This window comes from Bradyrhizobium sp. STM 3843 (assembly GCF_000239815.1).
Lineage (GTDB): Bacteria > Pseudomonadota > Alphaproteobacteria > Rhizobiales > Xanthobacteraceae > Bradyrhizobium.
In genome coordinates, this window is record NZ_CAFK01000001.1 from 1 (window position 1) to 43,577 (window position 43,577).

34 protein-coding genes and 1 pseudogene are annotated in these 43,577 nt (G+C 64.4%); 19 read left to right on the top strand and 16 right to left on the bottom strand.

Annotated elements, in window-relative coordinates:
* Positions 1 to 125: 125 nt before the first annotated feature.
* Both BRAS3843_RS00005 and BRAS3843_RS00010 read right to left on the bottom strand, forming a co-directional pair.
* Positions 126 to 1,718: a DNA polymerase Y family protein gene (locus BRAS3843_RS00005; RefSeq protein WP_008966601.1), complete on the bottom strand. Its 1,593-nt coding sequence runs from the start codon at positions 1,716 to 1,718 to the stop codon at positions 126 to 128.
* Positions 1,612 to 2,424, bottom strand: a complete 813-nt coding sequence (locus tag BRAS3843_RS00010) for a hypothetical protein (protein ID WP_008966602.1) — start codon at positions 2,422 to 2,424, stop codon at positions 1,612 to 1,614. The genes BRAS3843_RS00005 and BRAS3843_RS00010 overlap by 107 nt, the downstream gene beginning before the upstream one ends.
* Before the next feature lie 175 nt (positions 2,425 to 2,599).
* Here BRAS3843_RS00010 and BRAS3843_RS00015 point away from each other — a divergent pair, with 175 nt between their 5' ends.
* From BRAS3843_RS00015 to BRAS3843_RS00025, 3 genes are all read left to right on the top strand, one after another.
* Complete coding sequence (locus BRAS3843_RS00015) at positions 2,600 to 3,838, top strand: putative DNA modification/repair radical SAM protein (protein ID WP_008966603.1); 1,239 nt, start codon at positions 2,600 to 2,602, stop codon at positions 3,836 to 3,838.
* A 46-nt stretch (positions 3,839 to 3,884) separates the two neighbouring features.
* Positions 3,885 to 5,357, top strand: coding sequence for a UdgX family uracil-DNA binding protein (locus BRAS3843_RS00020; RefSeq protein ID WP_008966604.1), 1,473 nt, complete (start codon positions 3,885 to 3,887; stop codon positions 5,355 to 5,357).
* A gap of 147 nt (positions 5,358 to 5,504) precedes the next feature.
* Positions 5,505 to 7,127 (top strand): inorganic phosphate transporter, encoded by a 1,623-nt coding sequence (locus BRAS3843_RS00025; protein WP_008966605.1) that lies wholly within the window; start codon positions 5,505 to 5,507, stop codon positions 7,125 to 7,127.
* A 90-nt stretch (positions 7,128 to 7,217) separates the two neighbouring features.
* Here BRAS3843_RS00025 and BRAS3843_RS00030 read toward each other — a convergent pair whose 3' ends face one another.
* On the bottom strand, positions 7,218 to 8,387 hold the full coding sequence (locus BRAS3843_RS00030; RefSeq protein ID WP_008966606.1) for a M20 aminoacylase family protein: 1,170 nt from the start codon (positions 8,385 to 8,387) through the stop codon (positions 7,218 to 7,220).
* A gap of 176 nt (positions 8,388 to 8,563) precedes the next feature.
* Between BRAS3843_RS00030 and BRAS3843_RS00035 the strand changes: the two genes are divergently transcribed.
* Positions 8,564 to 10,183, top strand: a complete 1,620-nt coding sequence (locus tag BRAS3843_RS00035) for a GMC family oxidoreductase N-terminal domain-containing protein (protein ID WP_008966607.1) — start codon at positions 8,564 to 8,566, stop codon at positions 10,181 to 10,183.
* A gap of 278 nt (positions 10,184 to 10,461) precedes the next feature.
* On the opposite strand, the gene BRAS3843_RS00040 is transcribed toward BRAS3843_RS00035, so the two are convergent.
* Entirely contained in the window at positions 10,462 to 12,198 is a 1,737-nt protein-coding gene (locus tag BRAS3843_RS00040; protein WP_008966608.1) for an adenylate/guanylate cyclase domain-containing protein, read from the bottom strand.
* A gap of 518 nt (positions 12,199 to 12,716) precedes the next feature.
* On the opposite strand from BRAS3843_RS00040, the gene BRAS3843_RS00045 reads away from it, so the two are divergent.
* The 4 genes from BRAS3843_RS00045 to BRAS3843_RS00060 all read left to right on the top strand — a co-directional run bounded on the left by BRAS3843_RS00045 (position 12,717) and on the right by BRAS3843_RS00060 (position 15,439).
* Positions 12,717 to 13,670, top strand: coding sequence for a metallophosphoesterase (locus BRAS3843_RS00045; RefSeq protein WP_008966609.1), 954 nt, complete (start codon positions 12,717 to 12,719; stop codon positions 13,668 to 13,670).
* A 14-nt stretch (positions 13,671 to 13,684) separates the two neighbouring features.
* Complete coding sequence (locus BRAS3843_RS00050; RefSeq protein WP_008966610.1) at positions 13,685 to 14,017, top strand: cupredoxin family copper-binding protein; 333 nt, start codon at positions 13,685 to 13,687, stop codon at positions 14,015 to 14,017.
* A gap of 97 nt (positions 14,018 to 14,114) precedes the next feature.
* Entirely contained in the window at positions 14,115 to 14,669 is a 555-nt protein-coding gene (locus tag BRAS3843_RS00055; RefSeq protein WP_139024675.1) for a sigma-70 family RNA polymerase sigma factor, read from the top strand.
* Positions 14,666 to 15,439, top strand: coding sequence for an anti-sigma factor (locus BRAS3843_RS00060; protein ID WP_008966612.1), 774 nt, complete (start codon positions 14,666 to 14,668; stop codon positions 15,437 to 15,439). The genes BRAS3843_RS00055 and BRAS3843_RS00060 overlap by 4 nt, the downstream gene beginning before the upstream one ends.
* A 133-nt stretch (positions 15,440 to 15,572) precedes the next feature.
* Here BRAS3843_RS00060 and hpnO read toward each other — a convergent pair whose 3' ends face one another.
* Positions 15,573 to 16,964: an aminobacteriohopanetriol synthase HpnO gene (gene hpnO / locus BRAS3843_RS00065; protein WP_035980407.1), complete on the bottom strand. Its 1,392-nt coding sequence runs from the start codon at positions 16,962 to 16,964 to the stop codon at positions 15,573 to 15,575.
* Positions 16,965 to 17,065: 101 nt separating this feature from the next.
* On the opposite strand from hpnO, the gene BRAS3843_RS00070 reads away from it, so the two are divergent.
* On the top strand, positions 17,066 to 17,671 hold the full coding sequence (locus tag BRAS3843_RS00070; RefSeq protein WP_085966881.1) for a DUF2147 domain-containing protein: 606 nt from the start codon (positions 17,066 to 17,068) through the stop codon (positions 17,669 to 17,671).
* Between the two features lie 59 nt (positions 17,672 to 17,730).
* Here BRAS3843_RS00070 and BRAS3843_RS00075 read toward each other — a convergent pair whose 3' ends face one another.
* Complete coding sequence (locus BRAS3843_RS00075; protein WP_008966615.1) at positions 17,731 to 20,322, bottom strand: MMPL family transporter; 2,592 nt, start codon at positions 20,320 to 20,322, stop codon at positions 17,731 to 17,733.
* Positions 20,323 to 20,803: 481 nt separating this feature from the next.
* On the opposite strand from BRAS3843_RS00075, the gene ispH reads away from it, so the two are divergent.
* Positions 20,804 to 21,730: a 4-hydroxy-3-methylbut-2-enyl diphosphate reductase gene (ispH, locus tag BRAS3843_RS00080; RefSeq protein WP_008966616.1), complete on the top strand. Its 927-nt coding sequence runs from the start codon at positions 20,804 to 20,806 to the stop codon at positions 21,728 to 21,730.
* 34 nt (positions 21,731 to 21,764) lie between these two features.
* The gene (gene hpnH, locus BRAS3843_RS00085) at positions 21,765 to 22,925 is read left to right on the top strand and encodes an adenosyl-hopene transferase HpnH (protein WP_008966617.1); all 1,161 of its coding nucleotides are present in this window, start codon (positions 21,765 to 21,767) and stop codon (positions 22,923 to 22,925) included.
* 261 nt (positions 22,926 to 23,186) lie between these two features.
* Here the strand turns inward: hpnH and BRAS3843_RS00090 are convergent, their stop codons facing one another.
* The 5 genes from BRAS3843_RS00090 to BRAS3843_RS00110 form a co-directional block, all read right to left on the bottom strand.
* Positions 23,187 to 23,939 (bottom strand): phosphorylase, encoded by a 753-nt coding sequence (locus tag BRAS3843_RS00090; RefSeq protein WP_083841278.1) that lies wholly within the window; start codon positions 23,937 to 23,939, stop codon positions 23,187 to 23,189.
* Positions 23,940 to 24,272: 333 nt separating this feature from the next.
* Positions 24,273 to 25,535, bottom strand: coding sequence for a hydroxysqualene dehydroxylase HpnE (hpnE, locus tag BRAS3843_RS00095; protein ID WP_008966619.1), 1,263 nt, complete (start codon positions 25,533 to 25,535; stop codon positions 24,273 to 24,275).
* The gene (gene hpnD, locus BRAS3843_RS00100; protein ID WP_008966620.1) at positions 25,535 to 26,374 is read right to left on the bottom strand and encodes a presqualene diphosphate synthase HpnD; all 840 of its coding nucleotides are present in this window, start codon (positions 26,372 to 26,374) and stop codon (positions 25,535 to 25,537) included. Before hpnD ends, hpnE begins: the two co-directional genes overlap by 1 nt.
* Complete coding sequence (gene hpnC / locus BRAS3843_RS00105) at positions 26,371 to 27,249, bottom strand: squalene synthase HpnC (RefSeq protein WP_008966621.1); 879 nt, start codon at positions 27,247 to 27,249, stop codon at positions 26,371 to 26,373. Before hpnC ends, hpnD begins: the two co-directional genes overlap by 4 nt.
* Before the next feature lie 188 nt (positions 27,250 to 27,437).
* Positions 27,438 to 27,677: a hypothetical protein gene (locus tag BRAS3843_RS00110; RefSeq protein WP_008966623.1), complete on the bottom strand. Its 240-nt coding sequence runs from the start codon at positions 27,675 to 27,677 to the stop codon at positions 27,438 to 27,440.
* 412 nt (positions 27,678 to 28,089) lie between these two features.
* Between BRAS3843_RS00110 and BRAS3843_RS00115 the strand changes: the two genes are divergently transcribed.
* Positions 28,090 to 28,587 carry a hypothetical protein gene (locus BRAS3843_RS00115; protein WP_008966624.1) on the top strand — a complete coding sequence of 166 codons (498 nt, stop codon included), beginning with the start codon at positions 28,090 to 28,092 and terminating at the stop codon, positions 28,585 to 28,587.
* Between the two features lie 110 nt (positions 28,588 to 28,697).
* On the opposite strand, the gene BRAS3843_RS00120 is transcribed toward BRAS3843_RS00115, so the two are convergent.
* The 4 genes from BRAS3843_RS00120 to BRAS3843_RS00135 all read right to left on the bottom strand — a co-directional run bounded on the left by BRAS3843_RS00120 (position 28,698) and on the right by BRAS3843_RS00135 (position 35,252).
* Positions 28,698 to 31,055 carry an MMPL family transporter gene (locus tag BRAS3843_RS00120; RefSeq protein WP_008966625.1) on the bottom strand — a complete coding sequence of 786 codons (2,358 nt, stop codon included), beginning with the start codon at positions 31,053 to 31,055 and terminating at the stop codon, positions 28,698 to 28,700.
* A 244-nt stretch (positions 31,056 to 31,299) separates the two neighbouring features.
* Entirely contained in the window at positions 31,300 to 32,031 is a 732-nt protein-coding gene (gene eutC, locus BRAS3843_RS00125) for an ethanolamine ammonia-lyase subunit EutC (protein WP_035980410.1), read from the bottom strand.
* Between the two features lie 88 nt (positions 32,032 to 32,119).
* Positions 32,120 to 33,706 (bottom strand): B12-binding domain-containing radical SAM protein, encoded by a 1,587-nt coding sequence (locus BRAS3843_RS00130; protein WP_008966627.1) that lies wholly within the window; start codon positions 33,704 to 33,706, stop codon positions 32,120 to 32,122.
* 163 nt (positions 33,707 to 33,869) lie between these two features.
* Positions 33,870 to 35,252 carry an ethanolamine ammonia-lyase subunit EutB gene (locus tag BRAS3843_RS00135; protein ID WP_008966628.1) on the bottom strand — a complete coding sequence of 461 codons (1,383 nt, stop codon included), beginning with the start codon at positions 35,250 to 35,252 and terminating at the stop codon, positions 33,870 to 33,872.
* A gap of 352 nt (positions 35,253 to 35,604) precedes the next feature.
* On the opposite strand from BRAS3843_RS00135, the gene BRAS3843_RS00140 reads away from it, so the two are divergent.
* From BRAS3843_RS00140 to BRAS3843_RS38715, 7 genes are all read left to right on the top strand, one after another.
* On the top strand, positions 35,605 to 37,341 hold the full coding sequence (locus BRAS3843_RS00140) for a HAMP domain-containing methyl-accepting chemotaxis protein (RefSeq protein ID WP_035980412.1): 1,737 nt from the start codon (positions 35,605 to 35,607) through the stop codon (positions 37,339 to 37,341).
* A gap of 246 nt (positions 37,342 to 37,587) precedes the next feature.
* Positions 37,588 to 38,133 (top strand): sigma-70 family RNA polymerase sigma factor, encoded by a 546-nt coding sequence (locus BRAS3843_RS00145; RefSeq protein WP_008966630.1) that lies wholly within the window; start codon positions 37,588 to 37,590, stop codon positions 38,131 to 38,133.
* Positions 38,130 to 38,780, top strand: a complete 651-nt coding sequence (locus BRAS3843_RS00150) for a ChrR family anti-sigma-E factor (RefSeq protein ID WP_008966631.1) — start codon at positions 38,130 to 38,132, stop codon at positions 38,778 to 38,780. The genes BRAS3843_RS00145 and BRAS3843_RS00150 overlap by 4 nt, the downstream gene beginning before the upstream one ends.
* A 78-nt stretch (positions 38,781 to 38,858) precedes the next feature.
* On the top strand, positions 38,859 to 39,449 hold the full coding sequence (locus BRAS3843_RS00155; RefSeq protein WP_008966632.1) for a sigma-70 family RNA polymerase sigma factor: 591 nt from the start codon (positions 38,859 to 38,861) through the stop codon (positions 39,447 to 39,449).
* 177 nt (positions 39,450 to 39,626) lie between these two features.
* A complete protein-coding gene (locus BRAS3843_RS00160; RefSeq protein ID WP_244425077.1) occupies positions 39,627 to 41,594 on the top strand; it encodes a PQQ-dependent sugar dehydrogenase in 1,968 nt (655 codons plus the stop codon).
* The gene (locus tag BRAS3843_RS00165) at positions 41,554 to 42,504 is read left to right on the top strand and encodes an SMP-30/gluconolactonase/LRE family protein (RefSeq protein ID WP_035980414.1); all 951 of its coding nucleotides are present in this window, start codon (positions 41,554 to 41,556) and stop codon (positions 42,502 to 42,504) included. Before BRAS3843_RS00160 ends, BRAS3843_RS00165 begins: the two co-directional genes overlap by 41 nt.
* Positions 42,504 to 43,079, top strand: coding sequence for an isoprenylcysteine carboxylmethyltransferase family protein (locus BRAS3843_RS38715; protein ID WP_008966635.1), 576 nt, complete (start codon positions 42,504 to 42,506; stop codon positions 43,077 to 43,079). Before BRAS3843_RS00165 ends, BRAS3843_RS38715 begins: the two co-directional genes overlap by 1 nt.
* Positions 43,080 to 43,392: 313 nt before the next feature.
* Here BRAS3843_RS38715 and BRAS3843_RS41855 read toward each other — a convergent pair.
* A pseudogene (locus BRAS3843_RS41855) lies at positions 43,393 to 43,577 on the bottom strand (hypothetical protein); the annotation flags it as partial.

Below are 43,577 nucleotides of genomic sequence, written 5' to 3' on the forward strand. Positions count from 1 at the left end.
GGGGCGAGGGAGCGCACCGCCCGCACTGCAAGTGCCCGAATCCAACTCCCAGAGAGGTGCGCTCACTGGCCCGCCAGAGGGTGAGCAGCGAGGCCGCCGCGAGATGTGTGCAATCACCCGCGCGCTCATGCGAACAGACCATGCATATACCAGGCGGGCTGCACCGGCTTGCCCGTCTTCGGATCGATCTCGCGATCATAGAGCCCGTCGCGATAGAGCCAGAACCGCAGGCCATGCTCGTCCTCGATGCGGAAATAATCCCGCGTCAGCCCCTGCCCCTCCGGCCGCCACCATTCCATCGCGATCCGTTCCGGCCCCTCGGCGCGTACCACCGCATGCGCGGCGCGCCGCCAGACGAAGCGCGCAGGCGGACCATCAGGCACTTGGGCGACCACCTGGATTTCTTCGGGACGATCAAAAAGGCGCAAGGGCCGCAGCGGCGGCTCGCTCTCGACGCGCGCCGGCCAGTCCGCGTGCAAGGCCGCGGCGAGGTGCTGCTGCGCCGGCATTGGCAGCGCCGCACGTTCCGGAATATGGGTATCCTCCGGCAGATGCACGACGACACGCTTGCCCCCGATCCGCGCGGCGATGCGGTCGATCAGTGCGGCGAGTTCGTCATTGTCATGGACATGGGCGTCGAGATCGCGCTGCTCCTGCACCACGATCTCGCTGCGGCTGGCACACAGCCGGATCAGGTCGAAGCCGAAGCCGGGATCGAGCGGATCGCTCAACGCGTCCAGCCGCTCGCGAAACAGCCGGTCGATCACGCGCGTCTCCGTCACCGGCTGGCCGGTGTCGATTGCGATCATGCGCACCACGCCGTCAGTGCGGAAGAAATAGGCCTCCAGCCGCCGCGCGCCCTTGCCCTGCTGCGCCATCGCCGCCACCAGCATGGCGGCAAGGCTGGAGAGGCTTGCGGCAATCACGGTGTCGGTCGCCACCGGCTCGGCAAAGCGCTTTTCGACGATGTAGTCCGGCGGGGTTTTCCGCGGGCTGATCGGCGCATCGCCCTCGCCCAGCGCCTGCGCCAGGATGCGGGTGAAGGCGCTGCCGAAGCGCGCTGATATCTCGTGACGGCCGCGGGATGCGACATCGCCGATCGTCTTCAGCCCGGCGCGACGCAGGCCCAGCGTGATCGCTTCGCCGGCGCCGAGCGCGGCCACCGGCAGCGGGCTGACGAGCGCCGCCTCCTCGCCATCGGGCACGATGCGGCCATGGACATGGCGGTTCAAGGTGCGGGCGCAGATCGCATTCGAGGCGATCGCGGCTGACACCGTGAAGCCGCGCGCGGTCAGCGCGTCGCACAGAAGCTTCATCAGCATGGCCTCGCCGCCGAACAGATGGGCACAGCCGGTGATGTCGAGCGCAAGACCATGCGGGGGATCGAGCGCCACCAGCGGCGTGAAACGGTCGCACCAATCGGCGATGTCTTCCAAGGTCTTGGCGTCGGCCGCAGTATCGGCCTCGTGCACCACGAGGTCGGGACAGATCGCGCGCGCATTGGCGAGCGGCAAGCCGTGCGAGAGCCCATAGCGCGCCGCGACATCGTCCAGCGAATGGATCAGCAATGCGTTGCCGTCCTTGATGACGACGACATTCGGCTTGCCGTCATCAGGCGTAGCGCTTGTGGATGACAGCTTTCGCTTGATGCGGTCGATCGGCAGGCGCGGCAGCCACAGGCTGAGAATCCGCCGCCGGCTGGCTGAAACACTGGTCATCGCAGCTCCACTCCATGATCCATCGCCCGGTCTGGCCGTGACGGTTGCGAATGAGTTCGGCGTCGAAGCGCGGCGACCCCCAGGCGGCCCAAGGCGCCGCAGGCATTAAAGGTGCTGATGCCAACGAGGGCGCGGTGCGCACGATCCAGCGCGTCTCCGCGGTCGAAGGGATGGGCTCGGCGGCAGTCCGCAGCACCAGCGCGGTAACCCCCGAGGCTTGCGCAGCCAGCGTCAGCTTGCGGCTGGCGACGAGATCGAGCTTTTTGGTCTCGCCCCACACCTCCAGCATCACCGCGCCGAGCGCATCGCAGGCGAGCGCATCGGCTGATGTGCGGAGCGCAGTGTCGAGATCGGGCGCGCGCACGATGACGAGCGTGCGCGGATCAAGCCCGAGCTCGGCCAGCCCGCATGGCGACAGCGCGCCACCTTCGCGCTCGGCAAAATCCTGCCGGATAAAGACCAGCGGCCGCTGTGCCGAGACGCGCGCCGCAAGACCAAAGACAAAACCGGTCGCGGCCACAGCCTGCGCTCCGCTCGGCGCAAACACCTCGTGCAGTGCACCAAGGGCGAGCCCGCCCTGCAAGGTCGCATCGACCGCGTGATGGCCGAGCGCGGCACGGCGCGTGTCCAGCGCGCCCTCGCCCGCCTCAAGGCGAGCGATGCGGCTGCGCAAACGCGCAAGCGTGTCCATGCGTGCGCCGGTCATGCGTCGCCGTTCCTCACATCCTGTCGTTACGAGCCTCTGCAGTCCCTGGCAGTTGAACCCGCAACGAACCTCTTTGTTCATGATACGTTCTAATATAAAGCTAACGTCACGGGATGAGTCAATCGGGATTACCCCGGATGGGATTCATCTAAGAGAATCAAAGGGATTCAGAAGGATGGAGCTGACGCGTAAACTGGAGATCCTGGCCGATGCGGCAAAGTACGATGCCTCCTGCGCCTCCAGCGGTACCGAGATGCGGGATTCCAGCGACGGCAAGGGTCTTGGATCGACCGCGCCTGGCATGGGCATCTGCCATTCCTATGCGCCGGACGGCCGCTGTATTTCGCTGCTCAAGATCCTGCTGACCAATGCCTGCAATTACGATTGCCTTTATTGCGTCAATCGCGCCTCGTCCAACGTGCCGCGCGCACGCTTCACGGTGGACGAGGTCGTGAAGCTCACGATCGACTTCTATCGCCGCAACTACATCGAAGGCCTGTTCCTCTCCTCCGGCATCATCCGCAGCCCCGACTACACGATGGAGCAAGTGGTCTCAGTCGCGCGCAAACTGCGCGAGGAGCATCACTTCCGCGGCTACATCCATCTCAAGACCATCCCCGAGGCTGATGACGCGCTGATCGCGGAAGCTGGCAAATATGCCGACAGACTCAGCATCAATATCGAGACGCCGCTGGAAACAAGCCTGACACAACTCGCGCCGGAAAAGGACCAGCGCGCGATCCGCCGCACCATGGGACGGCTCCGCCTCAAGCTCGATGAAGCCGATGACGCGAAGAAGACGATCCGCAAAGCCAGGCCGCCGCGCTTTGCCCCGGCCGGCCAGAGCACGCAGATGATCATCGGCGCCGACAGCGCGGACGATCGCACGATCTTATCGACGTCAGCCAATCTCTACGGTGCATACAAGCTCAGGCGCGTCTACTATTCGGCTTTTAGCCCGATCCCCGATGCGAGCCGCGCGCTGCCCCTGCAGGCGCCACCTCTGGTGCGCGAGCATCGGCTCTATCAGGCCGACTGGCTGATGCGCTTCTATGGCTTCGACGCCGAGGAGATCGTCGACGAGGGCGCCGGCATGCTGCCGCTCGACATCGATCCCAAGCTCGCCTGGGCCCTGCGCCACCGCGACCGCTTTCCGCTCGATGTGAACAAAGCCAGCCGCGAGGAGCTGTTGCGGGTGCCGGGCTTCGGCACCCGCACGGTCGAGCGCATCATTGCCACGCGCCGTTCGACCTCGATCCGGCTCGCCGACCTTGCCCGGCTGCATGTGATCCGGAACAAGGCGCTGCCGTTCATCGTTCTCTCAGACCACCGTCCGGCACCGGCCACTCTCGATGCCGCTGGCTTGCGGACACGGCTTCGGCCGAAGCCGCAGCAATTGGGATTTGGATTTTAGCCGTCATTGCGAGGGGCGCAATGACGAAGTGGAGAGCAAGCGCCACATGCACATCGTCACGCTCGACAGCGACACCGATTTCGACGGCTGGCGCCAGGCGGCGCGGGCGTTGGCGATGAACAACGTCAAGCCGGCGGACGTGACCTGGCGTGTGCAGGGCGAGACGGCCGATCTGTTCGATGACCAGGCCGAGACGAAGCTGCCGGAGGTCCCCGAAGGGACGTTCTCGGTGCCGGCGTCCTTCGTCGAGCTGGCGCAATCCGCCATCCTGCATCGGGATCAAAGCCGCTTCGGCCTGCTGTATCGACTGTTGTGGCGGCTGCGGTCGAACCATGACCTGATGACGATCGCGACCGATCCCGACGTCGCGCAGGCCCATGCGATGGCACGCGCGGTGCGCCGGGACGAGCACAAGATGCATGCCTTCGTCCGCTTTCGCGAGATCGGCCGCGAGCGGGAGACGCGCTACGTCGCCTGGTTCGAGCCGGAACACCACATCGTCGAGCTCGCCGCGCCGTTCTTCGCCCGCCGCTTCGCCGACATGCCGTGGTCGATCCTCACCCCCGATCTCTGCGCCCATTGGGATGGCAGCCGGGTCAGCTTCACGCCCGGCGTCGCCAAAGCTGAAGCGCCGTCTGAAGATCGGCTGGAGGAGGTCTGGCGGCGCTATTATGCCAGCATTTTCAATCCGGCACGGCTGAAAGTGAAGGCGATGGAAAAGGAGATGCCGAAGAAATATTGGCAGAACCTGCCCGAGGCCTCCCTGATCAAGCCGCTGATCACCTCCGCCACCCAGCGCACGGGCGCGATGATCGCCGAGCCCGGCACCGAGCCGCACAAACCGCAGAAACGGGTTGAGGAGACCGCGATGACGCGCAAGCCGAAAACCAAGGAATCCAAGGCCTATGACGACGCTGGCGATCTTGAGAGGTTACGTGAAGAAGCAGCCCACTGCCGCGCCTGCCCGTTGTGGAAGAACGCCACCCAGACCGTGTTCGGCGAAGGCCCGCCGCACGCCCCGCTCATGCTGGTCGGCGAGCAGCCCGGCGACAAGGAAGACCTCGCCGGCCACCCCTTCGTCGGTCCCGCCGGGCAGATGCTCGACCGTGCGCTGGAAGAAGCCGGCATCGATCGAACCAAGGTCTATGTCACCAATGCGGTGAAGCACTTCAAATTCGTCCCCCGCGGCAAGATCCGCCTGCACCAGAAGCCGGCGACGCCGGAGATCAAGGCCTGCCGCCAGTGGTACGAGCGCGAGGTGGCAGCGATCCGCCCGGCCCTGGTCGTCGCGCTCGGCGCCACCGCCGCGCAATCGGTGTTCGGCAAGATCACGCCGGTCAACAAGAGCCGCGGCCACGTGGTGGAGCTGCCCGACGGGATCAAGGCGATCGTGACGGTGCACCCATCCTATCTGCTGCGCCTGCCGGACGCCGAGGCCAAGGCGCGCGAATATGAGCGCTTCGTCGAGGACCTGAAACTCGCAGGCGCCGCAATGAAGCGTTCCGCGCGGGCTGCGTGAGTCCTTTGAATCATTCTAAAGCTAAACTGTCGTCGCCTCAGGAACCGCACGGAGTCTGAAGCTGCCGCGCGCTCATTTGCGCCCTTGGTTCAACCGCTTGTCATATGCATCGCGCAAGATCGGATCGTTGGGGAGAGGAGTATTCCAATGACCGATATGGCGTTGCCGGGTTCGATCGAACCCGCCCTGAAGAAGGGACCTGATCTCGATCGCGGCTTTCATCCGCTGACGGGCATCATCTATTTGGGCGTGGTCGCAGCTGCGCTGCTGTTCGTCGCCTACAGCATTTATGCCGACGTCCAGGCCACCGGCACGCGGGTCACGACCTTCGTGCCCTATATTCTGTTGTTCGTGGCTCTCCTGATCGCGCTCGGCTTCGAGTTCGTCAACGGCTTCCACGACACCGCCAACGCGGTGGCCACCGTCATCTACACCCGCTCGCTGCCGGCCCATGTCGCCGTGGTCTGGTCGGGCCTGTGCAACCTGACCGGCGTGCTGCTCTCGACCGGCGCGGTGGCCTTCGGCATCGTGTCGCTACTGCCGGTGGAATTGATCCTCCAGGTCGGCTCCAGCGCCGGCTTCGCCATGGTGTTCGCACTGCTGATCGCCGCCATCATCTGGAACCTCGGCACCTGGTATCTCGGCCTGCCGGCCTCCTCCTCCCACACGCTGATCGGCTCGATCATCGGCGTCGGCATTGCCAACGCGCTGATGCGCGGCCGCGACGGCACCTCCGGCGTCGACTGGACCCAGGCCGCCACCGTCGGCAAGGCGCTGCTGCTGTCGCCGCTGTTCGGCTTCGCGCTCGCCGCTGTGCTGCTCTACATCCTCCGGCTGGTGCTGGCACGGGTGACGCCGGCGCTGTTCGGCGAGCCGGTCGGCAATCAGCCGCCGCCGTGGTGGATCCGCGGCATCCTGATCCTGACCTGCACCCTGGTGAGCTTCTTTCACGGCTCCAATGACGGTCAGAAAGGCATGGGCCTGATCATGCTGATCCTGATCGGCACCGTGCCCACCGCCTACGCCCTCAATCGCACGATGGCAGATAGCAAAATCGAGCAGTTCATCAGCAATTCGGAGGCCGCGAGCAAGGTGATCGAGGCCAGGGCCGCCGGCTACAACGTGCTCGGCGACCCGCGCCCGGCGGTCACGAATTATGTCGCGGCACGCCAGATCAACGAGGGCACCTTTCCATCGCTGGCGGTGCTGGTCCGCGACATCGCCAAGCAGGTCAAGGAATACGGCTCGCTGGCGAAATTGCCGGCTGAAGCGGTCGGCAATACCCGCAATGACATGTATCTGACATCCGAAGCCATCCGCTTCCTGATGAAGGACAAGGAGGCCGACCTCTCAGCCGCCGACATCGCCACCTTCAACGCCTATAAGGGCTCGCTCGACAACGCGACCAAGTTCATCCCGACCTGGGTGAAGATCGCGGTCGCCATCGCGCTCGGCCTCGGCACCATGGTGGGCTGGAAGCGCATCGTGATCACGGTCGGCGAGAAGATCGGCAAGACCCATTTGACCTATGCCCAGGGCGCCTGCGCGGAAATCACCGCGGCCGCCACCATCGCGGCGGCGGACGGCTACGGCCTGCCGGTCTCCACCACCCATGTGCTGTCGTCCGGCATCGCCGGCACCATGGCGGCGAATGGCTCGGGCCTGCAATGGTCGACGATCCGCAACATCGCGATGGCCTGGGTGCTGACCCTGCCGATCGCGATGATGCTGTCGGGCTTCCTGTACTTCATCTTCGTGCAGCTGTTCTGAGTGGCTGCGACCAACGCCGCAGAAACGAAAGCCCGTGTCATCCGACGCGGGCTTTTTGTTGGCGAGTGCGGAACTCGCAGATGTTGCCGACTAGGCCGCGAGCGTGTTCTCGACGAGCCTGATGAAGTAGGACGTGCCGTAGACGATCGCCTCATCGTTGAAATTGTAGGCGGGGTGATGCAGGCCGGCGGAATCGCCGTTGCCGATAAAGATGAAGGCGCCAGGCCGCGCCTCCAGCATGTAGGAGAAATCCTCCGCGCCCATCATCGGCGGCATCTCATGCACATTGGCCTCGCCTGCCACCTCTCTTGCCGCCTGCAGCGCGATCTCGGTCTGCTCGGCATGGTTGACCGTGACCGGATAGCCGCGGGTGTAGCTCAAATCGATCTTGGCGCCGGTGATCTGGGCCGTGCCTGCCACCACCTCGCGCACCCGCTGCTCGACGAGGTCGCGGATCTTCGGCGACAGGGTCCGCACCGTGCCTCGCAGCGTCGCGCTCTGCGCAATCACATTGCGGGCATTGCCGGCGTGGAATTCGCAGATCGAGACCACCGCCGATTCCAGCGGATCGACATTGCGCGACACGATCTGCTGCAGGACCGTGACCAGCTGCGCCCCGACCAGAAGCGAGTCGATACAGTTGTGCGGCTTGGCGGCGTGGCCGCCATGCCCTTCGATAGTGATGTCGATGTTATCGGTCGCCGCCATCAGCGGACCCGGCCGGATCGCGAACGCGCCGACCGGGAGACCGGGTCCGTTGTGCATGCCGTAGACCTGGTCGATCTTGAAGCGCTCCATCAACCCGTCCTTGATCATGGCATGTGCGCCGCCGCCGCCCTCTTCGGCCGGCTGAAAGATCACCGCCACCTCGCCGGCGAAATTGCGGGTCTCGGCAAGATAGCGCGCCGCCCCCAGGAGCATGGCCGTGTGGCCGTCATGGCCGCACGCATGCATCATGCCCGGGTTCTTGGAGGTATAAGGCAGGCCAGTGGCTTCCTCGATCGGCAGCGCATCCATGTCGGCGCGCAGGCCGAGCACCTTGACCTCGCCATTGCCCGGCGTCTTGCCCTTGATCACGCCCACGACACCGGTCTTGCCGAGCCCGGTGGCGACCTCGTCACAGCCGAACTCGCGCAGCCGTTCGGCCACGAAGGCCGCCGTCCGGTGCACGTCGTAGAGCAGCTCCGGATGAGAATGGATATCCCGCCTCCAGGCCTGGATATCGGGCTGCAGATCGGCGACGCGGTTGACGATAGGCATAAAAATTCTCGTGACCTTTGTTGGCGTGAAGGCCTGTGTAGCATGCAAAAGATGCACCGCCTAACCGGCCTGGGGCGCACCATCCATGCAGGTCAGCCATCGACTGGACGAAAGGCTTGTCCCGCCTGCACTCTGCTGACTAAAACCCCCTGCAAAGGGACCAGGGAAGGACGCCGATGCCAAGGCAACTCGAGGGAGATTTCGACTATATTGTCGTGGGCGCCGGCACGGCCGGCTGCATCCTCGCCAACCGGCTCTCGGCCGACCCGACCAAGCGCGTGCTGATCCTGGAGGCCGGGGGCAACGACAACTGGATCTGGTTCCATATTCCGGTCGGCTACCTCTTCGCGATCGGCAATCCCCGCTCCGACTGGATGTTCCGCACCGAGGCCGAGCCCGGCCTCAATGGCCGTTCGCTGGCCTATCCCCGCGGCAAGGTGATCGGCGGCTGCTCCGCCATCAACGCCATGATTTCGATGCGCGGCCAGGCCGCCGACTATGATCACTGGCGCCAATTGGGTCTGGCCGGCTGGTCCTACCAGGACGTGCTGCCGGTATTCCGGCGGCTGGAGGACCATTTCCTCGGGGAAAGCGAGCATCATGGCGCCGGCGGCGGCTGGCGTATCGAGGCGCCGCGCCTGTCCTGGGCCGTCCTCGACGCGGTCGGCGACGCCGCGGCGGAAATGGGCATCCGACGGATTCCCGACTTCAACACCGGCGACAACGAGGGTGTCAGCTATTTCCACGTCAACCAGAAGCGCGGCCGGCGCTGGTCATCGGCGCGCGGCTTTCTCAAGCCGGCGCTGAAGCGGCCAAACCTGCGGCTGGAGACGCATGTGCTGGTGGAGCGGCTGATCATCGAGAACGGACGTGCGGTCGGCGTGCGCTTCCGGCAGAACGGCGAGACCATCGAAGCGCGCACCAAAGGCGAAATGATCCTGAGCGCCGGCTCGATCGGTTCGGTGCAGGTGCTGCACCGCTCCGGCATCGGGCCGGCCGACTGGCTCAGCTCGCTCGGCATCGACATCGTGCTCGACAAGCCCGGCGTCGGCCGCAACCTGCAGGACCATCTGCAGCAGCGCGCGATCTACCAGGTCTCGGGCGTCCGCACGCTGAACGAGACCTATTATTCGCTGGTCCGCCGCGGCCTGATGGGGCTCGATTACGCCTTCCGCCGGCGCGGCCCGCTGACCATGGCGCCGTCGCAACTCGGCATCTTCACCCGCTCCGACACGACGCGCGACCGCGCCAACATCCAATTCCATGTGCAGCCGCTGTCGCTCGACAAGTTCGGCGATCCCCTGCACCGCTTTCCGGCGATCACGGTGAGCGCCTGCAACCTGCGCCCGACCTCGCGCGGCACCGTGCGCGTCCGCTCCGCCAAGCCCGACGACGCGCCATCCATCGCGCCGAACTATCTGGCGACGGAGGAAGACCGCCAGGTTGCGGCGGACGCCATCCGGGTGACACGCCGGCTGATGAAGCAGAAGGCACTGGCACGTTTCAATCCGGTGGAATTCCTGCCTGGTCCCGCCGTCGGCAACGATGACGCCGCGCTGGCGAAAGCGGCCGGTGACATCGGCACCACTATCTTTCACCCCGTCGGCACGGCCAAGATGGGCACGGCCGACGACCCCATGGCCGTGGTCGATGAGCGCCTGCGCTTCTACGGCATCGAGGGCCTGCGCGTCGCCGACGCCTCGATCATGCCGACCATCACCTCGGGCAACACCAACACCCCGACCGCGATGATCGCGGAGAAGGCGGCTTCGATGATTTTGGAGGATGGGAAGTAGTTGGTGTCGCTTCAGGCCAACGAGTCCAGCCAAATATCTTCCGTCGTATTCACTCCCGCTGTCATCGTCTGCACTTGCGATGACGGGTGATTTAGGTCGATGTCTCGGCACATCTCATCGTCCTGAGGCCGGTGCATCATCACCGCCGTCATCGTCCGCGAAGGCGGACGATCCAGTAGCCGCCGGCGGCGGTGATGAATCGAGAGGCCGCGGCGTACTGGGTGCCCCGCCTTCGCGGGGCACGACGACAGAGCAACGCCTGCAACATCTCAAACGACCTATTTCCGCTCCAAACGCCACGCTCCGTCCCAGTCCGCAGGCGGCGGATTTTGCTTCAGGCCTTCGATGCGCGCGACCAATGCCAGCGACGGACCATCTCCCGGCACCACTTCGAGCGTCGCCGCAAAGCCCGCGAGCGCCTCGTCCCAGCGCTGCGCGCGATAGGCGGCGAGGCCTTCACCATAACGATCGCGCAGCAGTTCCTGCTCCGGCGTCAACCGGCCTTTCGCGCCCATGATCTCGAACACGGTCTGGGCTTGCGTCTGACCGAGCACGACGATGCTGTCGATCTCTCGCACCTCGATCACCGCCGCCCCCGCTTCAGCTGTCGCCTGCGATATCAGGCAGCGGCTGCCATAGAGCTTGTTGGCGCCTTCCAGGCGCGACGCCAGATTCACCGTGGCGCCCATGACGGTGTAGTTCATCATGAACGCCGAGCCGATGCTGCCGACCAGGGCCTCCCCGGTCGCGATCCCGATCCGAAGGTCGCATTCGGCCGGAATCGTGCGGACGCCGAGCAGTTCGGGGAGCGCCTTGCGCAGGCCAGCGATGCGTCCCACCATCTCGACCGCCGCCAGACAAGCGAGATCCGCCTGCTGGGCCTCATCGACGAAAGGCGGTCCCCAATAGGCCATGATCGCGTCGCCGATATATTTGTCGATGATGCCGTGATGCGCATGGATCGGCTCCGACATGGTCGACAGATACAGGTTCATGATCTTGACCAGCCCCTGCGGCGTCACGCCTTCGCTGAGCCTCGTAAATCCCTTCATGTCGCAGAACATCACGGTCATGGTGCGGCGCTGGCCGTCGGCGGCCGCGAGCGCCGGCTGATCGAGCAGGCCTTCAGCGACCCGCGGATCGATATATCTGCCGAACGTCTCCCTGATCCGCTGGTTCTGCCTGAGACGTTCGACCATGCGGTTGAAAGCCGCGGAAAGCTGGCCGATCTCGTCCCTGGTCGTGATGCTGATCGGCTGGTCGAGGCGGCCAGCCTCGACCTCCCGAGTCCCTTCGAGCAGCCGCAGCACCGGCCGGGTGATGCCGGTGCCGACCAGCATCGCGAACACGAAGCCCAGCACCGAGGCGATTGCCGTCACCGCGCCCGAAATCGCGATCGCGTGCCGCTGTTCACCGATCACCGTGGCGGCACTGGCCTGGACCTGGCCCAGCATGTCCGCGCGTATGCTGTCGATCCGGTCGTTGAACTCGTCCCGCAACTGATCGATTCCCGTCATCATGCGGGCGGCGTCGGGAAAATCGCGCGCGTCGAGCCGCTGGATCACCCGGGCACTCTCCTCGTTCACGCGACGGCGCAGATCGGTCGCCGTCGCCTCGATCCTCGCATCGAGCCGGCCCAGCGCAGCATTGTCCGACGGTGTAGAGGGATCGTCGACGATCGCATTGATGAGCTGACGCGCTGCCGCGGCCTCACGGGCGACATCAGCATCGAGGTTCTGGAATCGCTTCAGCTGCTCGGTATAGGACGCCTGGTCCGGCGCCGCCTCCATCATCCGGGCGCCCATCATCCGGCGCAGCGCGATTGAGCGTTCGAGCGACTTGATGTTCACCCGCGCCAGGTGACCGTAGGCCGGAATGTATTTGGTCGTCAGCTCATCCAGCAGATGGCCGACCCTGTTGGCCAGCACCATCGATAGGAGCGAGGTGATCACGGCGAGGATGATCAGTCCGGCCGCAATCCCGATGATCTTCTGCCTGATCGATTTCCGAAACATGATGAGAGCCCCGATTCCGAAGCTCGTATCGTATCGCGGCAAACCCGTTTGCGAACTTCGGAATCGAAGAGCACTAACAAACCATTGATCGCGAAAGAAAATCGGTTGGCGCGCCTTCGCCGCGGCTCCCCTGGCGATCGAGCCATCGGCGCCAAATGAGCGCAATGGCCCGAACCAGACGACAATGCCGCCCGCGCGAGGCGGGCGGCACGACGCGATACTGAAGCTCTGAACGGGACAAGGTTAGCGGGCGGAGCTGACAATCGGCTGACGGTTGCAAGACGGAACGGTGGCGCGCAGGCGGTTCGAGAAGATCGGGGACAAGACCGCGCCCGTTGTCGGCCTGTCACCCCAACGTGCCTTGGCGCACGCCCTTTGCAGCCTCCCAGCCGCCCGAGCAAGGTTCGGATCTCACGAAAGCGTCATCGGTCCTGTCCAAGTGATGGGCCGGGAATAAACCGCCGCCCTCCCCGATCTCCTCGCCCGCAAGCCCAATTACGGGCCGAAAGGAGAGCGCGATGAGTCATCACGATCACGATGAGGACAGCGGCGTCAGCCGCCGTAAAGTGCTGGAATGCATGACCTGGGCCGGCACCGGCGTGCTCTGGACCATCGCGGGAGGCGTGCCCCGCTCACTCGGATTGGTCGATGCGGCGCAGGCCGCCGAGAAAGCCGCGCAGACCTCCGGCCTCACCTTCCTGCAGATCAGCGACAGCCATGTCGGCTTCGACAAGCCGGCCAATCCGCATGCGCTCGGCACGCTTGAAGAGGCGATCCAGAAGGTCAGCGCCATCCCGGTGAAGCCTTCTTTCATGATCCACACCGGCGACATCTCGCATCTGTCCAAGGCGGCGGAATTCGACGATGCCGACCGCATCATCTCGCAGGCCAGGCTCGACGTGCATTATGTGCCGGGCGAACATGATTTTCTCGATGAGGAGGTCAAGCTCTACAAGGAGCGCTACGGCAAGGGCACCCGCGGTGCCGGCTGGTATTCCTTCGACGCCAATGGCGTGCATTTCATCGGGCTCGTCAACGTCGTGGATCTGAAGGCCGGTGGCCTCGGCAATCTCGGCGCCGAGCAGCTTGAGTGGCTGGAGGACGATCTCAAGGGGCGCTCGAAGTCGACGCCGATCGTGGTGTTCGCGCATATCCCGCTGTGGACCGTGTATCCGCAATGGGGCTGGGGCACCGAGGACGGCGCTCGTGCGCTCGACTATATGAAGGGCTTCGGCTCCGTCACCGTGCTCAACGGCCATATCCATCAGGTGATGCAGAAGGTCGAAGGCAACGTCACCTTCCACACCGCGCGCTCCACCGCCTTCCCGCAACCGGCCCCGGGCAGCGCGCCCTCGCCCGGACCGATGAAGGTCGAGGACACGAGGCTGCGCAGCCTGCTCGGCATCGCCAGCGTCAATTTCAAGCTGGGTGACGAGCGGCTCGCCATCATCGACACACCGCTGCAGGGCTAAGGGACGCTTACGAGATGAATCGACGCGATATTCTCCTCCACGGCGTCCGCCTCACCGCGGTCGCTGTTCTGCTGCCCCCGACGGCCCGGAAGGCGCAGGCCCAGACGGCTGCCGTCGTCATCGATAACTTCACCTTCAATCCGCCGGAGGTGAAGGTGAAGATCGGCGACACCGTGACCTGGACCAACCATGATGACATTCCGCACACGGTGGTGTCGGCGGGAAAGTTCCGCTCCAAGACGCTGGATAGCGACGACAGCTTCTCCTTCACCTTCGCGGCGGCCGGCGACTACAAATATTTCTGCTCGCTGCACCCGCACATGACCGGGATGATCAAGGTTGAGTAGCGCGCCAAATCAAGGCATCAGCATATCTTCCGGCCGGAGGCTCGCCCCCGGCCGGGTGCCCCCCGCTTCCACGAAAGCTGGTCCGCAGACGATGCCGCTGAACAGGTCCGACGAGGATGCCGAGCGTAACAGACGCTTCCGCGAGCTGGCGCTCCCCTATCTCGACGACGTCTACACGCTGGCGCGCTATCTCCTGCGCGATCCGACCGATGCGGAGGACGCGGTGCAGGAGTGCTACCTGCGCGCGTTCAAGCATTTCCACACCTATCGCGGCCCGGCGATGAAGCCCTGGCTGTTTGCGATCCTGCGCAATGTCTGCCACACCGAATTTGCCCGGCGCAGCAGTGCAAAGCTCAAGGCGATCGACGACGCGCCGGAAGCAGCCGACAAACCGCCGCTGTGGCACGAGAGCCAGGAGACGCCGGAAGGCGCGATCCTGCGCGAGCGCGACGCTTCGGCGATCCGCAAGCTGATCGACCGGCTCGCCGAGCCGTTTCGCGAGACCTTCGTGCTGCGCGAGGTCAACAACCTGTCGTATCGCGAGATCGCCGACAGCGCCGGCGTGCCGGTCGGCACGGTGATGTCCCGCCTCGCCCGCGCCCGCGCGATGCTGCGCGCCGCCTGGCTGGCGGAAGAGGAGTCTTCGGAATGACCTGCGAGGAGGCCAACATCCTGATCCATGCGCTCGCCGATGGCGAGCTCGATGCCGGCCACGCCAGCGAGGTGGAAGCACATGTCGCGAGCTGTCCGCACTGCACGGCCGAGCTGGCGGCCATCAGAGAGATGACAGAGGCGCTCGCCCGCGCGGATCTCGGCTTCAAGGCACCGCCGCAACTGCGGCGGCGCATCGAAGATGCGCTGCCCGCGCTGCCGGCAGTGGCCGCGCCGCCGAGTCGCCGCTCGGTGCTGAAGGGCTTTGCCATGGGGTCGGTGGTCTCGGCACTGGCCGCGACCGGACTGGTCGCGATCGTGATCAGCAAGGACGATCAGCAGCGCATCGAAGCCGAAATCGTCTCGGCGCATCTACGCTCGCTGCAAGCCGGCCACCTCACCGACGTGCTGTCGACCGATCAGCACACCGTCAAGCCCTGGTTCAACGGCAGGCTCGACGTGGCGCCGCCGGTGATCGACCTCACCGCGCTGGGGTTCACCCTGATCGGTGGCCGGCTCGATTATGTCGATGCCCGCCCGATCGGCGCCGTGGTCTATCGCCGTCGTCAGCACATCATCAATCTGTTCGTGGCGCAGACGTCGAGCACAGAACGGCGGACGACGCGGATGGATACGATCCAGGGCTTCAACATCCGAAGCTGGAGCGAGCGCGGGCTGAACTTCTGGGCGATCAGCGACATCGGCGCCGACGAGCTCAACGAGTTCGGAGAGAAGTTCGAGACCGCAATGCGCGTGAACAAGGAGGGATGATGTCGGCAGGATGGGCAAAGCGACTTTTGCGCCCTAGCCCAAAGCGCGAAGGCGTGCCCACCAATCTTTTGAAGCCGTTCAATCGGTGGGCACAGCGCTTCGCGCCTTTGCCCACCCTACGGTCGAATCCGCCTCACGCCGATTTGCGAATGGCGTTGTCGACCAGGGTCTTGCCGAGCGACCAGATTGCGCCGGGCACCTTGTGGCTTTGCGCGATCACGTCGTCGAAGGCGCGCTCGATCCAGGCGCAGTCCTCTTCCGTGATGGTGAGCGGCGGCAAGAGCTTCACCGTATGCAGGCCGTGACCGGCCACCTGGGTCAGGATCTTATGATCCTTGAACAAGGGCACGGTGATCAGCTGCACGAACAGACCCTTGTTCGCGCTCTCCAGCACGTTCCAGGACGCCTTCAGCCGCAGCGATTTCGGCGGGCCGAACTCGACGCCGATCATCAGGCCCTTGCCGCGAACCTCTTTGAGCAGCTCGTAGCCGGGCACCATCCGCGTCAGGGCCAGGCGTAATTCGGCGCCGCGTTTCGCAGCAGCCTCGATCAGCTTCTCGGCCTTCATCACCTCCAGCGTGGCGATGCCGGCAGCCATCGCGAGGTCGTTCTTCGCAAAGGTCGAGCCATGAACCAGCGCCCGATCCATCCGGTTGAAAATCTTGTCGAAGATCGCCTTGCGCGTCAGCAGCGCCCCGACCGGGACATGCCCGCCGGACAGCGCCTTCGACAGCAGCACCATGTCGGGCTCGACATTCCAGTGTTCCACCGCCAGGAACCGGCCGGTGCGCCCCATGCCGGTCTGGATCTCGTCGGCGATGAAGATCGTGCCGTATTTCTTGCAGAGCGCGGCCGCGCCGGGCAGGAACTCGTCGGTGGGCATGTTGACGCCCTTGCCCTGGATCGGCTCGACGATGAAGGCTGCAATCTCGCGCGACGACAGCGCCTGTTCGAGCGCGGCAAGATCGTTGAAAGGAATCGCGGTGCAACCGGGCAGCAGCGGCTCGAAGCCGGCACGGAAGTTCGAATCATCGGTCAGCGACAGCGCGCCATAGGTCAGGCCGTGATAGGAATGGCTGCAATAGACGATCCCGGGGCGCCCGGTCGCGCCACGCGCGATCTTGATCGCGGCTTCAACCGTCTCGGCGCCGGAATTGGCGAAGAACACCTTATCCAGATATGGCACATATTCGAGCAGCCGCTCGGCGAGCACCCCGGCCAAGGTCGAGACGTCGAGCTGCACCAGATTCGGCAGGTCGCTGTCGAGGACGCTTTTGAGAGCGTCACGCAATGTCGGGTGATTGCGGCCGATCGCGAAGACGCCAAATCCGCTCAACAGATCGAGATAACGAGCGCCCTCACGGTCGTAGAGGTACTGCCCCTGCCCCTTCTGAAAGCCCACGTCGTAGCCGATCGTCTTGAGGACGCGGACCAGCTGCTCGTTCAGATGCCGAGAGTGCATGGAACTGCGCTGCGCCTGGCGCTCCACAAACATCTCGGAAACGTCTAGATTGGATTTTAGCATCGGCTACATACTTCGGTTGATGGACGTTTCGTCAACTGAAAACGCGCAATGCGGCGTTTTGCCCCCATTCGCACCATCAAAGCAAGCACGGGTTTCAGCCAATGTTGCACCGCCCCAAATCTCTCATGCGGACAGTCATATCATGTTCTGGTGTGCTGTTCGCAGTAGGATTTTCTTCCCATCTTTCGCCTGCCTTCGCCGCCGACCCGACCGGGGACTGGCGGGTGGCCGATGGTGTCGCCAACATCCGCGTAGCACAATGTAATGGCAGCATGTGGGGCGTCGTGGCCTGGGAGAAGACGCCTGGCGGGCGCGATACCCATAATCCGGATTCTGCCAAGCAGAGCCGGCCGACGCTCGGCATGGCGATCCTGATCGACATGAAGAAGAAGGCTGGCGCCGATCAGTGGGAAGGCCAAGTCTACAACGCCAAAGACGGGCAACTCTACAGCTCCACAATCACGCCGCTTGATTCCGATCACCTTGAAATCAAAGGATGCGTGCTCGGCTTCCTCTGCGGCGGCGAGACCTGGACGCGCGTCGCTCCGCCGATCCCCTCGAGTCCCGTCAACAGCATGGCGAAAGGTACACAGAAACCGATCGCTCCGGCCCCGAAGACGGCCGTCGCGGCGGCGACAGCCGCCAAGAAGCCCGGCGATCAGGTCGGCGACATCTGCGTACTGCCGGAGGTCGCCCACGCTCATTAGCGCAGGCAGATCCGCAAACAGCATGAGCGGCCGAGGACCTCGGCCGCTCATCTTTGCCGCTAATGTTCTTTGATCACGCGCGGCTTGCCCATCAGCGCCGGCTGGAACAGCAGCACCGCGGCCAACGTGGTCAGCAGCGACAGCGCCAGCAGCTTGCCCATGCTGGACGTGCCGGGATGGCTCGACAGCCACAGGCTGCCGAAGGCCGTCGCTGTCGTCAGCGCGCTGAAGAAGATCGCGCGCGTGAGGCTGGTCTGCAACAGGTTGGTCCGGCCCGACCGCCACGCCACCACGTAATAAATCTTGAACGCCACGCCGATGCCGAGCAGCAGCGGCAGCGCGACGATATTGGCGAAATTGAGCGGCAACCGAATCAGCACGCAGATCTCGAGCGTGACCGCCCCCGCGACCAGCAGCGGCACGATCGTCATCAGCACGTCGGTGAAGCGCCGCAGCGTGACCCATAGCAGCAGGCTGATCACGACCAGCGCATAGATACCGGCGTGGATGAACGCCCGCACGATGGTGTCGCCGGATTTGAGGATCGACACCGGACCGCCGATCGCGGTCGGCTCCGCGGCAAGAACTGCATTGGCGAAACGCCGCAGATTGTCATTGTCGTTCGGATCGCCCTTCGGCTCCGCCTCGACCCGGATCAGGCCGTCCTTGCTCTTCCACTGCGAGACCAACTCGGGAGGCAGGTTGTTGAGGCTGACGGGCTGGGCCTGGAGCGACATATTCAGCTGCTCCAGCACGATGCGGAGCGGCTCGACGAACACCGCCTGCGCCTTGTTGCGCACGGCCTCATTGCCGGATGCGAGCTTCGCCAGCGCGTCGGCCAGACGGCGGGACGCCACCGCGCCCGGTCCTTTGCCGTCGCCTGCCGTCCGCCGCAGATTATCGACCGTCGAGTTGAGCGCCTCGACATTCTCCTGGTCGGTCGGTGGGGCGTCGATCTGATCGGGATTGAGGGCAGGCCCCAACACCTTCGCGCCCTGCGCGATCAGCTTCAGCTTGGTCGGCTGGTCCTCAGGCACGAAACTGTTGAGCGAGGTCACGCGTGCCACTTCGGGCAGCTTCGACAGCCTGGCCTCGATCGCCCTGGCCTCGTCCTCCGAATGCGTCAGCACGTCGATCGCGTTGGCCCCGGTGTTCGGATCCTTGCGCAGGTCGAGATAGGTCGCGATCGATTCCGCGTTGGGGTTGCGCAGGTTCATCGGGTTGAAGTCGAACTTCATGAAGTAGAGCAGCGGCAGGCCCGCGATCACCACGGCCAGGGTGCCGACGATGATCGGCACCCGGTGCTTCTCCAGGAAATTGTCGAGCGGCGCCAGGAAGGCATAGCCCACCGGCTCCTTCTCACCCGGCGGATTCAGGATCTTCAAGAACGCCGGCAGGACCGTGATCGAAGAGAGGAACGCGATCAGCATGCCGGCGCCGGCGATCTCGCCGAGCTCGGAAATGCCCTTGTAGTCGGTCGGCAGGAAGCAGAGGAAGCCGGCGGCGGTGGCCATCGCCGCCAACGACAGCGGCACCGCCGAGCGCCGCGCAGCTTCCGCCAGCGCCTCCGGCAGATTGTCGTTCTTGTAGCGCTCGGAGCGGTAGCGCACGCTGAACTGGATGCCGAAATCGACGCCGAGACCGATGAACAGCACCGCAAACGCCACCGACAAGAGGTTCAGCGACCCCACCATCATCAGCCCAACCGCTGTGGTGAGGGACAGCCCGATGAACAGGTTGACGAACACGGCCGAGATGATCTTGGCCGAGTGCAACGCCAGCCAGAGGATGACCAGCACGACCACGACCGTGCCGATCCCGTTGGTGACGGCGCCCTCCTGCACGGTCGCGTATTCCTCGTTGGCGATCGGCACCGGCCCGGTCAGGCGCACCCGCGCCCTATACTTGCCGGCGAAATCGAGCTCGGCCGCGGCCTGGCGAATGGCGTCGGTGGCCGCCTTCCCCGGCTCCAGGGCCTGATAGTCGAGCACCGGTTTGAACTGGATGAAGGCGCGCTTGTCGCTGTCCGAGAGCGGCTTGTCGCTGACCAGCTGGCGCCAGGAGAACGTGGCGTCTCCCTTGTTCAGCACGGTTTCCACCGTTTCGGAGATGTAGTCGAACGGCCGTGCCGTGCTGTCGAGCTTGACCTGACCGCGCTTGACACCGGCAAGGCCCGTCTCCAGCGCGCCGGTGAGGCCGCGGATCGACGGATCACCGGCCATGATCTCGATCAGCGGCGCGGCCGACGTGAACTGGTCCGTGATCTGCTTGACCTCGTCGGTCGGCAGAAACAACAGGCCATTCCTGGCGAAGAACTCGCCGGTGCCGAGCGGCTCGACCGAGGAGAAGTGGGTGGTGTCGTCCTTCAGCTTCTGCACCAGCGCGTTGGCCGCAACACCGGTCAGCTCAGGCGAGGCCGCCTCGACGACGGCGAGGATGGTCCGATCGCGATCGAAGGCCTGCTCATATTGCTGGTCGCGCTGCCGCCAATCCAGATTGGACGAGATCAACGTGTTGATGTCGGTATTGATGACGAAATGATGCGCCGTATAAAATCCGGCGGCCACCGCAAGGACGAGTCCCGCAATCAGTGTCGGCCATGCGAAGCGCGTGCAGGCCCTAACGATCGAGACGACAATACTTGTCAGCACTTCTTGACTTTCTCATGTTTTGAGCTCGGCGGAAACGTCCGCTGCCTATCGGAGTTCCACGGTCTGAGCTAGCCCAACAGGACGAGGTTCTGTTGCGGAAGGCGGACCGGATCAGCACGAACGGATGGGGTCGCCGGGGCGGCTGATATAGCGGCGATGTTCGGCGGTAAAGTGACGAACGGGTGAGGCCCTAAAGACTTCTATTTGCTTATAATATTTCTACTTAATATAATACCACAATCGTCCCTGTGTGTTTTTGATCACATGCGACCGATTTGCAATCGGCCTTTCCACTTTCCTGAAATTTTGACACAAGCCCTGTGCTTCCATGCGCTTAGGTGGCCGGTGAATGGCAGAACTGGGGCGTGTCCGACTGGTGCGGATATTGCACTTTCGGTCGGCGTCAGTTCGGCAGCATCGCTACGGGCGTACAGAGGTGATCGGTTGTTGAAAGTGAGGCAACGTGGCTAACGGACGTCCGATGCAGGTGTATCTCGCGCAGCCGCGCGGGTTTTGCGCAGGAGTTGTGCGCGCGATCGAGATCGTGGAGCGCGCGCTGGAGAAGTACGGGCCGCCCGTCTATGTGCGCCACGAGATCGTGCACAACAAATACGTGGTCGAGAGCCTGAAGAACAAAGGCGCGATCTTCGTCGAGGATCTCTCGGAAGTGCCGCCGCTCGCGGTGACCGTGTTCAGCGCCCATGGCGTCGCGCGCTCGGTGGAGGAGGAAGCGGCGGCGCGCGGACTGCCGGTGCTCAATGCAACCTGCCCGCTTGTAACGAAGGTCCACAACCAAGGCAAACGGTACATGTCCAAGGGCCGTACCCTGGTGCTGATCGGCCACGCCGGCCATCCCGAAGTCGAAGGCACCATGGGACAGGTCCCCGGACCGGTCTACCTGGTCCAGAACGAGGCGGATGTGGCGGCCCTGCCGATGCCCACCGATCGGCCAATGGCCTATATCACGCAAACCACACTCAGCGTTGATGACACCAAAGACATCATCGCCGCCCTGCAAGCGCGCTTTACAGACATTCAAGGCCCGGATATCCGGGATATCTGCTATGCGACACAGAACCGCCAATCTGCGGTAAGGGACCTATCTAAGCTGGTGGATGTGATTTTGGTGGTGGGCGCCGCCAATAGCTCCAACTCGAACAGACTGCGCGAGATAGGCTCCGAGGCCGGTGTCGCCAGCTATCTGATCGCAGACGGGAGCGAACTCAATCCTGAATGGCTGAAGGAAGCCAGGGCTGTCGGCATCACCGCCGGCGCCTCGGCGCCAGAGGTCCTTGTCGACGACGTCATCGAGGCCCTGCGGCGCATCGGACCGGTCGAGGTCTCGGTGCTCCCGGGACGGGAAGAAAACATCGAATTCCGCCTGCCGGCCGAGCTGGTCGCGGGCTGATCCTAATCGGTTTGGTCCAGAAAGAAGACACGTAATGGCAATCCCCTTTCACAAGGAACTGCGCATCGGGGCCTATCTGATGAAGCAGAAGCTTCTCGGCCGCAAACGCTATCCGCTGGTCCTCATGCTGGAGCCGCTGTTCCGCTGCAATCTCGCCTGCGCCGGCTGCGGCAAGATCGACTACCCCGACGCGATCCTGAACCGTCGGATGACCGCGCAGGAGTGCTGGGACGCCGCCGACGAATGCGGCGCACCGATGGTGGCGATCCCGGGCGGCGAACCGCTGATCCACAAGGAGATCGGCGAGATCGTGCGCGGCCTGGTGGCGCGCAAGAAGTTCGTCTCGCTGTGCACCAACGCGCTGCTGCTCGAGAAGAAGCTCGATCTGTTCGAGCCATCGCCCTATCTGTTCTTCTCGGTCCATCTGGATGGCCTGCGCGAGCACCATGACAAAGCCGTGTCGCAGAAGGGCGTGTTCGACCGCGCCGTGTCCGCGATCAAGGCGGCCAAGGCGCGCGGCTTCACCGTCAACGTCAATGCCACCGTCTTCGACGGCCATCCGGCCGAGGAGATCGCGAAATTCCTCGACTTCACCACCGAGCTCGGCGTCGGCGTGACGATGTCGCCCGGCTATGCCTATGAGCGCGCGCCCGACCAGGAGCACTTCCTGAACCGGACCAAGACCAAGCAGCTGTTCCGCGACGTGTTCGCGCGCGGCAAGGGCAAGAAGTGGAATTTCATGCATTCCGGCCTGTTCCTGGACTTCCTCGCCGGCAACCAGGAATTCGAGTGCACGCCCTGGGGCATGCCGGCCCGCAACATCTTCGGCTGGCAGAAGCCCTGCTATTTGCTCGGTGAAGGCTACACCAAGACCTTCAAGGAGCTGATGGAGACCACCGACTGGGACACCTACGGCACCGGCAAATATGAAAAGTGCGCCGACTGCATGGCCCATTGCGGCTATGAGGCCACCGCGGCGAATGCCGCGCTCACCAACCCGCTGAAGGCGATGTGGGTCAGCTTGCGCGGCATCAAGACGGAGGGCCCGATGGCGCCGGAGATCGATCTCTCCAAGCAGCGCCCGGCACAATATGTGTTCTCGGCGGAGGTGCAGAAGCGCCTGTCCGAGATCCGCAAGGATGAAGAGCTGGAAGCGCAGAACGCCCAGCAGCGCAAGGCGTCCACGGCCGCCTAAGCGCGTACGCCAAGCCTCTGGAAATAACACGGGCCGCCGACGCGTCGAGATGATCTCGGCGAGTCGGCGGCCTTTTTCATTTGTCGCTGCTTATTTTTGCCGCTGCTTATTTGTCGCTGCGCCGTCTTGCTGGCGCCCGACGCTCTGATCCGACCCGAGCTATCTCCGCCCTTTCCACTTCCGGGAGAGAATGGCTAAACGCCGTCACGGTTGTTGCGCGATCGATCAGTCGCACCGCGCTCTAACGTAGCGCGGAGGACCTCACGCCTCCGCGGCAGCCAGCGCCTCGGTCTCGGCAAATGCGTCAGCCCCCAACAGGCTGCTCAGCAGGAAGTCGCGGGCTCCCCGCAGCGACCGCAGCGCCAGATTGAACTCGATGCCGGTCGAGACCAATCCGCGCAGCACGCGCGGATTGCGCGCCACCCCGCGCAGGATCAAGGGCAGGTCGATGTCCCCGTTGGGCTTGATCGCATCCTTGGCCAGCGACGGCAGCGTCCGATGGGCGGGATCAGAGATTACCCGCAGCGCCGCGAACGGCAGGCCGCACTCGGTGGCGTAAGCGGCGGCGATATGGCTCTCCATATCGACCGCAGCGGCGCCTGTGCTCCTCCGCAGCGCCGCCTTGCGGGCCTGCGCCACGACGACCTCTTCCGCCCCGGCCAGCACGCCGCGCACCACCCGGCGCCGCCCCAAGGCCGCGCGCGCGATATGAGCTTCGCTCAAGGACAGCCCGGCCAGCCAGCGTGCGTCGCCTGCGGTGACCTCCGTCGCCACCACGATGTCGCCGGCCTTCAACGACGGGTCGAGGCCGCCGGCCACGCCAAAACTGATGACGCCGCGGATCGAGGTCGGGTCGAACACGGTCAGCAGCGAGCGCAATTGCTGCGGATCGCTCGAGCTGCAGATGACCATCATTCCAGGACCGGCCGCAATGCGGGCTTCCTGCACCAGACCAGTCACAACCAAGACCGGTCGCGGATCAATCGGGCGATCCGCGGACGTTCTGTCCCCCATCCCCAACTTCACAATCCGACCCCTGACACCCTGCTATCTCTCATCCCAAGCTCTCGACCGCGCCGGCGTCCGACGCGGGAAAGCATTCACAAACCTGAGAATTACGCAGAAAAAATCCGCCAGGAAACCCCGTTTACGCCGCAGTGCGGTTATCCGACATGCGTTTTTCGCCCGGTGTTGCCATTTGGTCCTGCGCCGCCACGAAGGCACGGGATTGCGGCAGCTAGCCTCGCCCCGTGGCGGAGCCAAGCAAAGCTCATGCCGCCGCAGCCTGCCCTGCCGTGCTTTTACGAGACCGAATCGGCCCCAATGTGGCGCAGCCGCACCGACGGTTCAGCGGCTGGCCAGGATGAGGTCCGCGGCACGGTCGCCGGAACGCACCGAACCCTCGATGGTGGCCGGTAACCCGGTATCGGTCCAATCGCCGGCCAGAGCCAGATTCTTGAACGCCGTCTTCGGGCCTGGGCGGAGCGCGTTCTGCTCCGGCGTCGCCTCGAAGGTGGCCCGCCGCTCGCGCACGATCTGCCAGGGCGGCAGTTGGGCCGGCAGCTCTGCCGGACCCCCGGCCGCCTTGCGGACGTCGGCCCAGATCGCGGAGGCAAGCTCCTCGCGCGGCTGATCAACCAAGCGGTCGCCATTGCTGATGGTCACCGACAGCCGTTGCGGGAATGCGAACAGCCATTCGACCAATCCCCCGATCACACCGAGAATCGGCGGCGCATCGCGCGGCGGGTCGATCCTGAAATGCGCGTTGACGATGGCGCGGAATTTGGTCGGCACCTTCAGTCCCGGCAGCAAGGTCGCGGCCGGGCGCGGCGGCACCGCCAGCACGACCACATCGTCCGGCCCCAAAGCGATCGTCTCGTCGCCGCCGAAGGTGAGTCCCGTGACGCTGCCGCCAGAACTCTGCAAGCCCCGCAGTTCGCGACCGATGCGAACGCTGCCGCCCTTCCCTTCGAGATACTTCACCGCCGGATCAATCAGGACACCGGACAGACCGTCACGCGCGATCAGCGGCCGGCAGGCCTGCCCACCGGCGAGCAGGGTCTCGCGGACGATCGCGCCGGCCAGCCCCGCCGACCCCTCCGGCGGATCGCAGTTGAGCGCCGCCAGCAGTAGCGGCTGCACCAGGCGGTCATACAGCGTGCCCTTGCAGGCGATGGTGCTGCCGATCGTCTTGTCCGTGCCGGCCCAGATCAGCGGAGACAGCGCGAGATAATCGCGCAAGGCGGTATCCGGCACGCGCCGGCTCTCGTCGAACACCCAGAGCGGCAGCCGGCCGTTGCCGAGATCGAGCAGCCAGCGCTGGTCGGTCCTGATATCGACGAAGGCAAACTGCGCCTGCTTTGGTCCGACCAGGCCGGCCTCAGACCCGATCGTCTTGGCGTAAGCAAGCACATGATGGTTGGCGGACAGCAGCAGGTGGTTGCCATTGTCGATCACGAGATCGGTCGCGGCGTCGTAGTAGGAGCGGCAGCGGCCGCCGATCTGCTGCGTCGCCTCGTGGACATGCACGACATAGCCGGAATTGGCGAGCCGCACGCCGGCCGAAAGGCCGGAGATCCCGGCGCCGATGATGTGGGCGGTTTTCTGCATCAGATCAAAGCGTAGCGGAGGATGATGCCGAGCTTGGTGGCCTTGCTCACGCGCACCGGCTCGCGCGGGAGCGCAAAGCCGCGAGCGAGCAAGAGATCGAGCACGGCGCGGTAGTATTTCGACATGATCCGCGGCGCCCGCACCGCGCGGCGGCGGTTGCGCTTCATGATCTCGTCGGATTTCTCGAAATGCGCCTTGGCGTGCACCGCAAGCGAATTGCAGACCTTTGGCAGCGCGCGGTCGGCGGTCACCTTGGCGGGGTCGTTACCGGTAATGCCGGCATGCAGCAGCGCCTCGCGCGGCAGATAGAGCCTGCCGAGTTGCGCATCCTCATCGATGTCGCGCAGGATGTTGGTGAGCTGCAGCGCGCGCCCCAGATGGTGCGCGAGCAGGATGCCGTCTTCCTCAGGCATGCCGAACACGCGCACCGACAAGCGCCCGACTGCACTGGCCACCCGGTCGCAATAGAGATCGAGAGTGGCGAAGTCCGGCGCGCGAATGTCCTGCGGCACGTCCATTTCCATGCCGTCGATGATGGCCAGAAAGTCCTCGCGCTTCAGCCCAAACGTCCTGACAGTATCGACGAAGTCGCGCAGCCGCTGCGGCGGATGGCCCTGATACAGCGCGTCGATATCGTCGCGCCAGCGCTGCAGCGCGGCCAGCCGCTCCTCGCGCGGTCCGTCGGAATCGGCGATGTCGTCGACCTGTCGGCAGAAGCTGTAGATCTGCAGCATCGCCTGGCGCTGCGCGCGCGGCAGGATCCGCATTGCGGCGTAGAACGAGCTGCCGGAGGCGGCGGCTTCGTAGTCGGTGGTTTCGGCCGTGGCTTCGAGGGTCATGCGCCGGCCGCCGATTTCGACGCAGGATGACGTCCGAGCATGCGGCGGCCAGTTTCGCCTGCGATGGCACTGATGCTGCAGCCGAGCAGTTCGAGCGGACTGAGATGGACGCGTTCGCTCAAGGGGTCGCGCTCCCGTAACATGCGCACGATGCGATCCGCGAAGGCCTGGATCAGGGCAATCTCAAGCCCGAGGCGGAAATCCTTGACGCCGCTGTTCAAGTCCCGGCCCTCATCGAGCAAGGCCGCATTGCGCGCAGCAAGCTTGTGCAGACAGGCGAGCAGCGGTGCCGACGCCTTGGGCTCGCCAAGCATCTCGACCGTGGCGCCAAATTCGGCAAGCGTGTCGCGCGGCAGATAGACGCGGTTGAGCGCCTTGTAGTCCTTGCCGCAATCCTGAAGATGGTTGTTGATCTGCAAAGCGGCACAGATCGCGTCGGAGGCAGGCCAGGTCGCAATGCTCTCGCCATGCACATCGAGCAGGAAACGCCCGACCGGCATCGCCGAATAGCGGCAGTAGTGGATGAGCTCGTCCCAGTTCTCGTAGCGCAGCTTCGTCACATCCATGCGGAAAGCGGCCAAGAGATCGAGCGCATGGCGCGGCGGCATCGCGCGAGCAGCGAAGGCGCGGCGCAACGCGACCGCCACGTCCTGAGTGTCGCCCTGCCCCGCAAGCTCGGCCTCGAGCAGGTCGAGCAGTCGCAGCTTTTCATCCGCCGCAAGCGAGGGATGATCGGCGATGTCGTCGGCGGTGCGGACGAAATTGTAGAAAGCGAGGATCAGCGGCCGGTGCTCCGGACGGATGATCCAGGAGGCCACCGGAAAGTTCTCGTCCCGGTGTGTCTTGCCGGATCGCAAATCGCTCGCGGTGGTCATAGGGACAACAAACTATCAGGTTGACAGGCGTGGGGGCCAACAATGCCCGTCCCTCGCCGATCGCGAAGGATTTGCCGGTCTCATATAGGCGAAGATTCCGCCAAAACCAATGCAAACTGCGCGCGGGCGGCTCCGCCGGCACTTCGAACGTGCCGGCGGTCGTTAACCCAAGCTCGGAGAGTTAAGGCTTATTGGTTGTGGTTCTTCAGCACCTGATCGCAGGCTTGGCTGATCTTGGCGCGGTTTTCCTTCAGGCACGCCAAAACGGTGAAATCGCCCTGATCCATCACCGGCCGGCAGAACTTCTGCACGTCACGCGTACAGGCGGCCTGCTCCTCGGGCGTACCGCTGCGCCCAGCGCCCTGAGCATAAGCGCCGGTGGAGAGGGAGAGCGACAGCAGGGAAAGTGCCAGACAAATCTTACGCATCGTGTTCCTTCATTCGACAGCAGGCCATTGCCCGACGCAGAGTCCGGGAACGACCGTTCGGTTTGCAAGAGCCGCAAGCCCTCCCAGCGCCCGAAACGCTGCCCAATGCGGCCAGATTTGCGCCCAAAAGTTCCGAACCAAACCGGCTCGGGGGTCGATCCTTCGCACAAACAAGCTTTTGATACTAGGGCATTATTTTACAGGCGCGGTTTTTCGCATTTGGCTGTTGCAAGCATGCCGCGCAGACCGTTAGATGCGCCGCCGCCGGAACCACGAGGGCGTGTTGCGGCTTTGCGGATCGCGGCGTGCCGTCCGGCTGTCATTTGAACCTCACACACGGCGGAGACACTAAGTGGTCGATGCGGCGAGACATGTCTTGCGGAAGAGCGTCATTTAGGATGGGAAACTCGATATGAAACTGTTTGGCTCAAGTCTCTCTGGACGCACCATCAAGGCAGCAGGTCTTTCGGCTGCGCTCATGATGTCGGTGTCCGCTGGCCATGCCCAATCCGGCGGCCCCTTTGTCGGCTTCGACGGCAACTGGTCGGGCACAGGTACCGTTGCGCTGTCGGATGGGACCACCGAGCGCATCCGCTGCAAGGCCAACTACAAGGTCGATGGCATAAACCTGAAGCAGAGCCTGCAATGCGCCAGCGACAGCTACAAGTTCATTCTCTCCAGCGACGTGACCAGCCAGGGCGATCGCATCTCCGGCAATTGGAGCGAGTCCAGCCGTAACGTCAACGGCGAGCTGCAGGGCACCGCCGGCCACGGCCAGATCGAGGTGTTCGTGCAAGCCGCCGGCTTTGCCGCCAGCCTGTCGCTGCGGACCAACGGCAACAAGCAGACCGTGAGCATCAGCTCGAAGGGCGAGATCCGCGGCGTCAACATCACGATGACGAAGACCTGAGCGGTCGGTCGACCATCAAGACGTCTCGCAACAGCGGCTCCGATATCGTCGGAGCCGCTTCTCTTTCAAGGTTCGCAAACAGAGGCCGAGACTGTCGCTCGGCTGCCGCCTCAAACCGCCTTGCGATTGAACTTCTGCGCGATGTTGATCAGGAACATCGCGGTCGGCCGCAGGATGAAGAGGTCGGCGACCAGTGCCGCCACCATCGAGAACGCGCTGAGCCAGCCGAACAGGCGCAGCGACGGCAGGTCGGAAAACACCGTCACCACGAGGCCGCAGGCCAGCACCACGGTGGTCAGGATCAGCGCGGGGCCGACCAGCACCGTGGCGCGCTCGACGGCCACCGCCGCGCTCACATCCGGCGTGCTTTCCAGCCGTAGCCGGTTGAGGAAGTGGATCGTCGCCGAGAGGCCGAGGCCGAACGAGACGGTGAGCGCCACCACGCTGGCGAATTGCAGGCCCTCCCCCATCGCCCATAGCAGGGTGCCGGACATCACCACCGGGAAGATGCCCGGCAGGATGCAGGCGAACATCACCACCCAGGAGCGGAAGGCGAGCCCGATGAACATCGCGACCAGCGCGAACTCCACCGTGAGGCCGCGGTTCAGCTTCTCGATCATGCTGGCCGAGTTGCGCGCGGCGATTGCGGCGAGACCGGTGACTGCGATCTCATAGCCGGGATGTGCCTTCCGGACCGCATCGAGCTCGTGGTCGAGCTTGTCGACCACCGGCAGCAACTGGCTGGAATCGAGGTCAGGCACACGGCCTGCGACCACGACCGCGTCCTGCTCCGCATCGATGAAGCGGCGCACCAGATGCTCGGGGATCAGGTTGACGTATTCCTTCAGCGTTGCGACGTCGTCGCTTCCCGCCTTTTCGGCGAGCCAGCGCCGCAACGTCTCCACCGACCACACATTGCCGACGCCGGCCGTCTTCTCCACCGTGGCATGCACGTCAGCGATCGTCTGCAAGGTCTCCGGCGCGTAGAGCGAGGCGCCCTTCGGAAACTGGATCAGCACGTTCACCGGATTGGCACCGGTCAGCTTGGCATCGAGCCGGTCGCTGGCGGCCACCGCCTGCCGCTTGTCCGGCACCTGGTCGGCCAGCCGATAGCGCGGCTCGAGATTGGCGTAGATCACGGCGAGCGAGCCGACGAACACGACCGCGATCAGGCTGAACAGGCCGGGCCGGCCGACCATGCGCACCGCGATCCAGTAGCAGAAGTTGCGCAGCGCCTGCACGCCGGCATCCGCGCTCTGGAATTTGACCGCGAAGATGCGCTCGTTGCGCACGAACAGCACGCCGAACACCGGCACCAGCGACAGCACCGCGAGCAGAGCGATGATGGTCGCGGCGAGCCCCGCCTCGCCGAATTTGCGGATCAGGTCGGAATCGGAGAATTGCAGCGCGATGAAGGAAATGCCGGCGGTCGCATGGGTCAGCACGCAGGCCGGCCCGACGACGAGCACCGCGTTCTTGAACGCGGTGTATTTGTCCTGTCCCGCAATCAGCCGGTCGCGTGCGGCAAAGGTGAGCTGCATCGAGTCCGAGAAGCTGATGACCATGATGAGCGGGGTCATCACGTTCAGGAACATGTTGAGATTGAAATTGGCCCAGCCGAGCGCCCCGAGCGCCAGCAGGATCGCGATCATGGGCGGAAACGCCGCCACGACCATGAAGGAGATCTTGCGGAAGAAGATGATGGCGATGATGCAGCCGGCGAGAATGCCGAGGATGTTGTAGGTCAGCCCGTCGCGCTCGACCGCGTTGCGGATTTCGAGCTGCATCACCGGGACGCCGGAGAGCTGCACGTTGAGGCCGGTATCGGCGAGATCCTCGGTCATCAGCTTGCGGATGTCGCCGACGACTTTGCCGAGCTCGCTGCTGGCAACCACTTTCGGATCGAGCGACAGCACGATCAGCGCCAGCGTGCCGTCTTCGGACAGCAGCTTGCCACGGATGATCTCGTTGGATTTCACCGTCTCGATGAATTTGTCGTAGGCGTCGCCTTCGGGAAGCTCGGACGGAAACAGCGCCGCCGGCAGCTTGCCGGGCGCCGGCGCCTGACGGGCCGAGAACAGCGAGACCAGGCCGCGGGTGCCGTCGACCAGCTGCAGGTCAGTCACGAAGTCCCGCAGCTTCTGCAGATTGTCGCGCGTCAGCAGGTTCTTGCCTTCGACCACGACCAGGACATCGAACTCCTCGGCCGGGAATTTCTTGGTCACCTCTTCATATTGGTGGAATTCCTTGCTGTCGGAGCGGAACAGCTGGCTGAGCGAATCGTCGATCTTGATGCGCTGGATGCCGAACACCGCGCCGATGATCAGGGCGACCAGCACGATACAGGAGATGATCGGGGCCTTGACGGCGAACAGACCGATCCGCTCCAGGCCGAAGGCGATGCTGCCGAGCGGCCGAGTCTCGACCTTTTCGACATGGACTTCATTGTCGCGTCTGACTTCGAGCATGCCCTGTCCAGTTGTTGAAGCTCGGTCCTGGCTCAAGCCTGAGCGGAGATGGCAAAAATGCGGCCGCTCAGCGCAGATTGATTGGCCGCATTATGGCCCAAAGCCGATGTTAAGCCTTGAAAACATACGTAAATTCTTTCGCCCGTCTAGCAGGTCTGTCGCGCCGCTCGCAAGCGCACAACGTGACACAAGTCGGAGAGAGCCCATAATTTCCGCATACGTCGTGATTCTGCCACGACGTTTTTCATACCGGCAGTTGCGGCGTACCATCACTCTCGTCTTTCAACGCCACCCCGGTCAGCTGTAGCTTCAAACCCTCGCGCGCGAGCCAGGCGATCTTGGCCGCGGCCTCGTCGTAGCTCAGCCCGGCGCGATGGATGTTGGAGACGCAGTTCCGCTCGGCATCGCTGCGGCCGATCCGCGGCGCGAAGGTGAGATAGGCACCGAGGCTGTCGGGCGCCGACAGCCCGGGCCGCTCTCCGATCAGCATCGCGACCAGCCGCGCGCCGAGCAGCTCACCGATTTCGTCGCCGAGCGCGACCCGGGCGCCGCTCGCGATGACGACCGGCCCCACCGCGATCTCGGCAGCGGCAAGCCGCGGCAGCAGCGCGCGCACCAGCGGAGTGGCATGGGCATGAACGCCCTTCGGCGACAGCCCGTCGCCGATCACGATCACGACATCACGCCCCTGCTCCGCCGACGCGAGCCGCTGCGCTGAGAGCGAATCGAGCCTGCGACCGAGATCGGGCCGACTCAGATAATCCCTGCGATTCGCCGCGCGGCTTGCGACGGTGAGCGTGGCAAGATCGAGCTGCGATAGCCCTTCGACGATCGGAGCGGGATCGAAGGCCGCATGCACCGCATCGCGGGCGCGCGCGTGATCGAGGGTGAATTCGAGCCAGGGACGGGTTGGCATGCTGGCGCCGGCACGTCCAAGCGCCAGACGCGCCGGCGTCAAGGCCCGCAGATCGGCCAATGAAAGCGGCTTGCCCGGCGACGGCTCGGAGGCCGGGGTGACCGACCCCGGTTTGTCCGGGGTTGATACGGGCTCTGTCACGGGTGGCTCATTCGGCGGGAACCGAGGCCTCGCGCAGCCGGATCGAGTAGTTCGAGGCGTTCTGGTGGCCATGGGAGGCAGCGCGCGCGAACATGATCAGATGGTGCGCGATCAGCGATACCGCGATGAAGTTCTCGATCTCGCCGCGCTTGAGTTGGCCGAGAGCGAACCTCCAGAACGGCCGCTTGTAGTCGCCGAGCACGCCGACCTTCCAGAAGATCTTGGCGATCATCACGAGGCCGCGCCTGACATTCGGCCAGCTCTTCATCTCGTCACTGACGGGGACCTTGATGCGGTTGGAATAGGTGTGGTCGCACTGGTGCTGGAAGCGCGCGAACAATTTCTCCGGCTCGTAGGCCTCCTCCATGCAGCGCCGCCAGGACTCGAGCACCTGTTCATAGGGCAGCAGGAATTTGACGTTGGAATCGCGACTGTCGTCATCGACCAGCCTGCCCTCCCGCGCCAGGCGGTCCCAGAGCGGCGTCTTCGGCAGCGCCTGCAGCAGGTTGATCGTGAGCAGCGGAATGTGCGACTGCGCGATGAACTGAAGCAGCGCATCCGTGGTCTCAGGCGTGTCGGTGTCGAGCCCCATGATGATGCCGGACACCACCTCCATGCCGTAGTTGTTGATGGTCTTGATGCCCTCCAGGATCGGGACCATCATGTTGTGGTCCTTCTGCATCGCCGTCAGCGCATCGGGATCGGGCGTCTCGATGCCGCAGAAGATGGTGATGAAATAGGCTTCCTTCATCTTCTCCAGGATCTCGGGCCGCTTGGCGATGTTGAGCGTCGCTTCGCAGGCGAGCCGCATCACATAGCCGGTGCGCTTCTGCCACTCGATCAGATGCGGGAGCAGGTCCAGCGTCGCCTTGCGGTTGCCGATGAAATTGTCGTCGACGAAATAGACCGAGCCGCTGACGCCGCACTCGCGGAGCTTGTCGAGTTCGGCGATGATCTGCTGCGGCGTCTTGATCCGGGGATTGCGGCCATAGAGGCCCGGGATGTCACAGAACTCGCACTGGTACGGGCAGCCACTGGAATATTGGATGCTGCCGAGGAAGTACTTTTTCACCTCCGCAAGCTCATAGGCCGGGACCGGGAAATCGGTCATGGCCACGCGCTCTTTGGTCGTGAAGACGACCTGCTGCGCCGGCCGCGACACGTCGCGCGACAGCAGCCGGATCAGATCGTCGGTGGCATCGCCGAGCTCGCCGACATGAAGATAGTCGAAGCTTGGGTAGTAGTCCGGACAGGCGCTGACCGAAGGCCCGCCAAGCGCGACCGGCAGATTGAATTCATGCGCGCGGCGGCCGACGTCATTGATCTGCTGGCGCTGGATGTGCATGCCGCTGACGAACACGACTTCGGCCCATTCGAAGTCGTCCCTGCTCGCGGGCCGGATGTTCTCGTCGATGAAGCGGACCTGCCATGCTTCCGGAAGATAGGCCGCGATCAGAAGCAGCCCCTGCGGCGGCATGAAGGCCTGCACGCCATCCGTCAGCGGATAGGCATATTCAAACGTGCCGAACGAAGACGTATAGCGCGGAAACACGCAAAGAATACGACGTGCGGTCTCGATGCCTTCAAATCTCATCGATCGTCCCTTGCGACATCATGCAAAGCAGGGCCAGCATAAAGCCGTGCTGCCCAACGCGCCACCTCTTCGTGGATATTTGACGATCATCTCGCGACGCTTTGACGCGCGGCGGATAACTTATGTTCATGCCGCGTGGAACGATGACCAGTCTCGCTCGGCATCAGGCGATCAGGCGCGCGGCAAAATCGGGTAGCAGCCCGCTGCCAGCCGCAGGCCGGCCCTCCCGGTCGCAAAGGCCGATCCGCACCAGCCACTCCTCGAATTCCGGGGCGCGCTTGAGGCCGAACAAATCACGCACATAGAGTGCGTCCTGGAACGAGGTCGACTGATAGTTCAGCATCACGTCATCGGCGCCTGGAACCCCCATGATGAAGGCGACGCCGGCGGCGGCGAGCAAGGTCAGGAGCACGTCCATGTCGTCCTGATCGGCCTCGGCATGGTTGGTGTAGCAGATGTCGACCCCGAGCGGCAGGCCAAGCAGTTTGCCGCAGAAATGATCCTCCAGGCCGGCGCGGATGATTTCCTTGCCGTCGTAGAGATATTCCGGCCCGATGAAGCCGACCACGCTGTTGACGAGCAGCGGCTGATAGGCGCGCGCCACCGCGTAGGCCCGGGCCTCACAGGTCTGCTGGTCGACACCGTGATGCGCATTGGCCGACAGCGCCGAGCCCTGCCCGGTCTCGAAATACATGACATTGTCGCCGATGGTGCCGCGGTGCAGCGCGCGGCCGGCCTCACAGCCCTCGCGCAGAAGCGCGAGATTGATGCCAAAGCTCGCATTGGCGGCCTCCGTACCGGCGATCGACTGGAATACCAGATCGACCGGCAGGCCCTGCTCGATCAGCCGCAGGGTGGTCGTTACATGCGTCAGCACGCAGCCTTGGGTCGGAATTGCGCCGCGCGCGATGATCTCGTCCAACAGGCGCAGCAGGCCCCCGATAACCGTGGGATCGTCGCTTGCGGGATTGATGCCGATGCAGGCGTCGCCCGCGCCGAGCAGCAGGCCGTCGAGGATCGAGGCGGTGATGCCCTTGGCATCATCGAAGGGATGGTTCGGCTGCAGGCGCACACTCATCCGGCCAGGCAGGCCGATCGTGTTGCGGAACGCCGCCTTCACCTGGCACTTCTTTGCCGCCAGGATCAGGTCCTGGTTGCGCATCAGCTTGGAGACGGCCGCTGCCATCTCCGGCGTGATGCCCGGCGCCAGCCACGCCAGCATGTCCGACGTCGCCGTATCCGACAGCAGGAAATCGCGAAAGCCGCCAACCGTCATCGATGCGAGCGGCGCAAAGGCGGCCGCATCGTGACTGTCGACGATCAGCCGCGTCACCTCATCATCTTCATAAGGGATCACCTGCTCCTGCAGGAACTGTGCGAGCGGCAGGTCGGCCAAAGCCATGCGCGCCGCGATCATCTGCTCGGCGCTCTCGGCAGCGAGGCCGGCGAGGCGGTCGCCGGAGCGCGGCGGGGTCGCCTTGGCCAGGAGATCGCGCAGATCATGGAAGACGTAAACGGTGGACGCGATGACGTGGCGATAGGCCATTGGCTCTCAATCCGTCTTTGGACGACTTCGCATTCAAAACCTATCAGCCTTGCCGGGACAAGCGATGGCCGAACAAGGCTTTGGCGAAACAAGACGCACAGCGCACCCCAGTCCTTTTCGGCCGACGCTGTTTGCAAGACCGCACCCTCGCCTCCCTTTCCGTCCCGGCCGTCGAGCCCTGATCCAGAGCTCAGCCCAGTCCACAATCACTTGAAATTAATAAGCAATCTTACGATGGTTGTATGGTAGCGACGACCCACCTTAACGTTTTTTCCATGACCACATTGCATATTTTGCTCAACGCCCCGAGCTCGCCTGCGGCCTCGGAACAGGAGCCCGCATGTCCGCCCCCATGATGTCCGACCCGTCGACTCCAGCCATGACTCGCCGCCACTCGGTTGCGGTGAAGCTCTACGCGATCTTCGCCCTGTTTGCGTTCTTGACCGCCGCCATCACATGGCTGTCGGACTACAATTCGCGTCGGGCGTCCGAGCTGACGCAAGCGATCCAGACCGCGAACCTCGCCGCGCTGAACGTCGAGCGCGTGAACTCGCTGGTCTATGCCGTCGTCATGGAATCGCGCGGCGTCTATATGTCGACCGATCCCGCCGTCGTGCGCAAATACGGCGAAGGGCTCATGAATTTCAACAAGGAGATTCTCGCCGTCGTCGCCAAATGGCACGCCATCGTGCAGGCTGATGACGCCGAGCAATTCGCCACCTTCAAGAAGCGCATCGAGCAGTTCGTAGATTTCCGCACCGAGCTGGTGCGCCGCGCCAACGAGATCAGCCCGGCAGCGGGCCGCGAATGGGGCGACAACGACGCCAATCGTTCGGTGCGCTCGGCGCTCAACAAGGATCTCGAATCGCTGTCCAAGGTCTATGCCGATCGCGGCCGCCGCATTGCCGAGGACACCGAGACCAACCGGAAATTCTCGCTGCTGCTGACCGGCCTCGGCGGTCTCGCCATGCTGCTGGTGGTGGCCGGCGTCATCATCATCTCGCGCGCGATCGCCAAGCCGCTGTCGGTGATTACGGCGACGATCCGCAACGTCGCGACCGGCACCGAGAACGTCACGGTGCCGCATGCCGAGCGCGCCGACGAAATCGGCGAGCTCGCCCGCGCCATCTGCGTATTCCAGGAGGCGATGGCACATAACCGCGACCTCAATGCGCAAGTCTCTGAGGACGCCGAGGTCCGCGAAGCGCGCGCCCGCCACATCGAGCAGGCCGTCGAGGAATTCCGGCAGGCGATCGGCACCGTGATGCAGACAGTGAACCAGAACGCGGTTGCGATGCGCCGGACCGCCGAGACAATCAGCCGGCTGACCACCGAGGCCAATGAACGTGCGCTGGCCGCAGCCGGCGCCACCACGCAGGCCTCCGGCAACGTCTCAGCCGTGGCCAGCGCCGCCGAGGAGCTGTCGGCCTCGGTCGAGGAGATCGGCCGGCAGATCCGGCAATCGGCCGGCGCGGTCGAGCAGACCGGACAGCGCACCGAGCGGTCCATCTCGGAGATCGAGGGACTAGCCGCCGCGACGCAGCGCATTGACGGGGTGCTGACCCTGATCCAGACCATCGCCGAGCAGACCAACCTCTTGGCGCTGAACGCCACCATCGAGGCGGCACGCGCCGGCGACGCCGGGCGCGGCTTCGCGGTCGTCGCCCACGAGGTCAAGGCCTTGGCCGGACAAACCGCCAAGGCGACCGAGGAGATCAGCGCCAATATCGGCCAGATCCAGACCTCGACCAAGACCGCGGTCGAGGCCGTGCGCGAGATCGGCGGGGCGGTGCGCGGCATCAACGAGATCACCTCCAACATCGCCAACGCGGTCGCACAACAGGACACCGCGACGCGCGAGATCTCGGTCAATGCGCAGTCGACCGCACAAGGCAACCAGACCTTGGTGGTCAATATCGGCTCGCTGCGCGATGCGATCGGCGAGACCAGCAGCGCCGCGGCTTCCGTGCTTGCGGCATCCGGCGATCTCGACACGACCGCGGCAAGCCTGGCGCGCGAGGTCGAGAAGTTCTTCCAGAATTTGCGCGCCGGCGCATCCGGGCAGCAGGACCGGCGGAAGGCGGGCTGACCACAAGGCGGCGAGACATAGGCCTGGCCCGGCGATCCGGGCCCGAGCCACAAAATTCTGCCGGCAAAGTGATCCAAGCTTGGCGCTCATTCGTTCCGGTTCTGAAACAGGCATACCGGGACGATGACCACAGGGATTCGAGCTGCTAGAGTCGCACGATGGAACCTGGCATCCTCCCGGCGGGGAGCATTGCGGGCGCGGGTCGGCGTGAGGTCGGGCTGCGCGAACAGAAGGCCGAACGCGAACGTGGACTGGGCGGAACTGATTGGACGCGTCGCATCGCGCGGCGACCGTGCGGCGTTCAAGGCCCTGTTCGAGTACTTCGGACCGCGGATCAAGGGATTTCTGATCAAAACCGGCTCCAACGCCGATGATGCCGAGGAGATTGCGCAGTCAACCATGGTCGCCGTCTGGACCAAGGCCGCCCAGTTCGATCCGGCCAGCGCCGGGGCGGCGGCATGGATCTTCACCATCGCGCGCAACCTGCGGATCGATGCCGCACGGCGCGCGGCCCGCGACGGCCGCCTCGGCCAAGAGAGCGCGCGCGATGATGAAGCCGATCCGAACCTCGCATCAGATCTGATCGTGTCGCGGGTCGAGGACACCGCGCGGGTGGCGGCCGCGATCGAAAGATTGTCGGCCGAGCAATCCACGGTGATCCGCCTGTCGTTCATCGAGGAGCGGCCCCATTCGGAGATCGCTGCCGCGCTCGGCCTGCCGCTGGGTACGGTGAAATCGAGGATCAGACTGGCGATGAATCGCCTCAGAGAGCTGTTGGACGACGCGACATGACGATCAGCCATCACCCGCCCGAAGACCTGCTGGCCGACTTCGCCATCGGCGCGCTCGACGCGGCCGAGCAGCTGGTCGTCGGCGTCCACGTCGCGGACTGCCCGAGGTGCCGGCGCTTCGTTCGCGCCGTGGAGCAGCTCGCGGGAGCGTCGCTCGAGGCGATCCCACCGGTCGCGATGGCGGACAGCGCGTTCGACGCGGTGATGGCGCGCATCGACAGCAGGCCAAAGGCTGCGCCGCAAATCAACGAAGCCGCGGGCGCCGATCCCGAGCTGACGGATCTTCCGGAGCTGGTCAAACGCTGCAAGATCGGCAAGCGCCGGCGCGTTGCGCCTGGCCTCAGCATGCGGCCGATCCTGCTCTCCGGCGCCGGCCCGTCGCGGGCATTTCTGCTGCGTGCCGAACCGGGCACGCGGATGCTGGAGCATTCCCATTCCGGCACCGAGCTCACTTTGGTGCTGCACGGCAGCTTCAGCCACGATGGCGGCCGCTACGGTCCTGGCGATTTCGACTATGGCGATGACGAGGTCGATCATCGCCCGATCGTCGGCGATGAAGGCCCCTGTCTCTGCCTGGTGGCCATGACCGGCGATTTGCGGATGCACGGCCTGCTCGGCCGCCTGATCAGCCCCTTCGTCCGGCTCTAAAGGATGACGGCGCGACCGCCGCGGTGATCCACCGCTGCTCCTCCCTCGTTTCCTAACAAGAATCGAGGGAGAGGGACGATGCGATCCGAGCTCTTGGAGCGGCGCGGCGGTGTCGCGCATCTCAGTGCGCTGCTGGCGGCCGTGGCGGCCCATGATGAACTGGCCTTCGCCGAGCTCCACGCGCAGACCAGGACCAAGATGCGCAAGACGGTGCGCGCTTTGCTGCCCGCCTCGACCGACATCGATGACGTGCTGCAGGACGGCTATTTGAAGATCTGGCGCCACGCCAAGAGCTTCGATCCGGCCCGCGCCTCCCCGATCACCTGGATGTGCACGATCATGCGCAACACCGCCATCGATGCGTTACGCGCCGCGGCGGCACCGATGTCCGAACTGGACGAGGCGCTGTCGGTGCCCGATCTGACCGACACGAGCGCTGACGATTTCGACTATGCGCGGGCCGAGCCGCTCGCGCGCGAAGCCTTGGCACGTCTGCCGGAGCAGCGGCAGCGGCTGCTGACACTGGCCTATCTCGAAGGTGAAAGCCGGACCCGGCTGTCGCAGCGCTTCGGCGTCCCGGTCGGGACCATCAAGACCTGGCTGCATCGCAGCCTGCTTGCGGTCCGCAAGGATTGCCTGGGCGAGGCGCCCGAGCTGACCGCGGCGTGAGTGGCCGCGATGTCGCAATGGCCTGGTCGGATCGACGTACAATCTGCGCTCATCACATGGTGATTCGCGGAGGTCTGCTTGGTCCGGCCGAACATTGTCCGCACGATCATGATCAAGTTTGGTCTATTGATCGTCGCGCTTCTCGCCGTCGCCAGTAGCGCTTCGGCGCAACCCGACATGAAAAGTGGCTATGCGCTGGGCCCCGGGCCATGCGGCAGCGGCGCATCGTCATTCCCGAGGCTGCAGCTCGATATGAAGGCCGGCTTCTGCGCCGGCCTGGTCGCAAGCCGCGATGACGGGCTGAAATTCCCGCGCGCGATCGTCCAGATCCCGGGACGGGAGCAGTTCGTGGTCGCCGACATGGGCGGCTGGGGCCATGAGGACGGCCGGCTGCTGCTGCTCGATCCGACTGCGCCAGAGGGCAGCCGCCTCAAGGAGCTCATCACCCGGCTCTCTTATCCCTTTGCGCTGGCAATCGGTCCGGATGGAAAAATCTATGGCTCGACCGACACCAGCATTTTCCGCTTCGATCCGCTGGCCGCACAACCCAGGACGACGATCGAGACCATCATTCACGATCTCCCCGGTCGCCGGCTGACCCTGCCCGACGGCACCCAGATCGAGGAAAGCGCGCATCCGCTCAAGCAGTTCGTGTTCGACCGGACCGGACGCCTGTTCGTCAATGTCGGTTCGCACAGCGACAATTGCCTCACGCCGGCGCCGATCACGAGCCCCTGCGCGCCGGCCGAAGGCAACGCGCCGCTGGCGGCAATCTGGATGTTCACACCGCCGCAAGGCGGCATCTTTCCGGCGCTCAAAGCCGGCGATCCCAATCCGCCGCACGAGGTCTATGCGCGCGGCTTGCGTAACTCGATGGCGCTGGCGCTGCATCCGCGTTTTCCAGAGTCCGGCTACGCCTTCCTGCAAGCCGAGAACGCCCGCGACCTGCAGGACATCTTCGCGCCGAACGAGGAGATCAACGCGCTCGAGCGGGGACGGCATTATGGCTGGCCGTATTGCTACGACCTCGCGACGCCGAGCCCCGAATTCAAGCGGGTGCTGCAATCCGGGCCTTTCAAGGATTTCTGCAAAACCAACGCGACCTACAAACAACCGTTCTCGCTGCTGCCGCCGCACGGCGCGCCGCTCGGCATGCTCTACTACAAGGGCGACAAATTCCCCGAGCTCGACGGCAGGCTGCTGATCGGCCTGCATGGCTATCGCCCGACCGGCAGCCGGCTCTTGGCTTATGAGGTCGACGATCACGGCTTTCCGAAGCTCAGCGAAGCACCAGTCCGCTATCACGTCAGTTGCGCCGCCGAGCCGACGCGCGCCTTCCAGACCGAGGCCGGTCCCGTGCCCGCGGCGGCCTTTGACGAGATCATCTCGGGCTGGCACCGCGTCAACGGCATCAGGCCACAAGGTGCGCCGGTCGGGATGACCGTCGCCGCTGATGGCGCGATCTGGCTGGTCGAGGACAAGAACCAGACCGTGATCCGGATCGATCGCACCAGCGGCGATCCGCCGGCGGCGCTCCCTTGCGACACCAGGAGTGCGGCGCTGATCGATCAGCTCGCGCGCTTTGTCGCCGACGATGCGGCCAGCCGCGCACGACTGACATCCGTGCGCAAGGGCCTGATCGAGAAGCACTGTATGAGCTGCCATTCCGATTTCGGCCTGAAGGCCGGCCAATCCGATCAGGAGAAGGACCAGGCGGCGCTGCGCTTCATGCTGGCCCAGGATGGCTGGATCTATCCCGGAGATCCCGAGGCTGGCAGGTTGCGCCAACGGCTGCGCGGGCTCGGTGCCGAGCGGCTGATGCCGCCTGGCGGCGAAAATCTGCCCAAAACGGAACCGGGCTACGCCAAACTGCTTGACCAGGCTGACCAGCTGGTCGCCAAGATGGTTCCGGGCACCCCGATGCGGGTCAAATCGGGCGGCCCGCCGCATCGAAAATTCTTCGCACGCGATGGCCGGGAATGCGGAGACATTCCGTTCGGTAAAGTCGTCGTAGTGACACAAAGGGACGCTGTCGGTAAGCCCGGCTTCAGCCGGTTCTTCCGGCCGGCCGACACGTATCTGAACGGCACCTGCACGGACGATGATGGCTACTACATCCAACAGCAGTTTCTGGTCCCGCTGTAGCGGTGCTGCTCTCCTGATTGCGCTGGCGCCGGTGCTCGCGGCGCCTACGCAGACCAAACTGTTCGAGAGCCGGCAGATCACGCCGGCAGGCGAATATACGTTCGGCATCGAAGGCCCCGCCGCCGATCGCGACGGCAATCTGTTCGTCGTCAATCTCGGCAAGCCCGGCACGATCGGCAAGCTCGCCCCGGAAGCGACCGCCTCGGAGCTGTTCACCGGACTGCCCGACGGCAGCATCGGCAATGCGATCCGCATCGATGCCGGCGGCACGATGTTCGTCGCCGACTATAAGAGGCACAATATCTTCGCGATCGCGAGCGGCAGCGCCGAGCCGCGGCTCGTGTTCCACTCCGACCAGATGAACCAGCCGAATGACATCACGCTGGCACGCGACGGCACCATCTATGCGAGCGATCCGAACTGGAAAGGCCGCAGCGGCCAGATCTGGCGGATCATGAGAGACGCAAGCGGCAACATGCAGGGGGTCGTCATGGCCGCGCCACGCGCGATGGGCACCACCAACGGCATCGATCTCAGTCCCGACGGACGGACGCTGTATGTCGGGGAATCCAACAGCGGCGAAATCTGGTCCTATGCCATCGCAGGCGACAGGCTCACCGAGCCGAAGCTGATCAAAACGTTCGAGCCTGATACGATCGACGGCCTGCGCACCGATGTCAGCGGCCGGTTGTTCGTGGCCCGCATCCTCAAAGGCGCCATCGCGGTGCTGACACCGGATGGGCGCCTCCAGCGCGACATTGCATTGAAGGCGAAACAGCCGACCAACCTCGCCTTCGGCGGCGAGGACGGCAAGACGGTGTTCGTCAGCCAGCGCCAGGGCGGCTTCATCGAATCCTTCCGCACCGATGTCGAGGGCCGCGAGCATTGCCTGCAGCGCGGCGCGTGTTAATGCCGATTTTTCATTGGATCATCCCCGCGCTCTGGCTCGTCTTCATCGTCTACTGGGGGGTATCGGCCCTGAACGCCAAGCGCAGTATCCGGGACGCCGGCTGGTGGTGGCGGCACCTGGCCATTCGATTGGCGATCGCCCCGCTGATTATCATCGCAGTCCAAATCCCCGGCATTCGCCATGCGCTGCAGGCCGCGCTGAGCCAACATCCGAGCAGCATGCTGGCGCAGGCAACCGGTGTGTTGTTGACCGGACTTGGCATCGGCTTCGCGATTGCGGCACGAGTCTATATCGGACGCAACTGGGGCATGCCGATGTCGCGGAAGGAAGATCCGGAATTGGTGACCGGCGGCCCCTATGCGTTTGTCCGACACCCGATCTACACCGGCATCCTCGTCGCGTTGCTCGGCTCGGTGATCGGATACAGCCTGATGTGGCTGCCCGTGCTGCTGTTGTCGGTGCCCTACTTCATCTATTGCGCACGCCGCGAGGAAGCGCTGATGTGCGAGCAGTTTCCCGCGCAATATCCGGCTTACAAGCGGCGGACAAAGATGCTGCTGCCGTTCCTGCTATGATGGCCGTTGGGGCGCGCTCCGCTGGACGAGACCGTGTTTTCCGATTGCCCGTCGGGCAAATCGATGGCGGCCGATTTTGTGCGAGTAAAGCGCCAAGCTAGCTTGTGAGCGCGCTCCCGGAGCCTTCAATTGTCCCACGCCGAAAAACTAATTTATCCAAGCCGATCAATTCGATCATGGCAGTCAGGCCGTCGGCGCAAAATTATTCGATTTCTTTTTTCCAGAAATCATGTTTCTGTTGGGCATCCCGTGCTCATTGAGAGGGGCGGATCGCGATCGTCACGAACGTGGAGCGCGGGGAGCGGTGGGCGCATCAGGCTGCAGCGTGATCAATCGCGCCGACGAACAGCATGGTGCGCACGGTGAAGTCGTGATGTCCTGATACCCCGACGCTGGTATTACGCGCGTGACAATGCTTCGCATTGCATGGGCAATGGTGGCCAGAAAGCCCGGCGCACCAGGGAGACCACGTATAAGCCGTCAAACCATCGCGCGGGG

Coding starts and splice junctions, on each gene's coding strand:
- BRAS3843_RS00050 (WP_008966610.1), top strand. CDS start 13,685: ATGAATCGACGCGATATTCTCCTCCACGGCGTCCGCCTCACCGCGGTC.
- BRAS3843_RS00150 (WP_008966631.1), top strand. CDS start 38,130: ATGACGATCAGCCATCACCCGCCCGAAGACCTGCTGGCCGACTTCGCC.
- BRAS3843_RS00165 (WP_035980414.1), top strand. CDS start 41,554: ATGGCTACTACATCCAACAGCAGTTTCTGGTCCCGCTGTAGCGGTGCT.
- BRAS3843_RS00155 (WP_008966632.1), top strand. CDS start 38,859: ATGCGATCCGAGCTCTTGGAGCGGCGCGGCGGTGTCGCGCATCTCAGT.
- BRAS3843_RS00060 (WP_008966612.1), top strand. CDS start 14,666: ATGACCTGCGAGGAGGCCAACATCCTGATCCATGCGCTCGCCGATGGC.
- BRAS3843_RS00030 (WP_008966606.1), bottom strand. CDS start 8,387: ATGCCTATCGTCAACCGCGTCGCCGATCTGCAGCCCGATATCCAGGCC.
- BRAS3843_RS00035 (WP_008966607.1), top strand. CDS start 8,564: ATGCCAAGGCAACTCGAGGGAGATTTCGACTATATTGTCGTGGGCGCC.
- BRAS3843_RS00025 (WP_008966605.1), top strand. CDS start 5,505: ATGACCGATATGGCGTTGCCGGGTTCGATCGAACCCGCCCTGAAGAAG.
- ispH (WP_008966616.1), top strand. CDS start 20,804: ATGCAGGTGTATCTCGCGCAGCCGCGCGGGTTTTGCGCAGGAGTTGTG.
- hpnC (WP_008966621.1), bottom strand. CDS start 27,249: ATGACCACCGCGAGCGATTTGCGATCCGGCAAGACACACCGGGACGAG.
- BRAS3843_RS00010 (WP_008966602.1), bottom strand. CDS start 2,424: ATGACCGGCGCACGCATGGACACGCTTGCGCGTTTGCGCAGCCGCATC.
- BRAS3843_RS00005 (WP_008966601.1), bottom strand. CDS start 1,718: ATGACCAGTGTTTCAGCCAGCCGGCGGCGGATTCTCAGCCTGTGGCTG.
- BRAS3843_RS00090 (WP_083841278.1), bottom strand. CDS start 23,939: ATGGGGGACAGAACGTCCGCGGATCGCCCGATTGATCCGCGACCGGTC.
- hpnE (WP_008966619.1), bottom strand. CDS start 25,535: ATGCAGAAAACCGCCCACATCATCGGCGCCGGGATCTCCGGCCTTTCG.
- BRAS3843_RS00040 (WP_008966608.1), bottom strand. CDS start 12,198: ATGTTTCGGAAATCGATCAGGCAGAAGATCATCGGGATTGCGGCCGGA.
- BRAS3843_RS00120 (WP_008966625.1), bottom strand. CDS start 31,055: ATGCTCGAAGTCAGACGCGACAATGAAGTCCATGTCGAAAAGGTCGAG.
- BRAS3843_RS00160 (WP_244425077.1), top strand. CDS start 39,627: ATGAAAAGTGGCTATGCGCTGGGCCCCGGGCCATGCGGCAGCGGCGCA.
- hpnO (WP_035980407.1), bottom strand. CDS start 16,964: ATGCTAAAATCCAATCTAGACGTTTCCGAGATGTTTGTGGAGCGCCAG.
- hpnH (WP_008966617.1), top strand. CDS start 21,765: ATGGCAATCCCCTTTCACAAGGAACTGCGCATCGGGGCCTATCTGATG.
- BRAS3843_RS00115 (WP_008966624.1), top strand. CDS start 28,090: ATGAAACTGTTTGGCTCAAGTCTCTCTGGACGCACCATCAAGGCAGCA.
- BRAS3843_RS00130 (WP_008966627.1), bottom strand. CDS start 33,706: ATGAGATTTGAAGGCATCGAGACCGCACGTCGTATTCTTTGCGTGTTT.
- BRAS3843_RS38715 (WP_008966635.1), top strand. CDS start 42,504: ATGCCGATTTTTCATTGGATCATCCCCGCGCTCTGGCTCGTCTTCATC.
- BRAS3843_RS00045 (WP_008966609.1), top strand. CDS start 12,717: ATGAGTCATCACGATCACGATGAGGACAGCGGCGTCAGCCGCCGTAAA.
- BRAS3843_RS00135 (WP_008966628.1), bottom strand. CDS start 35,252: ATGGCCTATCGCCACGTCATCGCGTCCACCGTTTACGTCTTCCATGAT.
- BRAS3843_RS00110 (WP_008966623.1), bottom strand. CDS start 27,677: ATGCGTAAGATTTGTCTGGCACTTTCCCTGCTGTCGCTCTCCCTCTCC.
- BRAS3843_RS00140 (WP_035980412.1), top strand. CDS start 35,605: ATGATGTCCGACCCGTCGACTCCAGCCATGACTCGCCGCCACTCGGTT.
- BRAS3843_RS00070 (WP_085966881.1), top strand. CDS start 17,066: ATGTTGCACCGCCCCAAATCTCTCATGCGGACAGTCATATCATGTTCT.
- BRAS3843_RS00020 (WP_008966604.1), top strand. CDS start 3,885: ATGCACATCGTCACGCTCGACAGCGACACCGATTTCGACGGCTGGCGC.
- BRAS3843_RS00015 (WP_008966603.1), top strand. CDS start 2,600: ATGGAGCTGACGCGTAAACTGGAGATCCTGGCCGATGCGGCAAAGTAC.
- hpnD (WP_008966620.1), bottom strand. CDS start 26,374: ATGACCCTCGAAGCCACGGCCGAAACCACCGACTACGAAGCCGCCGCC.